This is a genomic window from Curtobacterium sp. MCBD17_013, from assembly GCF_003234565.1.
Taxonomy (GTDB): Bacteria; Actinomycetota; Actinomycetes; order Actinomycetales; family Microbacteriaceae; genus Curtobacterium.
On sequence record NZ_QKTU01000001.1, the window covers coordinates 343,273 to 400,344 of the forward strand.

A 57,072-nucleotide genomic window follows, 5' to 3' on the forward strand; every position below is an offset into this window, starting at 1 on the left:
GGAGTTCGCCCGGCTGACGAGCTGCCCCGTCGGCATCTGGTCGAGGCTCGCGAAGTCCATGCGCTGCAGGTGGTCGTGCATGTCGTTGCGGAGGTCGTTCTGCACCTCGAGCGCCACCCGGCCGCCGCGGTACCGCCGCAGGTACGTGAAGCCGAACGTCGCGGCGGCGAGCGCCAGGAGCAGCGCCAGCCACGGTCCGAGCGGCGAGGTGTGCGCGACGATCACGCCGTCCACGATGCGACGGGCGACGAGCGGTACGACGACCTGGCAGAGGCTCCCGAGCAGCGCCGCGACGAGCGAGATGACGACGCTCCTGCGGTGGCGGAGCATGTAACGCCAGAGGCGGCGGATCCAGCCCTCGGTGCTCGGGTCGGTCACGCGCGCCACTCTACGCCGGATGGTTCCGGCTCCGAACCATCTGCGTGCGGCCGTCGTCGCCGCTACCAGTGGGTACGCTTCGCGGGTGGATGCGACGCAGCCCTCCGGGACGACGAGACGACGGATCGAGCTGCGGCTCCGGAAGCCGGCGCTGGCGTGGTTCGCCCGACCGACCGTCGTGGTCGACGGACGCGGGCACCCGGCGCAGTGGGGGACCGGCACGTGGGCGGTGTCGGACGCGGGCGGCACCGAGATCGCCGTGTACCTCTACAACCGCGTGTGGCGCTTCGGCGCGGCCAGCACCACCGTCGGTGGGGGCGGAGCGGCCCCCGCGGTCCTCGAGTACCGCGTCGGTGTCCTGCCGACCGCGCGGGGGCGGCTCGTCTCGCTGCGCTGAGACACGCGTTCCCTGGGAAGCACCGGTGTCCTCGTCCCACGGCTCCGGCCACCCGACGCGTAGGAAGGGCTGCAGCGGCCGGCGTCCGGTCGGTCCGAGACGAAGGAGACGACATGGCACAGGGAGTAGCGGCGGTCTGGGTGCCCGTCACGGACATGCAGCGCGCGGTCGCGTTCTACCGCGACACGCTCGGACTCGAGGTCACGCACGAGGGTGACGACTGGAGCGAGATCGACGGCGGTGGCCTGCGCATCGGCCTGAACGCCCGCGAGGACGCGAAGCCCGCGAGTGACGGCGGCGCCGTCATCACGTTCCAGCCGGACGGGAGCATCGAGGACGAGATCGCGACGCTCAAGGAGCGCGGTGCCGACATCGAGGGCTCCGTCAGCGAGCACCCGTGGGGTCGGATCATGCCGTTCAAGGACTCCGAGGGCAACGACCTGCAGTACTACACGCCGCCGCAGGGCTGACCGCGCCACGGGGCGGGCGGGAGGGACGTGCGGCGGCTGCCGCTGAGCGACTCGACCGCACGCACCGCCCCCGGCGGGGAGTAGCGTCCGCCTCGGCACCCGACGCCGCGGTCCGTGGCGCCCGACGAAGGAGGTCCCGCCATGCCCGCACTCATCGACACCTTCACCATGTCGAACGGCCTGCACATCCCGGGGATCGGCTTCGGCACCTGGCAGATCCCCGACGGGGCGGCCGCGTACGACGCCACCCGCGCCGCGCTCGACGCCGGGTACCGGCACATCGACACGGCACGCGCCTACGGCAACGAGGCGAGCGTCGGCCGTGCGATCAAGGACAGCGGCGTCCCGCGCGACGAGGTGTTCGTGACCACGAAGTGCCCGGCCGAGGTGAAGACCGCCGACGGCGCCCGTCACGCCTTCGCCGAGTCCGAGCGCCTGCTCGACGTCGGCCCGATCGACCTGTACCTCATCCACGCGCCCTGGCCCTGGAACGCGATCGGCTCGGACCACCGCGCCGGGAACATCGAGGTGTGGAAGGTGTTCGAGGAGCTCTACGACGCCGGGCGCACCCGTTCGATCGGCGTCTCCAACTTCGACGTGGACGACCTCGAGTCCCTCGCCGCGGACACCGACGTCGTCCCGCACGCCAACCAGATCCGCTGGTTCATCGGCAACACCCAGGACGAGACCACCGCCTACTGCCGCGAGCGGGACATCCTCGTCGAGGGGTACTCGCCGCTCGCCACGGGCGGTCTGCTCGAGAACGAGGCGATCCGGGCGATCGGCGAGCGGTACGGCAAGTCCGTCGCCCAGGTCGCGATCCGCTACCTGCTCGAGAAGGACGTCCTGCCCCTGCCGAAGTCCACCACGCCGTCGCGCATCGCCGAGAACGCCGACGTCGACTTCGCGCTGTCGGCCGAGGACATCGCGACGCTCGACGCGCTCGAGGACACCGACGCCTGACGCTCCGTGGAGGCGGTGGTCCGTACCGTCACGGCAATCGCCTCGAGGAACGGATCAGGATGAGCGCCACGAACGACACGACCGACACCGCGTCGACCGACATCGCGATCACGGACACCGACGCGACCGAGGTCGTCCGGTTCCTCGCCGAGCACCGGCAGCGTGTCGTCGACGAGTTGAGCGCGTGGGTGGCGATCCCGTCCGTCGGCGCGCTCCCGGAGCGGGCCATCGACGTCGAGCGGTCCGCGCACTGGCTCGCCGGCGAACTCCGGGCGATCGGGTTCACGACCGAGCTCCTGCGGGCCGGGCCGTCCGTGGCGGTGTACGCCGAGTGGCAGGTCGATCCCGCGCTGCCGACCGTGCTCGTGTACAGCCACCACGACGTGCGGGACGCGAAGCCCGAGGAGTGGAAGGAGACCGCGCCGTTCGCGCCCGTGCTCCGCGACGGCCGGCTCTACGGCCGCGGTGCGTCGGACGCGAAGGGCCAGATGATCGCGCACCTGTGGGGACTGCGGGCGCACCTGGCGACCCGACCGGACGGGTTGCCGGCGGTCAACTTCCGGGTGATCGTCGAGGGCGAGGAGGAGCTCGGCTCGACGCACTTCGCGGACCTCATCGAGACCCACCGGGACCGGTTCGCCTGCGACGTCGTCGTGTTCTCCGACACGCTGCAGTGGAAGCAGGGCAACCCCGCCGTCGTCACCTCGATGCGCGGCATGACCGGGGCCACGCTGACCATCACCGGGCCGGAGCGCGACGTCCACAGCGGAGCGGCGTCCGGACCGACGCCGAACCCCGTCCACGTGCTCGTCGACGTCCTCGGGCGGCTGCACGACGACGACGGCCGCATCGCCCTGCCCGGCTTCTACGACGACGTCGAGGAGCTGACCGACGAGCGGCGGCGCGAGCTCGAGGACCTGTCCTTCGACACCGACGTCTGGCTCGAGCGCACCGAGACGCGGAGCGTCACGGGCGAGCGCGGGTTCACGGTCGAGGAGCGCCTGTGGGCACGGCCGTCACTCGAGATCCTCTCGGTCCTCGCGGGCGACCCGACCGGCGTCTCGCGTGCGGTCATCCCGTCCCAGGCGACCGCCGAACTCAGCATCCGCACCGTCCCGGGGCAGCACGTGCACACCGTCGCGGAGCAGGTGCGCGCGTTCTTCGACGAGCACATCCCGGACAGCGTGGTCTACGAACTGTCCATCCCGGAGGAGTCGGGGCAGGACCCGTACGTCACACCGTCCGGGCTCGCGCTCGACGCCCTCGACCGAGCCATGGCGCGCGGACACGGGACCCCCACCGCCGGCCGCATGGGCAACGCGGGCGGCGGGCCGGCCGAGCTGCTCGGACGCGAGCTCGACGTCCCGGTGCTGTTCGTGGGCACGGGGCTCCCCGAGGACCACTGGCACTCGAGCGACGAGAGCATCGACCTCGAGATGCTCGTCGCCGGCGCGGCCTCGATCGCGCACCTGTGGACGGAACTCGGCGCGTCGATCGAGCCCGAGCGCTCCTGACGCTCCCGCTCAGCGGTACCGGGGCTTGCGCGGCGGCCGGTCATCGCGGTCGTCGCGCCCGCCTCGGTCGTCGCGGTCGCGGCGCGGACCGCCACGACGGTCCGGGCGGATCTCGATGAGCTTGCCGCTGATCCGGGTGTCCCGCAGGCGGTCGAGGACGTCCTCGGACAGGTCCGCCGGGAGCTCGACGATCGAGAAGTCCGGACGGATCTGGATCTGACCGAAGTCGTCGCGGCCGAGGCCACCCTCGTTCGCGAGCGCGCCCACGATCTGGCGCGGCTCGACGCGCTGCCGACGACCGACCTCGATCCGGTAGGGCGCCATCGGCTGCGTCGACCGGGCCCGCCGCTCGGGCCGTTCGCCGCGTCCGCCGGTCTGGTCGTCGCGGTCGTACACGCGCGGTCCGCGGTCCTCGGTGGCGCGGCGCTGCCGCTCCTCCTGCGGGTCGAGCAGCAGCGGCTCCTCACCCTGGGCGACGACGGCGAGGGCCGCCGCGACGTCTGCCTCGGGCACGTCGTGGTGCTCGACGTAGTGCCCGATGATGTCGCGGAACGCCGAGATCCGGTCCTGCTGCTCGAGCGCCGCGGTGATCGCGTCGTCGAACCGCGCCAGACGCGTGACGTTGACGTCCTCGACCGTGGGCAGCTGCATCTGCGTGAGCGGCTGACGCGTCGCCTTCTCGATGGCGCCGAGCAGGCGGCGCTCACGGGGCGTGACGAAGCTGATGGCCGCACCACTCCGGCCGGCGCGGCCGGTGCGTCCGATGCGGTGCACGTAGGACTCGGTGTCGATCGGGATGTCGTAGTTCACGACGTGCGTGATGCGGTCGACGTCCAGGCCCCGTGCCGCGACGTCGGTGGCGACGAGGATGTCGAGCTTGCCGGACTTGAGCTGGTTGACCGTGCGCTCGCGCTGCGCCTGTGCGACGTCCCCGCTGATGGCGGCGGCGGCGTACCCCCGGGCCCGGAGCTTCTCGGCGAGCGTCTCGGTCTCGCTCTTCGTGCGGACGAACACGATCATCCCCTCGAAGTTCTCGACCTCGAGGATGCGGGTCAGGGCGTCGACCTTCTGCGGGTAGGACACGAGCAGGTAGCGCTGGGTCGTGTTCGCCGAGGTCGTCGTCTTCTGCTTGACGGTGATCTCGGCCGGGTCGTCCAGGTACTGCTTCGAGATCCGACGGATCTGCGCCGGCATGGTCGCCGAGAACAACGCGACCTGCTTGTCGTCCGGCGTCTCGGCGAGGATCGTCTCGACGTCCTCCGCGAACCCCATCTTGAGCATCTCGTCGGCCTCGTCGAGCACGAGGTACTTGAGCTCGGACAGGTCGAGGGTGCCCTTGGCGATGTGGTCCATGATGCGCCCCGGCGTGCCGACGACGACGTCGACACCGCGGCGGAGCGCCGACAGCTGGACGCCGTACGCCTGCCCGCCGTACACCGGCAGGACGTGCACACCGCGCATGTGCGCGGCGTACTGCTCGAACGCCTCGCACACCTGGAGTGCGAGTTCACGGGTGGGGGAGAGCACGAGGGCCTGCGGCAGTTTCTGCGAGGACGCGAGCCGCGACAGGATCGGCAGCGCGAACGCAGCGGTCTTGCCCGTGCCCGTCTGTGCGAGGCCGACGACGTCGCGCCCCTCGAGGAGCGTGGGGATCGTGGCGGCCTGGATCGCGGACGGCACCTCGTACCCGATGTCGCGCACGGCCTTGAGGACCGGCTCGCTCAACCCGAGGTCGGCGAACGTCGGCGAAGCCCCGTCGGTGTCGGCGGCGGTCGGCGTGTCCGTGTCGGTGCTCATACAGGAACGGTATCCGGTCGAGGGTGTCCCGCGTGGCGGATCGCGGGCCCGCGCCTCCCGTCCGGCGTCAGCCGAGTCCGGCGACGAGGTTGACGAGCGTCGCGAGGATGACCGATCCGAACACGTACGCCAGCAGGCAGTGGCGGAGCACGACGCGACGGATCGCCGTGGACGTGACGGCCGTGTCGCTGACCTGGAACGTCATCCCGAGGTTGAAGGCGAAGTACGCGAAGTCGCCGTACGCGGGCGGCGTCCGCTGGTTGAAGTCGATGCCGCCCTCGGCGTCGCCGCCGTAGTACTGCACGGCGTACCGCAGCATGAACAGCGTGTGGATGAGGATCCACGACAGGGCGACACTGAGCACGGCGAGGGCCGCCAGGAGGTCCGCTCGGAGCCCGCCGCTCTCCTTCGACCCGATGAGCGTCATGCCGACGATGAAGAGGCTCCCGACCGCTGCGAGCACGAGGAGGACGTGGCTCACGCGGCGCGTCGGGTCCTCGCGGAGCGCGTGGACGCGGGTGGCGACGCCGTCGAGGCCGTGGACGGCGGTCCAGACCCGCACGAGGTAGGTCAGGCAGGCGGCCGTCCAGCCGATCGCCCAGGCCGCGAGCCCGGCGTGCACGACGAAGGCGACGACGCCGGCGGCCACGCCGACGACGACCATCGCGATGAGGCGAGCACGGGAGCGGCCGCGGTGCGCGCCGACCTGCATGGAGTCCACCGCATGATCGTCGCCGCCGGTGACTCCGCGCGGCCTGCGACACGCGCTCGCGGCGTCGCCGACCTACTCGTCGTCCGGGTGCTCGCGGTGGTCCCGCGCCGTGCGCAGGCCGACGACGAGCGCCGCGATGCCGGCGATGAAGCCGCCGAACGTGCTGATGACATTCGAATCATCCGGGCCGGGCACGCCGCGCACCAGGTTGACCAGCGCGCTGATCCCGTCGACGACGAACACGACGCCGAGCGCGTACCAGACGAGGTCCGCGTGCCGCTGGAGCCACCCGGAGATCCGCGGCTCGTCCTCGTCGGCGTCCGTTCGCGGGGTGGTCTCGTCGTCCATGGTCGGGATGCTAGCCGCTGGGCACTCGGTGGCCGCTGGCCGTGCGACCGTCCCCTGCGATCGGGTGCACGTCGTTCGGCACGGTCGCGTCCCGGTGGTCGTGCCCGGCGTGTCAGGTGGCGGCCGTGCCGCGCAGCTCGATGGCGATCTGGGTGGCGTCGAGGTTGGCGAGCGCGTCCTCCAGGACGTCGGCGTCGAACGTGCCGTTGTCGCGGGCGTCGCGCAGCGCGGACCGTTGCGCCGCGATGACGGCGAGGCGGTGCTCCTTGGCGATGCCGAACTGCTCCTGGGTCGGGTCGCCCCCGAGCTGCGGCGGCTCGGGCACGGACTCGCCGCTCGACCGCATGAGCTCGAAGAGCCGCGTGCGTTCGGCGTCCGTCTGCTGTTCGAGCGCCGCGGTGTCCCGTGGCGGCGTGATCCGCCGCAGCAGGGGCCCGATCGTGCCGCCCTGGACGAGGAGCGACAGGGCCGCGACCGCGAACGCGATGAGCACGAGAGCCGAGCGCTGTGGCGTGTCGTGCGGGAGGGTCTGGGCGGCGGCGACCGTGACGGCACCGCGCATACCCGCCCAGACGACCGCGGTGCCCTCGCGCCATCCGAGCGGCTCTCGCCGGAAGTACGCGATGTCGGCGAGCACCTGCGTCACGCGTCGGGCGAACCGCTCGAGGTCCCGCGCGGACCGCGGGCGGCCACCGGAGCCCGGACCGCGCTGCCGCGCGTTCACCTCGACGAACGCCTGCCGTTGGCCCTCGGGCGTGTCGAGCTTCGCCTGCACGCCCTGCAGTCGGTCCTCCAGCCGGACTCCGCGGCCCGCCCGGGCACGGAGGACCCGGAGCAGCGGCGCGACGTACGCGGCCCGGACCATCACCGTGAGCACGAACGCGCCGACGGCGACCAGGACGGCGATCCCGACACCGGCGTGGTCGTGGTGCACGGCCCCGACGATCGACGTGATCTGCAGGCCCATGGTCAGGAACACGATGCCCTCGAGCACGAGCTCCACCGTCCGCCAGTTCTGCGAGTCCGACAACCGGTGCTGCGGCGACAGGTCCCGCGGCGCGAAGACGCCCGTGATGAGGCCCGCGACGACGGCGGCCACGAGTCCGGACGCGCCGAGGGCCTCCGCCGGGACCGCCGCCGCGAACGGCACCGCGAACGAGATCACCGTGTTCACCGTGGGGTCGGTCACGCGCTTGCGCACCACGAGGTCCAGCCAGCCCACGAGCCACCCGATCAGCAGCGCCACGACGACCGAGTACGCGAACGTCCCGACCGCGCCCCAGAACGAGAAGGACGCGGCCGTCGCGACGATCGCGGTGCGGAGGAGCACGAGCGCCGTCGCGTCGTTGAGCAGGCTCTCGCCGTCGAGCATCGCCACGACGCGCTTGGACACCGACGTCCGCTTGATGATCGACGTGGCCACGGCGTCGGTCGGACTCACGATCGCGCCGAGCGCGACGCCCCAGGCGAACCCGAGGCCGGGCAGGACGAGCATGAAGAACAGGCCGAGCACGAGTGCGCTGCCGACGACGAGCAGGACGGACAGCCCGCTGATCGCCCCGAACTCGCGCCGGAAGTTCATGGCCGGCATCGACACCGCCGACGCGTACAGCAGTGGGGGGAGGAGGCCCTCGAGCACCCACGCCGGCTCGATGTGGACGGAGGCGAACCACGGCAGGAAGCTCGCACCGACGCCGATCGCGACGAGCACGAGCGGCGCGGCGATCCCGATGCGCGGGCCGACCACCGCGGCCGCGGCGATGAGCACGAGCGCGGACACGATGAGCACCAGGAGTTCCGTCACGGATCCAGACTGGCAGGCTCCGAGCACACCGGGGGGACCCGTCGTGTTCCGCCGATCCCGGCCCGTGCTCGGTCGACGCGCTCGGTCGCCACCCGAGCGGCGGCTAGGATTCCCTGAGGAGGCATCATGTCCAGGTGGGGGGACCGCGACGGAGTCGGCGCGGAGCAGAGCGGGACGCCGACGGTGCGCGTGATCGGTGTCGTGGTCGCGGTGGCGACGGCGGGCCTGTTGACCGGGTGTTCGATGCTCGGCGGGACGACCGACCCGGGCCCGTCCGTCACGACGTCGCACCGTCCGACGCACCACCGCATGGCGACCGTGTCCGCCACGCCCACAGCCACGCCGACCGCCCCGAGCGCCGGCGTCATCCCCGGGTCCGCGACGCCGCGCCCCGCGACCGCCGGACCCGAGGCGGCGCCGAGCCCGAGTCCGACGCTCACGTCCGTCCCGCAGGGCACCGTCGTCGCCCAGGGCGACGTCGCGTCGCCGAAGGGCAGCGTCCACTTCCACTACCGGATGGTCGCGAACGGCGACGACACGTACTCCGCCGAGTACTCCGGGTTCACCTCGACCGTGCCGGTGCCGATCTCCGTCACGCTGCTCGACGTCCCGCCGGAGGTGGGGGATGGCCTGACCTACCACGGGGTCGCGGACCACCAGCTCGGGGGTCCGACGACCACACCGGCACCCGCGTCGTCCGCGTCTCTCGGCGACATCGGGCAGCCGGCGTACCTCGGGACGCTCGTGACCTACTCGTCGGCGGCGGCCGAGGCCGACGTGCCGCAGGAACTCGGCCCCGACAAGGTCCTCGCCGTGGACACCGTGCACTGGTCGATCCCCGTACGGCAGTCGAACGTCCACCCGGTCGACGGCGGGGCACGCCCATACGCCTCCGGCACCGTCACCGCGACGACGGCCAGCGGTGCCCCGAAGCGGTACCGGGTGGCCCACGGCGACACGACGGCCATGGTGGCGTCGCGGTTCGGGATCTCGGTGCAGGACCTCATCTGGCTCAACGCGGGCCTGCAGGTGTTCGGCGACCAGCAGTACCTCTACGAGGACACGACGATCAACCTCGACCCCGACAGCAAGTAGCCCCGGCCGGGACCCGGTCACACGACGGCCGCGATCGGCCGACCCGGGGCCCGGACCGCGGAGTCGAGCCGCGTCCACGCGCGGCCCAGGGCCTCGACGAGCCGCACCTGCGCGTCCGCCGGCACCGCGTAGGGGACGCGGAGGAACCCCTCGAAGCCCCCGTGCGGCCCGAACGCACCACCCGAGGTGAGGACGAGGCCCTCGGCGCGGGCGGCGAGGACGAGCGCGCTCGAGACCGGACGGCCGAGGCGCACCCAGGTGGACAACCCGCCGGCCGGTGCCGGGACCTCCCACTCCGGCACCCGGTCCCGCAACCCGGCCACGACGGTGTCGCGGGCGGCGCGGAGGAAGGTGCGCCGGGCCTCCAGGGCGGCCGCCGTGTCCGGGACGAGCTCGCGGACGATGCGCTGTTCGATCGCGGGCGTGCCGAGGTCGCCCGTCGGCCGGGCGAGCACGAGGCGCTGCAGGAGCGCGGGGTCCGCCCGGATCCAGCCGACCCGCAGACCACCCCAGAAGACCTTGCCGGCCGATCCGATGAGGACCGCTGGACCGGCCGTCGCGAACGGCGGCACCACGTCGCCGTCGATCCGGAGCTCCGCCATGGTCTCGTCGGCGATGACGACGGTGCCGGCGTCCGCGGCCGCCGCGAGCACGGCCTCCCGGAGTGCGGACGGCATGGTCGCCGCGGTCGGGTTGTGCAGGTCGGGCATGAGGTACGCGACCGCTGGCGCGCTCCGCCGCAGCGCGCTGACGAGCGCGTCACCGTCCCAGCCGTCGTGCGCGTCCACGGGCACGGCCACCAACCGTGCCCCGGCCGCGCGGAACGCCTCGTGGGCGTGCGGGTACGTGGGGGACTCGATGAGGACCTCCGTGCCGCGGCGCACGAGCACGCGCGCCAGGAGCGCGATCGCGTGCTGCGCGCCGAGGGTGACGAGCACCTGGTCCGCCGTCGTCGGCAGGCCCCGCGTCGTGTAGCGGTCGGCGATCGCCGCCCGGAGCCCCGGGTCGCCGACGGTGTCGTACCCGTTGCCCACGAGTGCGGCCGGGAGGCCCTGCACCGCCCGCACCGCCGCCTCGGCGACACCCGGGGCCGCGTGGAGCGCTGCCTTCCGCAGGTCGAGCAGGTCGCCGTCCACCGGCGCGGCGAGGTGGTCCGGGTCGGGCCGCCCGGCGACCGCGGACGGGAGCCGCAGCACACTCCCCGACCCGCGGGTGCTGCGGAGGAACCCGTCGTCCCGGAGCAGGGCGTAGGCGCTGGCGACCGTCGTCCGGCTGACGCCGAGCGCGTCGGCGAGCTGCCGTTCGGCGGGGAGGCGCGTCCCGACCGCGACCCGCCCGTCGATCGCGAGCACGCGGACGGCGTCGGCGAGTGCGCTGTAGGCGGGCCCGGACGAGCCGTCGCGCCAGTGCGTGAGCAGGGCGGCGGCGGCCCGGGCCGAGAGCACGAGGGGGATCACGGTGGCCAGCGTAGGATGATTGGCTCTCGACGACCAGTCCAATCCGCGGTTGGGTGCTCGTGTGTCCCGCCGCCCCGCGCTCGTGCTCCGTGTCGTCCAGCTCCTCGTCGGTCTGTTCCTCTACGGGGCCGCGACGGCGCTCATGGTCCGCGCGGTCATCGGCGTCGCGTCGTGGAGCGTCCTCACCGAGGGGCTCGAGCGGATCGTGCCGTGGTCGTTCGGCACCGTGACCCTGGTGTCGAGCGGCGTCATCCTGCTGTTCTGGATCCCGCTGCGCCAGCGGCCCGGCATCGGCACGGTCCTCAACGCGCTCACCATCGGCCCGGCCGCCGACCTCGTCCTCGCCGTCGTCCACACTCCCGCCGGGCTGCCGGGACGCATCGGGCTGTTCGCGCTCGGGCTCGTCCTGCTCGCCGTCGCCACGGCCTGCTACATCGGGGCCCGGTTCGGAGCGGGCGCGCGGGACGGCCTCATGGTCGGACTCCACGAGCGGCTCGGCTGGCCGGTCTGGCTGGCACGGACCGCGATCGAGTTGACCGTCGTCGTGGTCGGGTGGCTCCTCGGCGGCGACGTCGGCGTCGGGACCGTCGTCGCGGCGTTCGCCATCGGACCGATGGTCGGCCCGCTCATGCCCGTGTTCGCCCGTCTGCCATGGAGCACACCCACCGCGCCCACTCCCCGGTAGCGCTGCGGTACGGCGTCGACGCGCGGGTCCGTCCGTCACACGGGAATGGACGACGGCACCAGCGCTCTTGAGCACTCCATGACATCGTCGACGGAACGCCGCGGCTGGCTCAGTGTGCTCTCGGTGGCACTCGGCTCGTTCGTGCTCGTGCTCTCGGAGTTCCTGCCCATCGGACTCCTGCCCGCCATCGCCCGCGGGCTGCACGTCGACATCGGCACCGCAGGACTCATGGTCGTCGCCACCGGACTCACCGGCGCCGTCGCCGCACCGGTGGTCACCGTCGCCACCTCCCGCGTGGACCGTCGCGTCGTCCTCGTCGCCCTCACGGCCCTCCTGGTCGTGGCCGACGCGCTCGCCGCGGTCGCGCCGTCGTTCTGGGTGCTGCTCGTGGCGCGGATGCTCCTGGGCGTCGGGATCGGCGGGTTCTGGTCGATCGGTGCCGGGATCGCCGGGAGGCTCGTGGCGCCGTCCGCCGTGATCCGCGCGACCTCGTTCATCACCGCCGGCATCTCGGTCGCGACGGTCGTGAGCCTGCCGCTCGGTGCGTTCGTCTCGTCGCTCGCCAGCTGGCGGCTCGCGTTCGTCATCGGCGGCGGCCTCGGTGTGGTGGCGCTGGGCCTCCAGGTCGCGATGTTGCCGCGGATCCCGGCGACCCAGGCCGTCCGGTTCGCGACGCTCGGCGGGCTGCTCCGGATCCCGCGCGCTCGCGTCGGTCTCATCGCCGCGGTGTTCCTGTTCGTCGCCCAGTTCGCCGCCTACACGTACGTGTCGCCGTACCTGGAACAGATGGTCCGCGTCGACGCGGACACCGTCACGATCGCCCTGCTCGTGTTCGGCATCGCGGGGATCATCGGGAACTTCGCCGCGGGGTGGACCCTGAGCCGCAGCGTGATCGGCACCATCGGCGTCGCGAAGGCCGTGCTCGCCGCCTCGGTCGTCCTGCTGCCCCTCGCGGCACAATCGGTCGTCGCGGTGTTCGTCCTGCTCGCGGTCTGGGGCTTCGTGTGGGGTGCGCTGCCCCTCGGGACGCAGACCTGGATGTCGAACGCGTCGCCCGGCTCGTCCGAGAGCGGTCTGGCGCTGTTCGTCACGACCATCCAGCTCGCCATCGCCGGCGGGTCCGTGCTCGGCGGCGCCGCCGTCACGTCGTTCGGGCTCGCGACCGACTTCTGGTTCTCGGGCGCCGTCGCGGTGGTCGGCGCCGTCGTGCTCGTCTGGCTCGGGCAGCGCCGACCGTCGAGTCCGGCCGTGACCGGGGGAACGGCGACGACCGCGGGGTCGGCGACGACCGCGGGACCCGCGACGACCGCGGGACCCGCGACGACCGCGGGACCGGCGACGACGGCCGCGATCCGCCTCCCGGGTGCCGGCGACCCGGACCCGGTGTGCACGCCGGCTCCCTGACGAACGGACGATGCTGGCCGAGCGGTGCCCGCGTGCACTAGCTTCTGCCGCATGCGCACGGTCACGAGTGGTCTCTTCACGTCCGTGGACGGCGTCGTCCAGGACCCGTTCCGGTTCCAGTACGACTCGTTCGACGACGAACTCGGTGCCGGGATGGGCCGGTTCATGGCGGCGACGTCGACGGTGCTCCTCGGCAGGAGGTCCTACGAGGAATGGGCGACGTGGTGGCCCGCCCACCCGGAGGACCCGTTCGCCCGGTTCATCAACCCGATCGAGAAGCTCGTCGTCTCGCGCACCCTCGGACCGGATCTGGCGTGGGAGCACAGCACCCTCATCGAGGGCGACCTGCTCGACGTCGTCCGCGAGCTCCGCGCGGGGGACGGCGGGGACGTCGCGGTCTGCGGCAGCATCTCGGTCGTCCGTCAGCTCGTGTTCGCGGGCCTGCTCGACGAACTCCAACTCATGATCCACCCCGCCGTCGCGGGCGCCGGACGCCGCCTGTTCGAACCCACCGACCCCCCGCTCCGCCTGCGGCTGCTCCGGAGCGAGGTCACGAGCAAGGGCAACGTGCTGAACACGTACGGTCCGTTCGAGGCGGTGGTGGCGCCGTGAGGCTCCCCGGGGACGGGCACGTCCACAGCGAGTGGTCCTGGGACAGCGGATCGGACCCGGCGTCGCCGGGGCGGATGGTGCGCACGTGCGAGCAGGCGGTCCGGGTCGGGCTCCCGGCCATCGTGTTCACCGAACACCTCGACCTCGAGGACACGTGGCGCGTCGACGACGGCGACATGGGACCGTACGCCGGGGCGCTCGTCGGCGACGACGGCATCGTCCACCTGCCGTCGTTCGACCTCGACGGGTACCTCGAGTCGATCGACCGGTGCCGATCCGCGTTCCCCGGACTGCGGATCCTCACCGGCGTCGAGTTCGGCCAGCCGCACCTCTGGGGGGAGGCGGCTGCCACGGTCCTCGACACCGGCGCGATCGATCGCGTGAACGGGTCGCTGCACATGCTCCCCTTCGGCGACGACCGCACCGAACCGACGACGCTGTACCACCACCGACCCGCGGACGAGGTCATGTGGGCGTACCTCGAGGAGGTCCCCCGCATGGTCGCGGGGTCCGACGCCTTCGCCGTGTTCACGCACATCGACTTCGCGGTGCGCGCCTGGCCGACCGCGACGGCGGGACCGTTCGACCCCCGACGCTTCGAGGAGGGCTTCCGCGCCGCGATGCGCGCCATCGCCGGATCCGGACGCGCGCTCGAGATGAACACCCGACGGCTCTGGTCGTGGGTGCCGCAGTGGTGGAGCGAGGAAGGCGGCCGAGCAGTCACCTTCGGCAGCGACGCACACGTCCCCGAGGCGGTCGCCGCGCACTTCCCCGAGGCCGTGCTCATGGTGGAGTCGTTCGGTTTCCGTGCCGGATCGCGGCCCGAGGACCCCTGGACGCGCTGACGCGTCGCGCCAGCATGCACCGGCAGCGCCCCGCGGCGTCCGCTGACCCCGGTCACCGCGAACGCGAGAACGCCGCGTCGAACGCGGCCTCCGGCGGCGCGATCCGCCCGAGTGCCCGGACGAACGCGAGCGCCTCCGGCCCCCCGACGAGCCGGTCCATGCCCGCGTCCTCCCACTCGACGCTCGTCGGGCCGTCGTACCCGATCGCGTTGAGCACCCGGAAGACCCGCTCCCACGGCACGTCCCCGTGCCCGGCGGTCACGAAGTCCCAACCGCGACGTGGATCGCCCCACGGCAGGTGCGACGCCAACCGGCCGTTGCGTCCGTCGAGTTGCTTGACCGACTCCTTGCAGTGCACGTGGTACACCCGGTCAGCGAAGTCGAGCAGGAACGCGGCCGGGTCCAGGTCCTGCCACACGAAGTGCGACGGGTCGAAGTTGAAGCCGAACGCGGGCCGGTCGGCGAACATCTCGAGCGTCCGCTTCGCGGTCCAGTAGTCGTACGCGATCTCCGACGGGTGGACCTCGAGCGCGAACCGCACCCCGACCTCCTCGAACACGTCGAGGATGGGCGCGAACCGGTCGTGGAAGTCCTGGTACCCGGCGTCGACCATGCCCGGGGGCACCGGCGGGAACCCCGCCACGGTCTTCCAGATCGCCGACCCGGAGAACCCGGTCACGGTGTGGGCACCGAGTGCCGCGGCCGCCCGTGCGGTGTCCTGCATCTCGCGAGCAGCCCGCTGGCGGACGCCCTCCGGGTCACCGTCGCCCCAGACGTGCGGCGGCAGGATGTCCTCGTGCCGCGCGTCGATCGGGTCGTCGCACACGGCCTGCCCGACCAGGTGGTTGGCGATCGCCCGGACCTCGAGCCCGTTCCGCTCGAGCACGGCCTTCCGCTCGGCGACGTACTCCGGGTCGGACGCGGCGCGGCGGACGTCGAGGTGGTCCCCCCAGCAGGCGATCTCCAGACCGTCGAACCCCCACTCGCCGGCCAGGCGCGCCACCTCCTCGAACGGCAGGTCGGCCCACTGACCGGTGAACAGCGTGACCGGGCGGGTGCCGGCTGCGGCGCTCACGAGGCGACCTCCGCCGCGGGCGCGGCCAGGGCCTCCCGGACGGACGGCCACGACCGGAGCCGTTCGCGCACGTCGTCCCGCTGTTCGTCGGCGATCGCGGTGGTGAGCGCGCGGCCGAGCACGTCGTCGATGCGGACCGGGAGGCCCGTGGCGGCGGACTCGACGGCCGCCTCGACCATGGCGAGGCTGACGACGTTCTCGTGCACCTCGCCCTGCGGACGCCGTCCGGTCCGCAGCGCGGTGACGAACTCCGCGAGCGACCCGGCGATCTCCGGTGGGGTGCTCGTCGGCGGGTCGACGACGAGTGGCGACCCGTCGGCGCGCTCGGCCGAGGGCGCCGCGTCGCCGTCCCAGAGCGCGGTGCCCCCGGCGGCACTCACCCGCCAGTCGCCGTTCCAGGACGTCTCGGCGCCGGCGGCACACCAGCTGCCCGAGTAGACGAACCGCACGCCGTCCTCGAACGAGAACACGGCGCTCGCCGCGGCATCGCCCCGGTACCAGCTCCACGAGGGGTTGAACGCCTCGCAGTACACCGACACGGGATCGCGTCCGAGCAGGGCGCGGACCGCGTCGAAGGGGTGGATCGCCATGTCGAGGAGCAGCGGGTGGTCCATCACGTCGCGGAACCCCCCGAAGTGCGGGGCCTTCGCGAAGGTGTGGGTCACGACGCCGACGTCGCCGAGCTCGGCGGTCAGGGCACGGAGGTGCGTCAGGTGGTCGTTGTACCGGCGGGACTGACTCACCATGAACAGCTCGCCCGTGCACTCGGCGGCCGCGGCGAGCGACAGGCCCTCGGCGACCGAGGCGGCCACGGGCTTCTCGCCGAGCACCGGCAGACCGAGGAACAGCGCCTCGGTGGTGACCGGATGGTGGGCGCGGGGGATCGTGACGTCGAGGACCGCGTCGGGACGGACCTCCCGGACCATGTCGGCGAGCACGGCACCCGTCGGCACCGTCCCGCCGCCGGCGGCGGCGACGAGCTCGGCACCGGCGCGCGCGGTCTCCGGGACGAGGTCGACGATGCCGACGAGCTCGACGTCGGCACTGGCCACGACGTTCCGGAGCCACGCCTGCCCCATGCCGCCCGCGCCGACCTGCAGGATGCGGACCGGGCGGTCCGCGTCGATGGTCTCGGTCATGCCTCGATCGCTCCCTGGTAGCTCTTGCCGTTGAAGAAGTCGTCCGTGTCGTACCGGAGCAGGGTCGGCGTCGCGCGCTCGCGCTCCGGACGGGCCCACTCGACCGCGTTCGCGATCACGTGGGTCACGTCGGGCTGGTGGTAGACGGGGAAGTCCTGGTCCCCGGGGCTGAAATAGAACACCTTGCCGAAGCCCCGGCGGTACGTCATGCCGCTCCGGAACACCTCACCGCCGCTGAACCCGCTGATGAACACGAGCTCGTCCGGCGTGGGGACGTCGAAGTACTCGCCGTACATCTCCTGCTCGGGGATGACGATCGGGTTCGGGATGCCGCGGGTGATCGGGTGCTGCGGGTTCACCGTCCAGACGAGCTCGCGGTCGTGCTCGCTGCGCCACCGGAGCGTGCAGGTGGTGCCCATGAGCTTGCCGAAGATCTTGGACCAGTGGCCGGAGTGCAGCACGATGAGGCCCATCCCGGCGAGGACGTGCCGGTGCACGCGGTCCACCACCTCGTCGTCGACCTCGGCGTGTGCGGCGTGGCCCCACCAGGTGAGCACGTCGGTCTGCTCGAGGACCTCCTCGGTCAGGCCGTGCTCGGGCTCGTCGAACACGTGCGTCGTCACCGACGCGGCGTCGCCGAGCCAGTGCGTGATGCCGGCGGCGATCGCGCCGTGCATGCCGTCCGGGTAGCGGTCGGCGACGTGCTGCTCGACCTGTTCGTGGCGGTTCTCGCCCCAGACGACGACGCGGATGGGGGTGGTGGTGTCGGTCACGGTTGCTCCGTTGCTCGTGGTGGTGTGGTGTCGTGGTGCGCGGCGGTCACTTGACCGCACCGCCGGTGGCGCCCGCCGCGATGAACCGCTGCGCGATGACGAGCAGGATGATCGCGGGCAGGGAGGCCAGGACCGCGGTCGCCATGACCGTGCTCCAGTCGGCGGTGTACGTGCCGATGTACTGGTAGATGCCGAGGGTGATCGGCCGGATCTTCTGGGTGGTCGTCAGCGTCAGGGCGAACAGGAAGTCGCTCCACGTGAACAGGAAGGTGAACAGCGCCGCGGTGACGAGCGCGTTCACGCTGATGGGCAGCACGACCGCGGTGAACGCCCGGACGTTGCCGGCGCCGTCGATCTTCGCCGCCTCGATGATCGACGTCGGGATCCCGGCCATGAACGCGCGCATGACGATGATCGCGAACGGGATCCCCGCGGTCGAGTCCGCGAGCACCAGGCCGAGCACCGAGTTGAGGAGCCCGAGCTGGTTGTAGGCGGTGTAGAGGGCGTTCGCGACGACGATCCCGGGGATCATCTGCGCGATGAGGATCCCGAACAGGATCGTGTCCGCGCCCCGGATCCGGAGCTGCGCCAGCGCGTACGAGGCCGGCGCCGCGATGAGCAGGCTGAGGACGACGCTCCCCGCCGCGATGAGCAGGCTCGTCACGAGGTTCCCGCCCTGGTCGGCGAGCGCGTGCGCGTACCCGGAGAACTGGGCGTGGAACGGGAACCACGCGGCGTCGATCGCGGGTCCGGCGGGCTGGAGCGAGATGTTGAGCATCCAGTAGACCGGGAACAGCATGACGCACAGGATCAGGATCCCGATGACGGTCAGGATCCACTTCCGGGAGGCCCGGCGCGGCCGCCCAGCGTCGGCGGCGGTCGAGCGGGTGGTCGCCCCTCTGACGGCCCGCGAGCGGGTCGGGGCGGTGAGCACCTGGTCCGGTGCCACGACGTGGTCACTCATCGATCGCCCTCCTCGTGGCGCGCAGGTAGACGACCGCGAACACCGCCGAGATGACGATGAGGATGTCGCTGAGCGCTGCGCCCTTGCCGAAGCTGAACTGCTGGAACGACAGCTGGTACGACTGGGTGGCGATCGTCTGGGTGGAGTTGGCCGGGCCGCCGTTCGTGAGCCCGAGGATGATGTCGAGCACCTTGATCGTGTACACGACGCCGAGCACGAGCACGACGCTGACGACCGGACGGAGCATCGGCCAGGTGATGTGCCGGAACGCCTTCCAGCCCGTGGCACCGTCGAGGGAACCGGCTTCGTACAGCTCCTCGGGGATGTCCTGGAGACCGCTGTACAGGATCGTCGTGTTGAACGGGATCCCGATCCAGATGTTCACGCCGATCACCGTGAGCAGCGCGATGGACGTGCTCGTCAACCAGGGGACGGGCCCCGCGACGACGTGCAGGCCCTGCAACACCTGGTTGAGCACGCCGCTGTCCTGGTCGAGGATCCACTTCCACACCGCGCTCGAGACGATGAGGGGCAGGAGCCACGGCAGGAGCAGGAGCGACCGGAGCAGACCGTTCAGCGGGAACGACCGCTTGAAGAACAGCGCGATGAGGAGCCCGAGCACGAACTGCCCGACGATGGAGATCACCGTGAACAGGGCGGTGTTGAGCAGCGCGGTGCCGAAGTAGTGCGCGCTGATGACGCTGACGTAGTTGCGGAGCCCGATGAACGGGGCGCTCCCGGTGAAGAACGTCGTCGTCGTGTAGTCCTGGAAGCTCATGACGATGTTCTTGACCACGGGGTAGCCGAAGAACAACAGCATGTAGACCACGGCGGGTGCGAGGAACAGCAGCCGGAACACCCGTTCGCGGCGGAGGCTCCCGGCGCCGCGCCGGGGCCCCGGGGCGGGGCGGCGGTCCCGCTCGGAGCCGCCCCCCGTCCCCGTCGCCCGGCTCCGCACGCCGGCGGTGTCGACCGTCATCAGCTGTTCGCCGCGTCCTTGAGCGCGTCCGCGGGCGACGACTGCCCGGTGAGCGCCGACTGGATCGCGGTGTAGATCTTCGTCGCGGCGGCCGGCCACTTGGCGCCGAGCTCACCCGTGCGGGCCCGGGCCGTCGCGACCATGTCGACGAACACCTGCTCCGACGGCACCTGCTGGCCGAACCGCTTCGCCACCGCGGTGCGCGAGGGGATCGTGTACCGCTGCTTCGCCATGGACAGCTGGTTCTTCGCGCTGTTGAGGCACTTGACGACCTTCGCCGCGACCTTCTGCTTGGCGCTGTCACCGGTCTGCGGCACGGTCCAGACCTCGCCGCCGAGCGGAGCGACCGAGTCGTCGCCGGCCTTCGGCACCGGGATCTTCGCGATGCCGTAGTCGATGCCGCTCGCCTTGAGGGCCGGGATCTGCCACGGGCCGTTGATCATCATCGCGGTCTTGCCCGCGATGAACTGGTCGTTCACGTCGGCCTGCGTCCAGTTGAGCGCGCCCTTCGACACCGAGCCGCTCTTGACCATGTCGGTCCAGAGCTGCAACGCGCCCTGTGTGCCCTTGGTGTCGAGGTGCTTCTCGTCACCGCCGTTCGACCACATGAACGGCAGGAACTGCCACGAGCCCTCGTACGTGGCGTTGGCGTCGAACGCCAGACCGTACTGCGATCCCGACGTCAGCTTGGCGGCGGCGGTCTTCAGCTCGGCCCACGTGGTGGGGACCTGGACGCCCGCGTCGCTGAGGTCCTTCTTGTTGTACATGAGCGCGATCGTGTTCACGGTGGGGGCGAGCCCGTAGAGCTTCCCCTTGTACGTGCCGGCCGACACGACGCCCTTGGCGTAGCCCTTGGACGAGATCCCGTAGTCCTTGAGCGGGGCGAGGGCGCCGCTCGCCGCGATCTGCTGCAGGTCGGGGTTGTCGAGCATGAGCACGTCCGGCAGCGTCCTCGACGACGCCTGCTGCAGGACCTTCTGGACGAGGTTCGCACCCGGCACGACGTTGCGGTTGATCGTGACGCCGATCTGCTTGCCGCACTGCTTGAGCGTCTTGCCGATGACGACCTTGTCGTTGCCTTGGTTGTAGTAGTCGAGCACGCTGATGCTCTTCACACTGCTCGCGGCGGGGCTCGAGCCGGTGGCACAGCCGCCGAGGACGAGCGGGATGGTGGTGGCGATGGCGGCCGCTCCGACGAGGGTGGCTCGTCGTCGCGCCCGGGTGGGGACGGATGTGCTGCTGCTGCGCTTCATTGCGGTGCTCGCTTCCTGGATGGGACCTCGCGGCTGCGCGAGGGTCGTGCTGCGCCCGGTCGCGGGTGCGCGGGCGTGGTCGAGCGCCCGGCCCGGCGCTCGTCGCCGGGCGGGTCGTGCTGTGTCGGTCTGGGCCGGTCGGGAGGGACGGGTCAGGTGAGGACGTCGGCCGCGGAGTCCGCGGGGACGTCGGCCCAGCTGCCGTCGGCGTCGGCACTGCGTGCGACGGCGTCGAGGACGCGCTGAACGTGGAGGCCGTCCGCGAAGGACGGCTCGGGACGGGTGCCGTCGGCGATGGCGGTGACGAGGTCGACGACCTGATGGGTGAACGCGTGCTCCCACCCGAGGACGTGCCCCGCTGGCCACCACATGTCGACCCAGGGGTGGCCGGGGTCGGTGACGAGGACCTGACGGAAGCCCTGTTCGGTCTCCGGCAGGGTGGCGTCGTGGAAGGCGAGCTCGTTGAGCCGCTCGAGGTCGAACGCCACCGCACCGGTCGTGCCGCTGATCTCGATGCGGAGCGCGTTCTTCCGACCACTCGCGACGCGCGAGGCGCCGAACTGGCCGATCGAGCCGTCGGACAGCCGCGCCGTGATGAGGGCGAGGTCGTCCACGGTCACCGGGCGCCGCGGGGCGTCGGCGGCGGAGCGGCCTCCGAGACCGACGGCCTCCGTCATCACCGGTCGTTCGGTCGTGAAGGTGTGCAGGAGACCGGACACCCGCTCCACCGCCGCTCCGGTCACGTACTCGACGGCGTCGATCGCGTGGGCTCCGATGTCGCCGAGGGCGCCGCTGCCGGCCTGCTCCTGGTCGAGGCGCCAGGTCATCGGTCCGTCGGGGTCGGCGAGCCAGTCCTGGTCGTAGGTGGCGCGCACCTGGCGGACGTCCCCGATCCTCCCGGCCCGGACGAGGTCGTGGGCCAACCGGAGCGCGGGGACGCGACGGTAGCTGAAGCCGACCATCGCGACGACCCCGTGGTCCGCGGCCGTGGCGGCGGCCGCGGCCATGCGCTCCGCCTCCGCGACGCTGTTGGCCAGGGGCTTCTCGCACAGCACGTGCTTGCCCGCCTCGAGCGCGGCGACCGCGATCTCGGCGTGGGAGGACCCCGGCGTGCAGATGTCGACGAGGTCGATGTCGTCGCGGGCGATGACGTCGCGCCAGTCGGTGGCGCTCGACTCCCACCCGAGGCGGTCCGCGGCGGCCGCGGCACGGGCGGCGTCGCGGCCGACGACGACGGATCGACGCACCGAACGCGGCAGGTCCGCGACCACCGGCGCCGTGCGCCATGCCTGGGAATGGGCGGCGCCCATGAACCCGTGTCCGATCATCGCGACCCGGATCGTGCCGTCGACACTGCTCATCTCGTAACTCCTTCGTCACTCAACGGCGGTCACGCTATTGCACGTCCGGAGCGAGCACAAGAGAATCGTCGAAACAATTCGACGATGACACGCGCGCGTTCCAGGGCATCGCGTGGGGCTCGTCCGCGCTATCGTCGAATGGGTTCGACCGCGTCGCGGTCCGGGTCCGGGCGGAGAGAGAGGGCCCACCGTGCCAGTGCAGCGCATCGCCGACGTCGCCCGGCACGCGGGCGTGTCGACGAGCACCGTGTCGTACGTGCTCAGCGGGAACCGACCGATCTCCGCGGAGACCCGGCGGCGGGTCGAGGCGAGCATCGACGCACTCGGGTTCATCCCACACGCCGGCGCGCGGTCGATCCGACGGCGGCGCACCAACGTGGTCGCGCTCGCGCTCCCGCTCCGCCCGGAGTCGCAGGTGCGTGTGCAGATGGAGTTCGTCCTGAGCATCCTCAGCGCCGCCCGGCAGGAGGGCAAGCACGTGCTGCTCCTCAGCACCGAGGACGGGGTCCAGGCGATCCGCGAGGTGACCGCGGGCTCGCTCGTCGACGGCGTGATCCTCATGGAGGTCGAGACGGAGGACGCCCGCGTCGCCCTGCTCGAGCAGCTCGGGTTCCCGACCGTCGTGCTCGGCACCCCGGGGCCGCCGGTCACCCTGCCGTCGATCGACTTCGACTTCGCCGCTGCCGGGGCGCTCGAGGCGACGAACCTCATGGACCAGGGCCACCGCCACATCGGCTACGTCGGACACGCCGTCGAGACCTTCGACCGCGGCCTCGGGTTCGCGGTCACCGCGCGGGACGCCGTGCTGCGGACCGTGCGCGACGCGGGCGGCACCGCCACGTGGGTGTCGACCGGGGGCTCCCGGGCGGACGTCGCGGAGTCGCTCGAACGGCTCTTCGCGCTCGACCCGGACATCACCGGGCTCGTCGTCCACAACGAGACGGCGCTCCCGACCGTGCTCGACCGGCTCCGCGAGCTCGGGCGCCACGTGCCGCGGGACGTCTCCGTGACCGCTCTCGCGCCCGACGCCGATGCCGAGCACTGCGTGCCGCCCGTGTCGAACGTGGACCTGCCGTCGGGCGAGATGGCCCGGACGTCCTTCGCGATGTTGCTCGAGATCCTCGACGGGGGGACACCGGAGGCGTCGCGCATCCCGCCGACCCTGCAGCACCGGGGATCGGTGACGACGCCCCGTCGGTAGTGCTCGGCCGCAGCGTGTCGGAACGCCGTAGCGTGGGAGCATGCCGGACCTCCTGGTCGTCACCGGTCCACTCGCGGTCGGTAAGGACACGACCGCCGACGCCCTCGCTCGCCTGCTCCGCGCCCGGGGGCGGACCGTCGTGGTCGTCGACGTCGACGACGTGGCCGCGATGGTCGCCGGGGGAGCCGCCGACTCCGGACTCTGGGCCGCGGCGCACGAGGCCCACGGTGCCCTCGTCGCCTCCTGGATGCGCTCGGCGGTCGACGTCGTGATCGCCGTCGGCCCCGTGTTCTCGGCCGAGGAACGGGACGCCCTCACCCGACCGTTGCCACCAGGGGTCACGCCGACCTGGGTGGTCCTCGACGCGCCGGTGGAGGTCACGTTCGGTCGTGCCGCCGCCGATGCCACCCGAGGACGGTCCCGCGTGGCCGCGTTCCACCACGAGGCCCACCGGCGCTTCCGGGGGCTCCTGCCGTCGATCCCCGCGGACGTGCTGATCGACACCTCCGTGCGGCGACCAGACGACATCGCGGTCACGGTCCTCGCGCTGCTCGATCGACGCTGAACAGCTCCGGCGTCGCCCCTGGGAGCCGAGCAGACCCGGCCCGGCACGATGGACCGATGGCATCCACCACGGCGTCGCGCAACGTCCTCCGTGACGACACGATCGGCCTCCTGACCCGCGGCTACGGCTTCGGCGCGCACATCTGGCGGCGCGCGGACGCCGGGGCACGGTCGGTCCCCATGCGCCTGCTCGGGAACCGGGCACTGCTCGTCCGCGGGGCGGAGGGCGTCGCGGCGTTCTACGACGAACGCCTGGTCCGTCGCCACGGAGCGATGCCCGCCGTCGTCCGGCTGACCCTGTTCGGCCCGGGATCCGTGCACGGTCTCGACGGCGACGACCACCGGCACCGCAAGGCGACCTTCGTCGACGTCGCGTACGAGGACGCCCAGGTCGAGCGGCTCTCGCCCCTGTTCGACCGGGAGTGGCGGGCAGAACTCGCGGCGTGGATCGCCGGTGGTGAGCGGTCGGCGTACCGGGCCGCGGTCGGCGCGTACGGACGGGCGAGCATGCGGTGGGCGGGCCTCCCGGGCACGGACGAGGCGAGGACCCGGTGGGCCGCACGGCTCGCGCAGATCGTCGACGGCTTCGGCGTGCCGTACTCGCCCGAGTACCTGCTCGCGGTCCGGAACCGGCTGTGGTCGGACCGACACGCGCGGCGCCTCGTCGAGGCCGTCCGGAGCGGCCGACTCGACCCGGCTGCCGGCACGGCCCTGTACGAGTGGGCGTGGCACCGCGACCGCCAGGGCGCGCTGCTCCCGTCGCGCACCGCCGGCGTGGAGCTGCAGAACAGCTTCCGTCCGATGATCGCGGTCGCGCGGTTCGCCGCATTCGCCGCGGCGGCGCTGCACGACCGCCCGGACTGGCGGACGCGGATCGCCGACGAGACCGCGGCGCGCGGCTCGCTGGTCGGCGGTCCGCTCGCGACCGCGTTCGCGCAGGAGATCCGTCGGACGGCGCCGTTCGTGCCGATGCTCCCGGCGCGCGCCGTGCAGGACGTCGAGATCGACGGCGCGCGGGTGCCGGCGGGCGGTCGACTGGTGCTCGACATCCTCGGCACGGACACCGACGACCGCTCGTGGGAGCGGCCCGACGTGTTCGACCCGGAGCGGTTCGTCGGCGTCGACGACTACGAAGCGCTCCCCGCGTTCGTCCCGCACGGTGGCGCATCGGTGCCCGGTGGCCATCGCTGCCCCGGGGAGAAGCTCGCCATCGCCGGGCTCGCGGCGGCCGTCGCGGCGCTGAGCGATCCCCGCGTGACGGTCCTCGCCACCGGACTCGAGGTCGACCGCCGTCGCATGCCGACGAAGCCCCGGTCGGGCGTCCGGGTGCGGCCGAGCGGGATCGGTGCGCGCTGTCCCTTCCACTGATCCGGGCGGTGACCGTCCCGCGCACCGTTCCCAGTCGGTTCCCCGTATCCTGACGGTGGAAGCAATGGCGATTCCGGTAGAAGAGCCTGGTCGCCGTGGCGCGTCCCCGCGGTCAGGCGTGGCATTGAACCCCTGAGCGCATCGTGACCCACCATCGCATCGAATTCGTGACCCGTGACCGCACGGGCATCACCGCCGTCGTGACGTCGACCGGCGTCGTGGACGCCGACGCGGTCATCCGCAACATCCAGGCGGGACACTCCGGCTACTACGTCGAAGCGACCGATTGGCGGCGCGCACCGGTCCGGACCCTCTCGGTCCTCGGTGGGGCGTACCTGTTCGCGAACTGGGACGGCAGCAAGCGCAACAACCTCCACGACATCGCGGCGCGTGCACCCGCACGCGCCGTGGAGCCGGCGAAGCCCACCGAGTCGCGGTTCATGGTCGCGCTCGGCGCCGCTGTGTCGGTGCTCCTCGGACGACGCCGGACGGCGTACCGCCGCTGACGCCGGATCCGCCGTACGGTCGACATGCGCAGGTCGCGCACGGCAAGGAGGGACCCCCGATGGAACTCGTCTTCGTCCACGGCGCGCTCGTGCGCGACGGCTCGTGGTGGTGGGGCCCCACGGCGGAGCTGCTCCGCGAGCGCACCGGCGTCCGCAGCACGGCGGTCGCCCTGCCCTCGTGCGGTGAGACCGCGCCTGACGACGTGGCCGGGGGACTCGTCGCCGACGCCGCCGCGCTCCGCTGCGTGCTCGACGGCCTCGACGCGGCGATCGTCGTCGGCCACTCCTACGGTGGGACCGTCATCGCCGAGGCCGGGACCCACCCCGCCGTCGCCCACCTGGTGCTCGTGTCGTCGTACCTGCCCGACGTCGGCCAGACGCAGGGCGGCGTCATGAGCGGCGAACCGGACCCCGTCACGATCGCCGACGGCGGTGACGGGACCGTCCACCTGTCCGGCTACGACGCGGCGTCGTTCGGCGCCCGGTTCCTCCAGGACGCCGACGAGACGGTGCAACGCGAGGCGTGGGAGCGGCGGACGGCCCAGGCGGCCGCGGCCTTCGTCACACCGACGAGCACCGCCGGGTGGCAGGGCGTCGACTCGACGTACCTCGTCTGCCGGGAGGACCGGAGCACGACCGTCGCGTTGCAGCGGTCCCACGCCGCTCGCGCCACCCGCGCCGTGGATCTCCCGACCGGTCACCACCCGTTCCTGACCCGGCCCGACCTCGTCGTCGAGCAGCTGGAGGCCGTGCTGCACCGCGGCTGATCCGCGTCCGGTGGCGCGCAGGGAGGACCTGCGGCCACGGCGAGCGCCTACCCCGGCTGACGCCGTGGCGGCAGCACGGTGGCGACGGCGATGACCACCAACACGGCCGGCGCCGAGATCGCGACGACGCGGAATCCGTCCCCGCCGGCCTGACCGACGACGCCGCCCACGAACGACCCCAGCGCCATCGCGCCGGCGACGCACGCGCTCACCCAGGCCACCGCCTCGGTGAACACCGCGCCGTGGACCTCCTGGTGGAGCACCCGGTTGGTGGAGATCGTGAACGGTGTGATCGTGGCGCCCGCGAACAGTCCGAGGGGGAACAGCCAGCCGAGCCCGGGGGACAGCGCGAGCGCGCTCCAGAACACCGCGACGGCCGCGGAAGCCGCGAGCAGCAGGCGGAAGGGCGGGACCCGCGACGGCACGGCGCTCATGAGGACACCACCGGTCACGCTGCCGATCGAGTACGCGGTGAGCACGAGACCGGCGATCTGCGGGAGGCCCGCTTCCGTCGCCCACGCGACGACCGTGACGTCGTTGACCCCGAAGGTCAGACCCAGTGCCACGCTCGAGACCAACAACGCCATCACGCGCCGGGAGCGCCACGGGACGAACGCGCGCCGTGTCACGCTGACGCCCCCGGTCGGTCCGCGCCCGACCCCGCGCCGGAGCCACAGGCACCCCGCGGCGCCGAACAGGCCCGACGCCACCAGCCCTGCGGCCGGGTCCACCGCCGCCGAGACGAGGGCCGCGAGGGCCGGCCCGAAGACCCAGACGAGCTCGTCCGCGATCGCCTCGAGTGAGAACGCCAGGTGGATCCCGCTGCCGGCACCGACCATCGCCGTCCATCGCGCGCGGGTGAACGCCCCGGCCGGCACGATCGTCGCGCCGACGAGGAGCACCGCCACGGTGATGACCACCAGGGACTGGCGCGTGGTGCCGGCGACGACGAGGAGCACGACCGCGACCGGGTGCCCCACGGCGGCGACCAGGAGTGCTCCGCGCTGCCCACGACGGTCGGCGACGCGGCCGAACACCGGCCCGGTGAGTGCACTGGCGGCGATCGCCACCCCCGAGGCGAACCCGGCGTCGGCGAACGACCCGGTCACCGAGCGGACGAAGAACAGGACGCTGAAGCCGACGACGGCGAGCGGGATCCGCGCGACGAGTCCGGCGGCCGCGAGGTGCCGGCGATCCGTCGGCGCGAGGAGCGCGGACCAGCCCCGCAGCCCGGTCGTCGTCGACGCGTTCACGGTTCCCCTCGCTGTGCTCGGCACGCACGGCGTCGTGCGGACGCTCCTCAGCGTAGGGCACGCCGACGACCCGCCGCTCAGGCTCCGGCGTCGGCGAGCACGGCAACCGTCACTGTGCTCCGTCACGGAGCGCGCGGAGCACGGCACGGCTGATCGTCCGCTGACCCCGGTCGTCCGGGTGCAGGTCGTCGGTCGGCGAGATGCCGGGGCGCGACGCGAGGTCGCCGGGGAACGCGTCCGCGATGCTGACGTACGCCGAGCCGGTCGCCGCCGCGACCCGCTTCGCGACGTCCCGGTAGGCGGACCACGGCTCCCGCAGCTGCGCCTGCATGGAGGGACCGGGCGCGAACTCGCCGATCACCAGGACGGACGGCCTGGACGGCAACCGCCGCAGCGCCCGAACGAAGCGTTCGTAGTCCGGCAGCAACTGGTCCGCGGTCAGGCTCTTGGCGTCGTTGCCGCCCAGGGTGATCGTGACGAGGTCGGGAGCAGCACGCCGCATCGCCCCGAGGAACCCGGCCTCGTCCTTCGTGAACAGGCCGACGGTCGCGCCGGAGTGCGTCGCGTCGAGCAGGGTGACGCCCCGGTCGCGATCGCCGTCGTAGACGGTGAAGCCCTCGAGGTCGACCGTCCCGAGCGCCGAGACGGTCACGGTGTGCTTCCCGGCGGCCAGCCCGTCCACCTTCGTCATCGTGCCGGTGCTCGCGGCGCCGTCGGTGTCGACCTGCACGGGGGACGAGGAGTCCACCCGGTAGGTGAAGGACCCGGATCCGGGGTAGCGGGTCCACCAGATGTCGACGCCGGTCCCGGTGAACGTGTACGTGCGCGACGATCCGGGGAGCATGCGCACCGCGCGGTAGCCGAGGTCGGGAACGCTGTCGTCGAAGCTGGTCGACCCCGTGGTGGCGCTGGCCCAGTCGCCCCACGTCGAGTCCGGGCCGTACACGGCGAACTCGGCGGGCAGGTATCCCGCTCCTCCGGTGGCGCCCTCCGTCGGGTGCGCCTCGCGCAGGGCGGCGAGGGTCAGGTCGAGCCACCGGTCGGAGCGGGTGGAGGCGCCCTGCCCCTCGCTCAGGGAGTCCCCGACCGCCACCCACCGGGCCGGCGCGTGCGCCCGGTCCTCGACGGCGGCGTTCCACGTCGCCAACGGGTCGCGCGCGACGGCGGACGGAGTCGTGGGCTCGCCTCCGGATGCCCGGGTGGTCGCGGCGGTGCATCCCGTGAGCGTCAGCAGGATCGCGAGCACCAGGGCGGCGACGGGCGCGCCGGGTCGTCGCTCGAGCACAGGACCGGTCATGGGGTCATTGAATGCGGACCCGGGGTGATCGGTCAAGGAGCGTGTCGCGGGACCGGCAGGCGGTGAGCGGTCGTCCAACGGGCGGAGGTGGTGGCGCCGACCGGACGGCCGGCACCACCACGCGCGCGTCAGGCCGAGGCGGAGGCGACCGGCTCCGGTCGGCCGGGCACCGCCTCCCGGCCGACCACCGCGGCACCGTGCGGCTCGAGGTGCGTGCCGTGGACGTCGACCGACCGGTCGCCGTGGTTGAGCAGGAACAGGTGGGCGCCCCGCGCGACGGCCTCGACGCCCGCGGGCAGGTCGGCCACGACCGGCGCGATGCCCGTGTCCGCGAGCACCGCGTCGAGCACGGCCCGCAGGTCGTCCGGAGCGGTCGCGACGTACCAGGCCGTGCCGTCGCCGTGCGCGTTCCGCGTGATCGCCGGGAGGCCGTCGAGCGCCCCGCCGACGAACGTCGCCTCGATCTCAGCACCCGTCGGCCGGACGACCTCGCCCCACTCGCGGGCGGTGCCCGCCCCGAGACCGGCGATCTGGAGGGCCGGCACCGGGCCGCCGGTCGCCCACGGCTCGGCGGGTGGCACGAACTCCTCGATCCACAGGCCGAGGACGTCGCGGAGCGCACCGAGGTACCCGCCGAGGTGGACGTGGAGGTCCTGGTCGAGGATGCCGGACTGGTAGCCGACGACGAGGGTCCCACCGCCGTCGACGAACGCTGACAGGGTCCGCTGTGCCGCGTCGGGCAGCACGTGCAGCGCCGGGGCGATGACGACCCGGTAGGCGTCGAGGTCGCCGTCGGGTCGCACGAAGTCGACGAGCACGCCGCGATCCCAGAGCGAGCGGTACCACCGCGCGATGATCGGCAGGTACCGGAGCGACGCCGGCGTGGCCTCCTGCTCGAGTGCCCACCAGCTGTCCCAGTCGAGCACGATCGCGACGTCGGCGTCGAGGCGCGTGCCGACCACGTCGGCCAGGTCGGCGAGGTCGGCTCCGAGCTCGACGGTCTCGCGGAACACCCGCGTGTCCTCGCCGCCGTGGGGGACCATCGCCGAGTGGAACTTCTCGGCGCCCGCGCGCGACTGCCGCCACTGGAACTGCATGACGCCGTCCGCGCCACGGGCGACGGCCTGGAGCGACAGTGTGCGGTGCCAGCCGGGCGGGATCGCCGCGTTGTGCGTCCGCCAGTTCACCGCGCTCGTCGCCTGTTCCATGAGGATCCACGGGGCGCCGCCGCCGAGCGAGCGCATGAGGTCCCGGGTCATCGCCGCGGTCGCGGGCGCGGCGGGGTCCGCGGGGTCGACGTAGTGGTCGTCCGAGACGAAGTCGACCTCGCGAGCCCAGGCCCAGTAGTCCGAGGGCTTGTAGAACCCCATGAAGTTCGTCGTGATCGGGACGCCGGGCGTGACCTCGCGGAGGATCGCCGCCTCGGCCCGGTACACCCCGAGCCAGGCGTCGGACGAGAACCGGTCCCAGTCGAGCAGCTGCGTGGGATTGCGGAAGGTCGGAGCCGCGCGGGGCGGCATCACCTCGTCCCACGCGCCGTAGGCCTGCGACCAGAACGCGGTGCCCCACGCCTCGTTGAGCGCCGGGACGGAGCCGTAGCGTGCCGTCAACCAGGTGCGGAAGGCGGCAGCCGACGCGTCCGAGTAGTCGGCCGGCACGTGGCAGGCGAGCTCGTTGTTGACGTGCCACGCCTCGAGTGCCGGGTGGTCCCGGTACCGCTCGGCCAGCGCGCGCACGAGCCGGTCGGCGTACCGGCGGTAGACGGCGGAGCTGGGGGAGTACTGCTGGCGGCTCCCCACCGACAGTCGGACACCGTCCTCGGTGACCGGCAGGACCTCGGGGTACGCCAGCGTCAGCCACGGGGGCGGGGAGGCCGTCGCGGTGGCCAGGTCGACGCGGATGCCCCCGGCGTGCAGTCGGTCGAGCACGTCGTCGAGCCAGTCGAACGTGAACCGCCCGTCGGACGGTTCGAGCTTCGCCCACGAGAACACGCCGACCGTGGCGACGGTGACGCCCGCATGCTGCATGAGCCGCACGTCGTCGTCCCAGACCTCGCTCGACCACTGTTCCGGGTTGTAGTCCCCGCCGTACCAGATCCTGTCCATCGTCATCCCTTCACACCGCCGGTCGAGAGGCCGGACTGCCAGTACCGCTGCAGGAACAGGAACGCGATCACGAGCGGGATGATCGAGACGAACGCCCCGGTGATCACCGTCGAGAACAGCACCTGCGCGCCGCCACCGCCGGAGGCCGTCGCCTGCCACTGCGCGAGACCCACCGTCACCGGGAACAGCTTCGGCGTGCTGAGCATGATGAGCGGCAGGAAGTAGTTGTTCCACGTCGCGACGAGCTGGAACAGCAGGACCGTCACGATGCCCGGGCCCATGAGCCGGGTCGCGATCGTGAACAGGATGCGGAACTCGCCGGCGCCGTCGATCCGCGCGGCCTCGAGCAGGCTCTCGTCGACCGCGTCCGCGGCGTACACCCGCATCAGGTAGACGCCGAACGGGCTGACGAGCGAGGGCAGGATGACCGCCCACGGGGTGTCGGTGAGGTTCGCGGCGGCGAAGAGCAGGTAGGTCGGGATCGCCAGGGCGGTGAGCGGGACCATGATCGAGCCGAGGATGATCGAGAACACCGCCGTCGAGCCGCGGAACCGGTACTTCGCCAGGGCGTAGCCGGCCATGGTGGCCAGGGCGGCGGCACCGACCGAGCTGACCACCGCGTAGACGACCGTGTTGATCAGCCACCGCGTGAAGACGCCGTCCTGGAACTGGAACAGCTGCACGATGTTGTGGAAGAACTGGAACGAGTGCCCGAGTCCCAGCCCGAAGGTGGTGAACAGGTCGCTGTTGTCCTTGGTGGTCGACACCAGGAGCCACAGCAGCGGCACGAGGAAGTAGACGAGCGTGATCCACACGATCACGGTCAGGACGGTGCTCCGACGCTTGTCGCGCTCGACGGCCCGTCGGCCGGCGGACCGCCGCACGCGTGTGCCGTCCGAGACCACCTGGGCCTCGGTGGCGAGTGGGGTGGCGGTCATCCGAGCCGCTCCTTCCGGTTGATGCTCGTCTGCACGACGAACGAGACGATCATGATGATGATCCCGAGCAGGAACGCGATCGCCGCCGCGTAGTTGATCTCCTGGTTGCGGAACGCGATGTTGTAGGCGTACAGGTTCGGCGTGAAGTCCGTGCCGATCGCGTTCGGGGCGATGTTGAACAGCAGGTTCGGCTCGTTGAACAGCTGGAACGAGCCGATGATCGAGAAGATCACGGTGAGCAGCAGGGCCTGCCGGATGGCGGGCAGCTTGATGCTCCACGCCACCCGCCACTGGCCGGCGCCGTCGATCTCGGCCGCCTCGTAGATCTCGTTCGGCACGGAGCGCAGGGCCGCGTACAGGACGATCATGTTGTAGCCGATGAACTCCCAGCACACGATGTTCATCGTCGAGCCGAGCACGTTGTGCGCGCTGAGCAGGCTCGGTGCGGTGAGGTGCAGGGCGTGGAACAACTGCGTGATGAGCCCGAAGTCGTTGCCGTACAGGTAGCCCCACATCAGGGTCGCGACGACGCTCGGCACGGCGTACGGCACGAAGATGAGCAGGCGGACGATCTTGCCGCCACGGATCCGGCCGCTGTCGAGTGCGAGCGCGAAGAAGATCGAGGCCGCGAGCATGATCGGCACCTGTACGAACAGGAACAGGGCGACGCGGCCGAGGCCGCCCCAGAAGCTCGGGTCCTGCAGGGCGCGGACGTAGTTCGCCAGCCCGCTGAAGACCTCGCCGCCGACCAGCTGCGACGTGAACAGGCTGAGGTACGCCGAGTACACGAGCGGGACGATGAAGAACGCCGCGAACACGACGAGGAACGGGATCACGAGGATCCAGGCCGCGCGGGTCTGCGCGGAACGGATGTTGGTGGGGCCGCGGCGGGGAGCCGCGGTGCGCGCTCCCGTCCGGACCCGGGCCGGACGGGCGGCGCCGGTGGTCGCCGCGTCGCTGCGGCTGGGGATGGCGGTCATGTTGCTCCGATGAGAAGTGGGGGCGGAGCCTGGTGGCCCCGCCCCCGTCCGGTCACTTGACGGTGAAGCCCTGCTGCTTGGCGTAGCTCGTCACCTGGGACTGCCAGGTCGCGAGGGCCGCCGTGAGGTCACCGTGGTTGCTGATGGCCTTGCCGAGCGTGTTCGCGTAGCTCGAGTTCACGTAGTCCATGAACGGCAGCCACTCGAACTTCTTGTCGACGGTGTCGGAGACACCGGCGAAGAACTGGTTGACCTGCTGGCCGCCGTAGAACGCCGACTTCTGGCTGGTGAACGAGTCGTCGGTGAGCGTCGACGTCTTCGTCGGGAACAGGTACTGCTCGTTCGCGAGCTTGAGCGTCGACTGCTGGTCGTTGTTGATGAACTTGGCCAGCTCGTACGCCTGGATCGGGTGCTTCGTCGCCGCCATCACGGCGTCCGACGACCCACCCCAGTTCCCGGACACGTTCTGACCTGCCTGCCACTGCGGGATGTCCGCCGCCGCCCACTTGCCGCTCGTGTTCTTCGCGGTGCCCTGCAGGAACACCGGGCCCCACGCCGCGACGAGCCAGGACGCGTACTTGTCCCGCGACAGCCCCTGGTAGTAGTCGTCGGTGAAGTCCGGGTCCGTGGCCACCAGGTTCTTGTCGATGAGGTCCTGCCAGTACGACACGACCTGCTGGTCGGCCTTGGAGTCCAGGTCGATCCCGACCGTCTTCTTGCCGTCGTAGGAGAACGGCTTCGCGCCCTTCTGCCAGAAGAAGCTGATCATCTGGAACATGTCGTTGCCGGGCAGGTCCGTGATGTACGACCCGGTCTTCGACTTGACCTGCTGCGCGGCGGACGCGAAGGCCGACCACGTCTTCGGCGCGGCGACGCCCGCCTTGTCGAAGATGTCCTTGCGGTAGAGCGTGCCGAGGGGGCCGGAGTCCTGCGGGATGCCCCACACGCCGCCGTTCTGGTCGACCTGGTTCCAGACCCAGTCCGTGTACTCGTCCTCGAGCTTCGCCCCGCCGTACGGCGTCAGGTCGAGCAGGCTCTTCGTCTGGGTGAAGGACGGGATGTAGTCGTACTCCATCTGGGCGACGTCGGGGACGCCCTTGCCCGCCTTCAGGGCGGCGCGCACCTTGGGGTAGTGCTGCGAGCCCCCGGTCGTGTTGACGACGTTGACCTTGATCTTCGGGTACTTCTTCTCGAACAGGTTGACCTCGTTCTGGATGTCGGGGACCCAGGTCCAGAAGGTGAGGGTGGTCGGCGTGTTCATCGCCTTGTCGATGTCGGACTGGCTCACCGCCTTGGTGGACCCGCCGCTGGTGCTCGACGGGCTGCAACCGGTGAGTGCGAGCGTGATCGTGACGGCGATCGCTCCGAGTGCCAGCGCGGCGCTGCGTGGACGTCTCATGGTCTTCTTTCGGTGGAGGGAGGGACTACTCGATCGAGGAGCCCCGGACCTCGAGCACGACTGCTGCGCGTCGGTCGAGGGGTACGGGGTCGCCGGCGGCGTACTCGGCGCCGGAGACGAGGTCGACGGCGGCCGCCGGCGCGACGACCTGCGTCGGCTCGGCGGACCAGTTCGACACGAAGGCGAGGCGCCGGTCGCCGGCGGTGCCGGTCGACACGGTGACGGGGTCCGGGGCGGACCACGCCTGCTTCGCCGTGGTGGGCACGAGCCAACGGGCGATGCTCCGCCCGAGCGCGTGGTCCGGGACCGTGCCCAGGTAGGACACCCGGCCGCGACCGGTCGTGCGGGTGGTGAGCGCGGCCTCCAGACCGAACTCGGTCGGGGCGTACGACACGACCACCTCGGCGTCGTCGACCTGCAGGAAGTCGACCCACTCGGTGGCGGCGGCACCCGGCTCGAGCGTCATTGCGTCGGACGCGGCGGTGACCGCGAGCGGCGCGCCGAGGTTGCTGTACTCGTCGTAGTGCACGCCCGCCGGCCCCGCGAGCACGTCGGGGGCGACCGCCAGCCGGGCCCGCGCGAGCTCGTCACCGTAGCCGGTGCGGATGCCGACGACCAGGTGCCCGCCGGCCTCGGCGTAGTCCCGCATGTGCTCGAGCACGGCCGTCTCGGCGACGTACACCGCGGGTGCGACGAGCACCGGGAACCGCGCGACGAGTTCCTCGACGGGGGTGTCGAGGAACCGGCGGACGTGCTGGACCCGCACCTGCGCGCCGGCCTCGAACAGTCCGCGGTAGTGGGCGTCGAAGATGCGGGAGTACGCGTGCTCGTCGGGGCTGCCGTCCGCCTTCGCGAGCGGCCCGTAGAACGAGAACGCCCACTTCGTGTCCGTGCTGTAGAGCAGCAGGACGTCGGCGTCGGGCACGTGCTCGTCGAGCGCGGACCCGATCGCCCCGAGCGCGGCACCGAGCTCGGAGACCTCGCGGTAGATGCGGCCGCCGACCTGGCTGTGCGGGATGACGCCGCCCCAGTAGGTCTCGACGCCGAAGTGCAGGGTGTGCCAGTGCCAGTACTCGATCATCCGGCCACCGCGGGCGAGCAGGGCGAACGCGGCCTGCTTGATCTGCCCGGGGTACGGCGGGTGGTTCTGCCACGACCCGCCGATGGACTGCGCGTTCGTCTCGGTGACCAGGTACTGCGTGTCCGCCGAGGACCAGGCGCGGTCGCCCCACTCGAACAGCGCCCACACGCCGGTGTGCCACCACTCGGCCTCGCGCTGGACCTCCGCGTGCCAGTCGAGGCCGTCCTGCATCTTGTAGTACGGGTTGCCCGCGACGACGTCGAGGGACGCGACGAGCTCGTCGTCGGACACCTGCGGGCGGGAGTACGAGATGCACGTCGTGACGAACTGGTCGTCGCGGGCGTACTCGCGCACCAGGTCGGCCTGCCAGGCGATGAGGTCCGTGGCGAGTGTCGACTGGAACCGGCGCCACTCGAGCTGGTATTGCGGCATCGCGTTGCCGTCGGGCCGCCAGAGGTCGGCCCAGTCGCTGAGTCGGTGTGACCAGTAGACGAGACCCCACTCGCGGTTGAGGTCCTCGACGGTGCCGTAGCGGTCCTCGAGCCAGCCGACGAACCGCTGGAAGGTGTGCTCGTTGTGGGGGAGCTGCATGCCCGGCTCGTTGTCGACCTGGTAGCCGATGACCGCGGGGTGGTCGGCGTACCGGGCGACGACCTTGCGGGCGATGCGCTCGGCGTAGAACCGGTAGGCGGGGTGGGACTGGTCCATCTCCTGCCGGGCGCCCCAGCCGTTGCGGTGGCCCGTCGACGGCTCGGCGGCGATCTCCGGGTGCAGGCGCTGGAGCCACGGTGGCACGGCGTACGTCGGCGTGCCGAGGACGACGCCGATGCCGCGCTCGTGGGCCCCGTCGAGGACCGGCTGCAGCCAGTCCAGGTCGAACACGCCCTCGCGGGGCTCCCAGGTCGACCACACGGACTCGCCGACGCGGATGACCGTGAAACCGGCGTCGCGCATGCGGTCGAGATCGGCGTCGAGGGTGCCAGCGGGCTGGTACTCGGCGTAGTAGGCGGCGCCGAAGAGCACGCCACTGAACCGGGGGGAAGTCGTCATCGTTGACCTTCGCTCTGCGGATGTTGTCGATAACATCCGTCGGTGGCGATGACAGTAACCGCATCCGGGCGGATCGCGCAAGCACCCGTTCCGCTCGCGTCGCCGCGCGTGGCCGGGAGGCGGTGCTCCGCTCCGTCAGATCCGGCGCGTCGACGCGCGGACCGCGGCCCGCACGGGGTTCGGCGGGGTCACGGGCGCGTCCGGCGCGGCCCCGGGCAGCCCAGCCAGGAGCTTCTCGATGAGGTACCGGCCCTCACCGGCGAAGTCGACCGTGACGGTGGTCAGTGCGGGGACGAGGTACCGTGCCTCGTCGAGGTCGTCGCCGCCCATGACGCTGAGGTCGGCGGGCACCACGACCCCGTCGGCGGCGGCCGCCGAGAGGAGCCCGATCGCCATGCTGTCGTTGCCCGTCGCGATCGCCGTGACGGAGCGTTCCTCGGCGGTCAACCGTCGCCACGCCGCGTGCCCGGAGCCGGCGGACCAGTCGCCGGCGTGCTGCCAGACGAGTTCGCCGCCGCCCTGCCGGAAGCACCGGGCGAAGCCCTCCGACCGCTCGACCGCGGCGATCCAGTCGACCGGGCCGCTGAGGTAGCCGACGCGCCGGTGCCCGAGCTCGAGCAGGTGCTCGGCGGCGAGGCGGCCGGCTTCCTCGCTGACGGTCGGGCCACCCGGGAACGACTCGATGCGCGAGTCGATGACCACCGGGACGCTCGCGGCGTGGCTCTGGATGCGTTCGAGCATCAGCTCGGTCTGTGCCGTCGCCAGGATCCCCACCACCTGGTGCCCGGTCGCCACGGCCAGGGCCTCGTCGATCGCGTCGCGGTCGAGGTCCGCCGTGATCACCACGTCGAGCACGTACCCGCGCTCCTGCGCCGTCTGCGTCGCCCCGGCGAGCATGCGGGCCGGCCCCGTGTAGTCGATGTGGTGGGCGAGCACCGCGATCCGGTTCGAGCGGCGGGCGCGGAGCAACCGAGCGGCGGAGTTCGGCCGGTACTGCAGCTCGTCGAGCGCTGTCTTGACCTTCGTGCGCGTCTCCGGCCGGATGCCCTCGAAGCCCGACAGGTAGCGGCTCACGGTCTGGTGCGACACGCCCGCGAGCCGTGCGACGTCGTAGATCGTCGGGGCCTTCATCGGGGTGCCGTCTGCCGCATGGGGACAGGGTAATGGCCCGCGTCCGATCCCCGGCGCGCGTCCGAGCGGGCGGGTCACCCGGTCGAGACCATCGACGACCGTTGCCGTCGAGCTCGCGGGACCCCTCAGTTGATCACGTGGCGAGCGTGACGGACGGGAGGCGGACCTCCCGTCCGTCACGTCGTCGCCGGTGACGGCGGGTGCTGGGGCGTCAGGCCGCCGCGGCCCGCCGCGTCGCCAGGGTGCGGCCGTGCTCCCGGGCGCGCTCCTCGGCGGCCGCGCGGAGCTGGTCGGCGAGCTCGGTGAACTGGTCGAGCGCGGGGTTGACGCCGACGAGCGTGAACTCGCGCGTGACGACCTCGAGGTCGAGCTGCCAGACGTCCTCCAGGATGCGGCGCATCCACGCCGTCGCGTGGTCCCAGCCCTCGCGCGGCGTGCCGGCGGCGTAGTTCCCGCCCTGCACGGTCACGAGCACGGCGGGCTTGCCGGCGGTGACCGGGGTCTGGCCGGGCGCCATCCGCGGGTCCGTGATGACGAGGTCCACGTAGGTCTTGAAGTGCTGCGAGACGCCGAAGTTGTACAGCGGGACGGCGAACAGCAGGGCGTCCGCGTCGGCGAGCTCGTCGGTCAGGGTCGCGGCGAGTTCGACCGCGGTGCGCTGCTCGGGGGTGCGTGCGTCCTCCGGTGTCATGGACGCGGCGACGGCACTCGCCCAGCTGTCGGCAGGGATCGGGTCGACGCCCAGGTGACGGCGGATGACCTCGGCTGCCGGGTCACCGGCCGTCCACTCCTGCTCGACGATGTCGGCGAGGGCACGACTGGTGGATCCTTCGACTCGGATGCTGGCGTCGAGACGGAACAGGGACATGGGACTCCTCCTGGTCGGCAGCGGGGCACGTCGCCCTCGGTTACTGCACGTAACGGGTGTACCCTGCTGAGGTCGGTCACTGCAAACGACCCTCTGTTACCGCGGAGTGACCGACCCCGTCGCTTCGGCCCCCACGTGCCCGTGCAGGCCGCCCGGATGCAGGCGCCGAGGCCGCCCGACCACACAGCAGGAGGACCACCGTGACCGACACCCGGGACGCCGCACTCGAGCAGGACCGGATCATGCGGTCGCTGCCCACGATGAGCCGGCTCTGCACCGAGCACGACCCGGAGGTGTTCCGGTCCCTCCTCGCCCGGATCGGCGACAAGTGGACGCTCCTCGTCATCGGCGTGCTCGGCGAACGTCCGCACCGGTTCACGGAACTGGCCGACGTCATCCCGAGCATCTCACGGCGCATGCTCACGGTCACGCTCCGGGCGCTCGAGCGCGACGGTCTCGTCCAGCGCGAGGTGTTCGCCGAGGTGCCGCCACGCGTCGTGTACGACCTCACCGCGCTCGGCCGGTCGCTGCAGACGGTCGTGCTGACGCTCGGGGAATGGGTCCGCGAACACCAGGACGTCATCGTCGCGCAGCGCCGGACGTTCGACGAGCGCACCGCCGCCACCGACTGACACCGCGGCGGCAATCTCCGAGGTCACTGGGATGTTCGTCCCGGCCCGTGCCCCCGCCTCGGGGTCGGCCTACCGTCTGGCCTGCACAGCAACCGTGGAACGCAAGGAGCAGGCATGAGCCAGATCATCGAGACCATCGACGTCGACGTCCCCGTCTCCGTCGCTTACAACCAGTGGACCCAGTTCGAGGAGTTCCCGAAGTTCCTCGACGAGGTCGAGTCGATCACGCAGGCGACCCCGACCCTCACCGAGTGGAAGATCAAGGTCGGTCCGGTCGAGCGCACCTTCGAGGCGAACATCACGGAGCAGCACCCCGACGAGCGCGTCGCCTGGAACAGCACCGGCGGCGAGATGGACCACGCGGGCGTCGTGACGTTCCACAAGCTCTCGGACACGACCACGCGCGTCACCGTGCAGCTCGACTGGGAGCCCACCGGTCTCCTCGAGAAGGTCGGCGGCGCGGTCGGCGCCGGCGGCCACGCGGTCAAGAAGGACCTGAAGAACTTCAAGGAGTACATCGAGTCGAAGGGCGCGCCGGACGGCGCCTGGCGCGGCGACGTGCAGGCCTGACGATCCTCCCGCCCGACGCCCGGCCGCAGCAGCGGTCGGGCGTCGCGCGCGTCCGGGTGCCGCTCGCCAGGGAGCACGTCGCCCGGGTCACCGGCCGAGTGCGGCCAGCTCCGCCCGGTTCGCCGCGCCGGCCTTGCGGAGCAGGTTCGACACGTGGAACTTCACCGTGTTCTCACTGATGCCGAGCTCGCGGGCGATCGACCGGTTGCGAGCGCCGGATGCCACGAGTCGCAGGACCTCGCGCTCCCGCCGGCTCAGGGCCACGACCGCGTCGAGCGGCTCCGGCTCCGCGGGCGGGTCGAGGGGGAGCACCACGGACAGCTCCGAGCCCCAGCCCGCCGTCGAGGACACCGCGAAGCGACCGTCCAGTGCCGTCACCCGCTCTGCGATGGGGCGGAGTACGTCGTCGTGCTCCGTCAGCGTCCCGGCACCGTCGTCGCGGATGTCGACGAGCAGGTTCCGTCCGTCGCAGTCCCACTGGATCCGCACGCGGTGGGACTCGCCCGCGTCGACGAGCGCGAGCACAGCACTGCGGACGATGGCCCGCGCCGCGTGCGCGACCTCACCCGGGAGCGCCCGACCGGTCGCGGGCGGTTCGACGAACTGCACGGACAGGTCACCGAACCGCACCAGCGGCCGCAGGTCGGTCTGGAGGCGCGCGAAGGCCCCGACGACCGGCTCCAGCACGCGGTTCCGCTGATCGTCCGTCGCCGTGCGGATCGCCACCAGGGCGTTCGCGGCGATCTCGGTCGCGACGGTCCTGGCCGCGCGGTCGTCGAGCCGCTCGGAGCGGAGCACCGCCAGCAAGGACTCGAGCGTCACGCCGTGCTGGTCCACGAGCTCGGAGAGGTCGCGGCCGGCGCGGGTCGCGGCGGCGCGAGTGGCGACCACGAGCGTGTCGGCACCGGTCTCGGCGTCGGGGTCGGCGTCCTGGTCGGTGACGGGCATGGGCCGACCCTACCCGGACCTGCCGGACCCACTCGTTCGGGTAGGCGGACCCGTGCGCCGGGGGAGTGACCCATCCGGCCCCGGGCGAGGAGCATCGTGGTGATGACGGACACCACCACGCCGGCCGGCGCCCTCCACGCCATCTCCGACGAACTCCGCGCCGCCGCGGACGCCGTCGTCACGACCGCCGACGCGGACGCCGCTGCCGGCGCCGGGCTCGACGCCGTCGCGGCGCTCCTCGACGGCGCCGACCGCGTGTTCGTCCACGGCGCGGGCCGGTCGGGGCTCGCCCTCCGCATGACGGCGATGCGACTCATGCACCTCGGTCGGACGGTCCACGTCGTGGGCGACGTCACGACGCCCGCGATCCGGTCCGGTGACGTCCTGCTCACCGCCAGTGGCTCGGGCACCACCACGGGCATCGTCCGCGCCGCCACCACCGCTCGCGAGGTCGGGGCCCGGGTCGCGGTGATCACCACGGCCGGGGCGTCCCCGCTCGCCGACCTCGCCGACGCCGTCGTCCTGGTGCCGGCTCCCGAGAAGCAGGCGCACGGCAACGGCGCCTCGATCCAGTACGCGGGCGGCCTCTTCGAGCAGGTCGTCGTGCTCGTCGGGGACGCCCTCTTCCACGCGGCGTGGCAGCGCTCCGGGATCCCGGCCGCGGATCTCTGGCCCCGGCACGCCAACCTCGAATGACCCTCCCGCCGACCACCCGCACCCACCCCACGGACCACCAGAGAAGAGGAACCACCATGCAGCTCCAGGTCGCCATGGACGTGCTGACCACCGAGGACGCGCTCGCGCTCGCCGGCAAGGTCGCCCCGCACGTCGACATCATCGAACTCGGGACGCCGCTCATCAAGAGCGCCGGGCTCGCGGCCATCACCGCGGTGAAGGAGGCGCATCCCGACAAGACGGTGTTCGCCGACCTCAAGACGATGGACGCCGGCGAACTCGAGGCGGACATCGCCTTCCAGGCCGGCGCCGACCTCGTCACCGTCCTCGGTGTCGCGGGTGACAGCACCATCACCGGCGCCGTCGCCGCCGCGACGAAGCACGGCAAGGGGGTCGTCGCCGACCTCATCGGCGTGCCCGACAAGGCCGCACGAGCCAAGGAGGTCGTCGCGCTCGGCGTGACGTTCGTCGAGATGCACGCCGGCCTCGACGAGCAGGCCGAGCCGGGCTTCACGTTCGACACCCTGCTCGACGACGGCAAGGCCGGAGGCGTGCCGTTCTCGGTCGCGGGCGGCGTCTCCACGGACACGATCGGTGCCGTGCAGGACGCGGGCGCCACCGTCGCGGTCGCCGGCGGGGCGATCTACTCGGCCGACGACCCTGCCGCGGCTGCTGCCGCCCTGCGCGCCGCCATCCACTGAGCGCCGCGCGGACCGCGCTCGGAACGGACACGAGGACCCGCCGCCCCATCGGGCGGCGGGTCCTCATGTCGGTTCCCCGGCCGGCAGGCCCGGCCAGCGCGCCGCGCGGGGGCCGTGAACCGCTGGACGGTCAGCCTCGATCAGACGTCGACGTCGCTGCCCATCGTCACGGTGCTGTTCGAGGGGAGGCCGAAGCGTGCGCTCGGGTTGGCGGCGTTCTGCGCGAGCGCCACGAACAGCTTCTTGCGCCAGCGCATCATGCCCCGGCCGTGGCCGGTCCGGAGTGCACCGCGCGAGACGAAGTACGAGGCGCGCTCCACGGCGTCCGGGTCGAGCGAGAGCACGTCGGCGACGCACGCTCGACGGAGTGCGACCGGGAGGTTCGGCTCGTCGGAGAACCCGAACTTGATCGTCAGGTGCTCGATGCCGTCGTCGGAGTAGCCGAGGTCGTCGAACGTGTAGGCCTTCGACGCAGGCACGTGCGGGACGTTCGCGGTCTGCACCGAGACGATGAGCACGTGGTGGTGGAGCACGTGGTTGTGCTCGAAGTTCGCGCGGAGCGCCAACGGCGTCGTGTCCTTGTTCGGGTGCGGGAACACGGCGATCCCGTCGACCCGCGGGGGGTCCTCGGACCGGACGCGGTCGATGAAGTCCGCGAGCGAGCCCTCCTTCTGGTTCCGCTCGTCCGTCACGAGCTGCCGCCCGCGACGCCAGGTCGTCATGACGGTGATGACGGCGGCGGCGATGAGGAGCGGCACCCACCCGCCGTGGAGGACCTTCGACAGGTTCGCGGCGAGGAACGTCAGCTCGAGACCGCCGAAGACGACCGCGGCCAGGACGATCTGCCAGCGATGCCAGTTGAACAGCGGCCGGGCGACGATGAGCAGGAGCACCGAGTCGACGACGAGCGCGCCGGTCACCGACACCCCGTACGCCGTGGCCAGGCGCTCCGACGACCGGAACGCGAGCATCACGGCGATGACGCCGACGAACAGCAGCGCGTTCACGGCGGGCAGGTAGATCTGGCCGCCCTCGCGCTCGGAGGTCTGCCGGACGGTCAGCGGCGGGAGCAGACCGAGCTGCATCGCCTGACGCGAGAGCGAGAACGCACCGGAGATGACCGCCTGGCTCGCGATGACGGTCGCTGCGGTCGCGAGCACGACCACCGGGATCCGCGCCCAGTCCGGGAACAGCAGGAAGAACGGGTTCTGGCGTGCGGTCGGGTCGCGCAGGATGAGCGAGGCCTGGCCGAGGTAGTTCAGCGTCAGCGCCGGGAACACGACGAAGAACCACGCGCGGCGGATCGGCGGCGCCCCGAAGTGCCCCATGTCCGCGTAGAGCGCCTCGGCACCGGTGATGACGAGGACCACCGCACCCATCGCGACGAAGGTGATGGTCGGGTGGGCGAACACGAAGGCGAACGCGTACGTGGGGGACAGGCCGATGAGCACCGAGGGGTCACGCACGATCATGCCGACGCCCGCGACCGCGAGGACGAGGAACCAGAGCAACATGATCGGCCCGAACAGCGTGCCGACACGGCCGGTGCCGAAGCGCTGCACGGCGAACAGCCCGGCGAGGATCACCCCGGCGATCGGGACGACGAGGTGTGCGACGCCCGGGGCGGCCACCTCGAGTCCCTCGACCGCGGACAGCACGCTCACCGCCGGGGTGATGATGGAGTCGCCGTAGAACAGGGCGACGCCGATGATCCCGATGAGGATGAAGACCCCCACCCGGCCGGAGCGCTTGGCGAACAGCCGACGAGCGAGCGCGGCGAGGGCCATGACGCCGCCTTCGCCGTTGTTGTCGGCACGCATGAGGATCGTCACGTACTTGATCGAGACGACGACCGTCACGCTCCAGAACATGACCGAGATCACGCCGTAGACGTCGTCCGGGGTGGGGCGGACCGCCCCGTTGTCGATCGTGAACACCGTGCGGAGTGCGTAGAGCGGGCTCGTGCCGATGTCGCCGAAGACGACGCCGAGTGCCGTCAGGGCCAACGCGGCGAGACCGCGTCCGCCGTGTCCGCCCGATGTCGTCTCGGTGCTCTCGGTGCTCTCGGGTGCGGACGTGCGGGTGTCTGTCACCGACCGTCGCTCCTGTTCCTGGGTCGTGGGGGGTCCATCGTGGCGACGGACCGCCGCTCATCCTCTCACCGGTCGGGGTGCGCGTCCGCCGCGTACGACGATCGCCCAGCCCGTGTCCGCTGACGGCGGACCATCGAGCGGTCGTCCCGGGAACGGCGGACGCTCCCGGGGCCGGGAGGCATCGTCGGCTCCGACGCCGAGCCGAGCACGGTGGGCGGTTTCTGGGGAGATCCGTGATGGAGTGTCCGGCGTGAATCTGCTCCAGGCCCTCTTGCTCGGCATCGTCGAGGGCGTGACCGAGTTCCTGCCCGTCTCCAGTACCGGCCACCTGACGATCGTCGAGAAGCTGCTCGGCCTCCGGGTGGCCAGCCAGGGCGTGACCGCCTTCACCGCGGTGATCCAGGTCGGCGCCATCATCGCGGTGATCGTCTACTTCTGGCGGGACATCCTGCGCCTGGTCCGCGCGTGGTTCCGCGGCTTGGCGCATCGCGAGGACCGCGACCACGACTACCGGCTGGCCTGGTACGTCATCATCGCGACGATCCCCATCGGCCTCATCGGGTTCCTCGCGAAGGACCTCATCTCGGGCGGTCTCCGGAACCTGTGGGTCGTCGTCGCCGCGCTCGTGCTGTGGAGCATCGTCATGTGGGTCGCCGAGCGCGTCGGTCGTCAGGACCGCGGCGAGCAGCGCACCACCGTGACCGACGCGGTCGTGATCGGTCTCGTGCAGGTGCTCGCGCTCGTACCGGGCGTGTCGCGGTCCGGGGCCACGATCAGCGCCGGTCTGTTCCGGGGTCTCGACCGCGTCACCGCCACCCGCCTGTCGTTCTTCCTGTCGATCCCCGCGCTCGTCGCTGCCGGCGGCTACGAGGCCGCGACCGAGGCGAGCGCGATCGGCTCCACGGTCGGCTGGGGTGCCACCCTCGTCGCGACCGCCGTCAGCTTCGTCGTCGCCCTCGCCGCGATCGCCTGGTTGCTCCGCCTCGTCGCGCGGCACAGCATCGCGGTGTTCATCTGGTACCGGGTGGCGCTCGCGATCGTCGTCGCGGTGCTGCTGGCGACCGGCGTCATCGCCGCGACCTGATCGCCGCCCCGACCACGGTCCTCCACGGGTTCCGGACGCGACGGCGACGGTGGCCTACCCTGGCGACAACGGCTGGGGGAGGCACCATGCAGGAGCCGCAGTCCGGATGGCGCCCGGTCCTCGACGTGGACGACCCGGAAGCGGCCACCGCCGCGATCCGCCGCTCCATGCCCGCGGCGAGCGTGGAGTCCGACCGGCCGGACTTCCGGTTCCACGCCGAGCAGTACCGGGACGAGCGGCTCGACCTCACGCGGTGGGGGTTCCGCGCGCGCGTCGACGGTGGCCGCAGCACCGAGACGAGCGGGGTGACGCTCGTGGTCCCCGGTGGCGGGGTCTACGAGTGGACCGGGGGTGACGAGCGGGGCGATCAGGACGCACCGTTCGTCATGCGTCACGGCGTCGGCTACCACGGTCGGTCCGAGGACATGCACCTGACGATCGTGCGGCTCGAGCAGACACGGTTCGACGACCTCGCTGCGGCGATCCGTGGGGACGACCCGCGCCCTGTCCGGTTCGCCCAGTCGCTCCCACCGACCCGCGAGGGTGCCGAGCACCTCGCCCGGACCGTCGCGCTGCAGGCCGCGGTCCTCGAGAGCCGGGCGGCGGGGAGCAGCGCGCTGGTGGCGGCCTCGGTCTACCGGCTGCTCGTCGTCGGGCTGCTCGAGTCCGTGCCGACCGAGGGCGCGGACGACCGCGAGCGGACGTGCCGTCGCCGGATGCTCGCCACCGTCGACCGTGCCTGCCGGTACATCGACGACCACGCCGCACTCCCGATCACGGTGGCGGACATCGCCCGGCACGTCGGCACGAGCGAGCCCGGCCTCCGCCGTGCCTTCGGGTTCTGGCGCTCGCGAGCGCCCGAGGCTGAACTCGAGCGCGCGCGACTCGCCGGGGCGCACCGGGACCTCCTCGCCGCCGAGCCGGGTGACGACGGGCTCATCGACACGATCGCGGCGCGCTGGGGACACGCGTCACCGCGACGGTTCGCGACGCGGTACCGTGCCGTGTACACCGTCGGTCCCGAGGACACCCTCAGGGCCGAGTGAGCAGGACACCCTCCTTCCGCGATGCGCAACGTCTTCTTCAGCTCCGGGCGGTCCGTCCGTGTCGACACCGACTCGGCGGACCCTGCCCTCGTCGCGCTCCGGGACGCCTTCGACGTCGAGCACGTCGAGGTCGCCGACGGGCCGTTCCGGTTCCGGCAGGAGGTCACCGGGCAGGGGCGGTTCGCGGTCGCTCGGGTCCGCGTGCAGGGTCGGCTGGTCATGGAGTCCCAGCCGCTGCCGTTCTGGTCCGTCATCGCGCTCGACGCCGGACGGGTCGAGGTGAGCACCGCCGCCGGCACCCTCGTCCGGTCCGACGCCACGCCTCTCCTGTTCCCCCGCGACGGACGCAAGCGCGTGGTCTGGGAGGACGCCGAGTTCCGCCAGATCGTGCTCCGCGAGGAGGACGCGCGCCGGGAGTTCGACACGATGGGGTTGCCGCCCGGTGCCCTGCGCGTGCACGACGCACCGGACGGCGAGGTCGCCCGACTGCACTGGCAGGCCGTCGCCGACCACGTGCGGCAGGTCACCGCGAGCGGGATGCTCGTCGACAGCCCGATCGTCCGCGCGGCCACGTTCCACGTCCTGGTCGCCGCGTTCGTCGAGGCCTTCGTCGACCGGCAGGCCACTCCCGTGCCGGTCGACCCGGGAGCGGGTTCGCCCATCGGCGTGCGCCGGGCCCTGCAGTTCATCCAGGCTCACGCCGCCGAAGAGCTGTCCGTCGACGAGATCGCGGCCTCAGCCGGGATGAGTCCCCGGGGTCTGCAGGCGGCGTTCCTCCGGCAGCTCGGCCACAGCCCGATGACCGCGCTCCGTCGTGAGCGACTCCGGCGAGCCCACGAGGCACTCCTGCTCGCGCGGGACGGCTCCGGCACGACGGTCGCCGCGGTGGCCGCGCACTGGCGGTTCAGCAACCCCGGCCGGTTCGCCACGCAGTACCTCCGCGAGTACGGGCGGTCGCCCCGCGAGACCCTGCGCGCCGACTGACGACGGCGTGCCCCGGGCGCCCGGGAGACCCGCCGCCGGCCCGTTCGGTCAGCCCGCGATCGCGTCGAGTTCGCGGACGGCGTCCTCCGGCAGGTCGAGCGCCGCGCCCGCCACGTTCTCGCGCAGGTGGGCGACCGAGGACGTACCGGGGATGAGCAGCACGTTCGGTGACCGCTGCAGTAGCCAGGCGAGCGACACGGCCATCGGGGTCGCGTCGAGGCGGTCAGCGACCGAGGCGAGCACGTCGGACTGCAGGGGCGTGAACCCGCCGAGCGGGAAGTAGGGGACGTAGGCCACACGGTGCTCCGCGAGCAGGTCCACGAAGGCGTCGTCCTGTCGATTCGCGATGTTGTAGAAGTTCTGCACCGTGACGACCGGGGCGATCGCTCGGGCCTCGTCGTACTGCTCGCGGCTCACCGTGCTCAGCCCGAGGTGGCGGATGAGCCCCTGCTGCTGCAGGTCGGCCAACGCGGCGAAGCGCTCCCCGATCGATCCCGGCTCGGGGGAGTCGAAGCCCCCGACGCGCAGGTTGACGACGTCGAGGGTGTCGACGCCGAGCCGCTCGAGGTTGTCGTGGACCTGGGTGCGGAGCTGGTCCGGTTCGTTCGCGTGGATCCAGGCACCGTCGTCGCCACGGACGGAGCCGACCTTCGTGACGATGGTCAGCTGCTCCGGGTAGGGATGCAGGGCCTCCCGGATCAGCTCGTTGGTCACGAACGGTCCGTAGAAGTCCGCGGTGTCGATGTGCGTGACGCCGAGCTCGACGACGGTGCGGAGCACCGCGATCGCCTCGTCGTGGTCGCGGGCCGGGCCGAACACGTTCGGACCGGCGAGCTGCATCGCGCCGTACCCGAAGCGGGTGAGTTCGAGGTCGTCGGCCAGGCGGTAGGTGCCGCCGGGGAGTGTGGTGGTCATCATGGGTCCTCTCCGGACGAGGACGTGCCGGCCGGGGCTGGCGCGGTCGTCCCCTCGTCCGTGGACCATGCTGGCCGTGTCGCCCGTCCGGCGGGAACGTCCCTGCGTTCCTGGGGACGGCAGGACCAGGAACGCGGTCCGGGAGGACGACTAGCGTTGCCGGACATGGACGACGGCAACCCGCTCGGCGAGTACCTCCGCGCGCGACGGGAGCAGGTCCGACCCGAGGACGTCGGTCTCACCGTCCGCGGCCTCCGCCGCGTCCCCGGGCTCCGGCGTGAGGAGGTCGCGATGCTCGCCGGTGTCAGCGCCGACTACTACCTGCGGCTCGAACAGGGTCGCGACCGCAACCCGTCGGCCCAGGTGCTCGCGGCGCTGGCCGACGCGCTCCGCCTGGACGCGCCCGCGACCGATCACCTCATGTCGCTCGCGGCGCAGCGCGCACACCGTGCTCCGACCCGTCGCACCGGACCGGACCGGGTCCCCTCCGGGGTCGCGATGCTCCTCGAGTCCCTCGGTATCCCCGCGTTCGTCGAGACCCGGACGTTCGACGTGCTCGCCGCGAACCGGCACGCGTCAGCCCTCGCCCCCGGCTTCCGGCCCGGGCGGAACCGCCTGCTCGACGTGTTCCTCGACCCGGCCGAGCGGGAGCTCTGGCGCGACTGGGACCGCGCGGTCGCCCGCCTCGTCGCCGGGTTCCGCGCCTCCGTGGGAGCGGCGACGGACGATCCCCGGTGCGTCGAGGTCGTCGGGGAGCTGTCGCTCCGCAGTCCGCTGTTCCGCACCCTGTGGGCGCGCCACGACGTCCGCCCGGTCGAGGGTGCCCCCACCGAACTCGTCCACCCCGAGGTCGGACCGATGACGCTGCTGCGCGAGAAGCTCGCGGTCACCGGCACGGACGGTCAGGTGCTCGTCCTGTACCACGCGGAGCCGGGGTCGACATCGGAGGCCGCGCTCGCGCTGCTCGGATCGCTCGCCGCGACGACGGCGCCCGCGACGACGACGACCGCCGCTGCGGCCGGGCCCGCCGCAGCGGAGGACCTCACTCGACCATGACCCGGATCGTGCCGAGGCTGCCGTCGGTCGGGTCGGGGAGCACCATGCCCGCCTCGAGCCCGCTCCTGAGGTAGTCGATCACCTCGGCGGTCAGGCGTTCCCCGGGCACGTACGCGGGGACGCCGGGCGGGTACGGGGTCGCCTGCTCGGCGGCGATCCGCCCCGCGGCCTCTTCGGCGGGGACGTTCTCGCACTCGCCGAAGAACGCCCGGCGCGGGGTGACGACGGACTCGAGCAGCAGCTTCGACGGGTCGGGGATCCGCACCTCGGGCGACCGTGGCAGCTCCGACGCCGACGCGGCCAGGGACTCGAGCCCGTGCACGAGCCGGTCGGTCGTGAACGCGTCGTCGGCGACCGAGATGTCGATGCCGAGGTGCCGGTGGTCCGACAGGCCGAGGTCGATGCGGTGGTGCTCGCGGAGCCAGTCGAGTCCCTGGTACCCGCTGATCCCGAGCTCGTGGACGTCGAGGAGCATCCGCATGGGGTCGAGCTGGTGCGACGCCTCGGCGCCGAGGAGCTCGTCACGGAGCACGTGGATCCCGTCGATCGCCTCGATGCGGTCCCGCGTGCGGTCGGCCAGGTCGACGGCGCTCCGGATGAGGCCCGCCCCGTCCCGCACCATGTGCCGACGCCAGCCGTCCATCGCCGCGTAGATGAGCACGTTCGGGCTGGTCGTCATGAGCATGTCCGCGCACGCCCACAGGTGGTCGTGGTCGACGAGATCGCCCTTGAGGTGGAGCACGGACCCCTGCTCGAACCCGAGACCCATCTTGTGCACGCTCGTCACGCACACGTCCGCGCCGGCGTTCATCGCCCACGTCGGCAGGAGTTCCGAGAACGGCAGGTGCGCACCCCAGGCCTCGTCGACGATGAGCGGCTTGCCGAACTCGTGGCACACGGCGGCGATGCCCTCGATGTCCGCGCAGGTGCCGTACGGCGTCGGGCTCACCACGAGCGCGCCCGCGGCGTCGGGGTGCTCCTGCCACACGGCGCGGTAGTCCTCGGGGGAGGCCGGGTGCGAGATGTGCTGGTCCGTGTCGAACCGCGGCGTCACCCAGTACGGCTGGAGTCCGGAGAACACCAGGCCCGCGGTCACGGACTTGTGCGCGTCCCGCGGCATGATGATCCCGCCGTCGACACCCGCCACGGCGAGCATCGCGGCCTTGACCGACAAGGAGCTGCCGCAGGTCGAGAAGAACACGGTGTCGGCGTGCACCGCCTGGGCCATGAGGGCCTCGGCCGTGGGCAGGTAGCCGTTCGACGAGGTCCGGTCGTCGAGGCCGCCGCTCTCGAGCACGTCGTCGCGGAACGGGTCCTTGCCGAGCACGGCGAGGGTGTCCGCGTCGATCCCGCGGCCCTGCCGGTGCCCGGGCGGCGAGAACCCGTAGCGGTCGCGGCCGTGGTAGTCCCGGAGGGCGTCGAGGAACGGTGCGTCGGCCTGGTCGAGTTCGTCGCTCATGCGCCCCGTCTACCGTCCGCCCGGCGACCACCATCCAGGAACCGTCCCGGGTCCTCGCCCGAGGGACGCACCAGCGCGCGTGAGGAACGCACCAGCGCGCGCCCGAGGGACGCACCAGCGCGCCGGCAGTAGCGTGTGCCACGTGAGCGACGGCGCGAGCGGCGGCAGCGGACCCGACCGGGGTCGGCCCTGATGCGCGTGCTCGTCGCTCCGGACGCGTTCAAGGGCACGGCGTCGGCGGCGTCCATCGCCCGTGCGCTCGCCCACGGATGGCGCGCCGAGCGGCCCGGTGACGTCCTCGACCTCGCACCGATGGCCGACGGCGGCGAGGGCACGATCGACGCCTTCGCCACCGCGTTCCCCGACGCCGAGCGCGTCCCGGTCGTCGTGCGCGGCCCCGACGACCGGCCGGTGCACGCCGAGTGGCTCCGGCTCCCGGACGGCCGAGGCCTGGTCGAACTGGCATCGACGAGCGGCATCACCCTGCTCGACCACCCCCGGCCGGACAGCGCCCACACCCATGGCTTCGGTGCCGCGATCGCCGCCGCGCTCGGGGCGGGAGCACGCGGAGTCGTCCTCGCCATCGGGGGGAGCGCCTCGACGGACGGCGGTCTCGGCGTACTGCGGGAACTCGGACTCCGCCTGCGCCCACCGCTGGGGCCGGACGACACCGGCGGTGCCGCGCTCGACCGGATCGAGGCCGTGGACCGCGCCACGCTCCGTCCGACCCCGGAGGGCGTCCGGATCCTGACCGACGTCACCGCCCCGCTGCTCGGGCCCCGGGGCGCCGCCGCCGTGTTCGGACCGCAGAAGGGCATCACACCGGATCGCGTCCCCGTGCACGAGGCACGGTTGCGCCGATGGGCCTCGATGTTCCCCGACGTCGACCCGGACACCCCGGGAGCGGGAGCCGCGGGCGGCACCGGGTTCGGCCTCCTGGCCTGGGGCGGGACCATCGCACTCGGCGGCGAGGCGGTGGCCGAGGTCCTCGACCTGGCCGACCGCGTGCTCGACGCGGACCTCGTCGTCACCGGCGAGGGACGGTTCGACGGTCAGACCGCGGGCGGCAAGGTCGTGGCCGTCGTGCAGGCGCTCGCCGCGGCCGCACGGCGCCCGGTCGCCCTGGTGGCGGGGGAGATCGCCGTGGACCCGCGTGGGTTCGCGCACGCCGTGGCGCTCACCGACCTGACGGACCGGGCGTCGGCGATGCGGGGCGCGCTCGCGTGGTCTCGCACGGCCGGGGCGCGGCTGGCGGTGGCAGCGAGCGCCGCATGAGCGGCGCGCGCGCCACGTCCGTGGGTCAGGCCACCGGCTCCACGACGCCGGCCGTCGCGAGCTCCTCGGTCAGCTCGGCGTCCGACGGCTCGACCACGTGCCGGCCGTTCGGGAACACGATGACGGGGATGCTCTTCCGGCCGCTGATCGCCTCGGCCCGGGTGGCGCCGTCCGCCACCGCCTCGAGGTCGACGTACTCGTAGTCCACCGCGAGCCGGTCGAGCAACGCCTTGGAACGACGGCAGTCCGAGCACCAGGCAGCGCCGTACATGGTGACGCGGTCGGGAGTGGTCAGGCGGGCGTCGGGTGCTGCGGCATCGGTCATGCCCCCGACGTTACGCGCGACGTGTCCGCCGCGCGACCCCGCGGCGGTCGACCCCGCGGCGCTGTCCGTGGTGCTCGACCATCGCCGCGACGACCGCCGCGTCGCCGACCCCGGAGCCGTCGTACCCGCCCCGCCGCTCGACGACCTCGAACACGACGCCACCGAGCGGTTCGACCACGGCGTGCAGGTACGTCCCGGATGCGTCCACGTCCACGAGCACGGCGGCGTCGCGGAGCCGCGTCACCGTGACCTCGTCCAGGCCGGTCCGCGCGGCGAGGTCGTCGTGGTAGTTCGGCGGCGTCGGCAGGAACCGCACCCCGGAGTCCCGCATCCGGGTCACCGTGCCCACCACGTCCGCGCTCGCGAGTGCGACGAGTGTCGGTGACGGCGCATCGGACGAGGGCGCTGGCGTCGTCACCGCGATCCGGACGGTCGGACCTGAGGTCGTCGTCGCCCCGGTCGTGAAGAGCCGCCGTCGCGCCAACCCGTCCGTCCTCGGTGCGTCCGCCGCCACCGGACCGTCCACCCCGAGCACGGCCCGCAGGAAGCCGGTCGTCTCGTCCGTGCGGTCCCACGGCACGGTGATCCCGACCAGGTCCACACCGAGCAGGTCCGACGCCGCCGCGGACGCCCGTTCGCCGGTCGGTGCGAAGTCCCGGGACCAGGACGGTGTCCCGTCCGCGCTGCGGCCACCGAACGCCACGCCGGTGCCCTCCGGCGTGGGCACCACGTACTCGTCGGTCCCCTCCGGCACGGACCCGTGGGGCAGCACCGGCGCCCCGAGCGCCCGGGCCCGCGTCGCTGCCGCCGCCGCGTCCGCCACCCCGAGGCCGACCGCCGCGACCCGCGCGGCCAGCCCGGCCTGCGCGGCGTCGACGACGACCCGGAGGCCGCCCGCCTCGAACAACTCCGTCCGACCGGTCCGGTGCCGCCCCACGCATGCGAGACCGGCGCGGCGGAGCAGCGCGACGAGCGCTCCCTCCGCGTCCGGCGCGAGCACGACGTGGGTCGTGACCGGCTCCGGGACGGCGGGCAGGGCCTCCAGACCGCGCGCTGACCATCCGACCGCCGCCGACCGGGAGGACCGACCCGGCTCCTCGGCGCCGCGCCCGGTGTCGCCCGGTTCGTCCATGTCGGGCCGCGGTTCCGCGTCCACGCGGTCCCGGTCGGCCGCCGACCGCAGGACCCGCGTCGCGTCCTCGAGTGCCCGCAGCGACCGGCGCGCCGCCCGTGCCGTCACCGTCGGGTCGGTCTGCCGGTACACGTCGTTGAACACCTCGAGCGACAGCGTCCCCGCGAACCCGGTGTCGAGCACGTGCGACAGGAACCCGGCCAGGTCCCAGTCGCCCTCGCCCGGGAACAGCCGATGGTGCCGGCTCCAGCGCAACACGTCCATGTCGAGCATCGGGGCGTCGGCCACCTGGCACGACATGATCCGCTCACCGGGGATCTCCGCGATCGTGCCGAGGTCCGTGCCGCGGGCCAGGATGTGGAAGCTGTCGAGACAGATGCCGAGCGCCGGGTGGTCGACCTCGCGGACGATCCGCCAGGCGTGGTCGTAGGTCGACACGTTCCGGCCCCAGGCGAGCGCTTCGTACGCGACCGTCACCCCGTTCCGCTCCGCGAGCTCCGCCAACGCCCGGAGCTGGTCCACCGCCAGGGCGTCGTCGTCCGACACGGCCGTCGCGACGTTGGAACACAGCAGCATCGTGGAGATCCCGAGCCGGTGCATGAGGGCGAACCGCTGCTCCGCGCGCCGCAGGTTCGCACGGAACACGTCGTCCGGCACCTGCTCGAGGTCCCGGAACGGCTGGTAGACGTCGAGCTCGAGACCGAGGTCACGCGCGCGTGCGGCGACCTGCTCCGGACGCAGCCACCCCGTCACGAGGTCCTGCTCGAACAACTCGACGCCTCGGAACCCGGCGGCGCTCACTGCCTCGAGCTTCTCCTCGAGCCCGCCACCGAGGCTCACCGTCGCGATCGCGGCCCTCACGACCGGACCTCCGCGGGGACGTGCACGGACCGGGGCGGCACCGCGGCGCCCGCACGCACGCGCGCCGAGGGAGGCGGCACGGCCGTGGGCAGCACGGAAGGGGCGTGCGTCGTCATCTGGTGCTCCCGTTCGGGTTCGGGGCGTGTGGGGACGGGTCGAGCGACGCTGCTCGTGTCCGGACCGGACCCGCTGCCGGATTCGGGCTCCGGACGGGTCGAAGGCGAGCATGGTCTGCCCGTGTGGCCGAAGATAGCCCGTCCGGACCACCGAGGTAAAGCGGCCCGGCACGGCCGTGCGGTCCCGTCACTAGGCTCGGCGACATGTCGCAGGAGCGCACGGACGTCCTCGTCGTCGGCGGCGGTCCGGTCGGCCTCTTCCTCGCCGCGCTCCTGGCGCAGGCCGGCGTGGACGTCGCCGTGTGGGAACGGCGCGCCGGAGCGCCGTCCGGCTCCCGCGCGATCGGGATCCACCCGCCGTCGCTCGACGCGCTCGCCGCGGTCGGCGCGACGGCACCGGTGCTCGCGGAGGCGGCGCGGGTGGACCGCGGGACGGCGCGGAACGGGGGACGTCCGATCGGCTCGCTGTCGTTCGCCCGAGCGTCGTCGACCCATCCGTTCGTCGCGACCCTCGACCAGCACCGCACGGAGGCGATCCTCCGGGAGCGTCTCGCGGCCCTCGCCCCGGGATCGCTCCGCACGGGCACGACACTCACCGCACTCGAACGACGGCGGGACCGCGTCACCGCGCAGGGGAACGGCCCGGAGGGGCCCGTCACGCTGACCGCACGGTTCGTCGTCGGAGCGGACGGCGCCCGGAGCGTCGTCCGCGACCGCATCGGGGTCCGCAGCCACGGGCGGGACTACCGCGACCGGTACGTCATGGGCGACTTCGCCGACGCGGAACCCCCGTGCTCCGGTCGCGGCGGCTCGGGCCCGTCGCCCGCGACCACCGCACTCGTCGACGTCGGTCGGCACGGGGTCGTCGAGTCGTTCCCGCTGCCCGGCGGTCGCCGCCGGTACGTCGTGCTCCGCTCGGACCCCGCCGACCGGCACGGGCTGGACGGCGCGTCACTGGATCGGGACGCGCACGCGCCGGGCCGGCCGCTCGACCCGGACGACCCCGACCCCCGCGCCGCCGCACACCTGGCGCGGACGATCCGGGAGCGCACCGGCACCGAGGCGGACCCGGAGACCTGCACCATGCTCAGTCCGTTCCGGGTGCGTCGCCGCACCGCCGAGCGGGTCGGGGTGGGCCGGGTCGTGCTCGTCGGCGACGCCGCCCACGAGATCAGTCCGATCGGCGGGCAGGGCATGAACCTGGGATGGCTCGACGCGGCCGCGCTCGCACCGATCCTCGCCCAGGCCGTGGCCACCGGCAGCGCCGGCCCATGGCCGGAGTACGCGCGGCACCGACAGGCCGCGGCGCGTCGGGCCGCGCGGCAGGCCGAGCTGAACATGGCGCTCGGGCGACCGGCTGCGGGCCCCGCGCTCGCGGTCCGGGAGGCCCTGCTGCGGACGCTCCTGGCCCTGCCGACCGCGGACGCCCTGGCCCGCGTCTACGCCATGCGGTGGGCCTGAGGGCGAGGTCCCAGGCGGGTCACGCCGCGAGTCGTGCTCCGGAGAGCGCCAGCTGCACCACGACCACGAGCGACGCGATGATGACGAGGCGGAACAGCGTGCGCGTCGGGGGACCGGTGAGCACGAGGCGGATGCCCACCGCGGCGAGGACGACCACCGCGACCGCGCCCGCGACCGCCAGGGCGAGCGCCGGACCCCGCGCGGGGTCGTCGCCGGTCGTCTGTCCGACGAGCACGAGCCCGTCCGCCACGACGAGCGCGGCGAACGCCAGGACGCCCGACGCGTGCAGCCCCAGACGATGCGGGAATCCCCGGACCCCGGTGGCGGCGTCGTCGACGAGGTCCGGCAACACGTTCGTGCAGTGGATCGCGACGCCGAACACCGCGCCGGTCGCGATCGCCCAGGGCGCCGGCCACACCGCTGGCATCCCGCCGGGTCCGAGGCCGCTGTCGGCGGACACCGCCACGACCGGCAGCAGCCCGAACGCGACGACGAACGGGGCGACGGACCACACGCGGCGCTTGAGTCCGGCGTCGTACGCCCACCCCGCGGCGACGAGGACGAGGTGCGCGGCACCCGCGACCAGTCCGAGCGGTACGGACAGCAGCACCGCGGCGACGGCGGTGCCGATCGCCGCGCGGCGGACCGTCGCGACGGGCACGAGCCCGCGCGCGACGGGCTTGTCGCTGCGGCCGACGGCACGGTCGCGGTCGGCGTCGATCCAGTCGTTCGCCAGGCCGATCGACAGCTGGCCCGCGAACACCGCGAGCGCGACGAGGAGCACGCTCCACACCGGGTGTCCGACGGCGACGGCGATCACCGTGGCGAGCACGGTCACGGCCACGGTCGGACCCGGGTGCGACGCGGCGAGGAGCAGACGCACCCGGGAGGTCACGGCGCCAGCCTACGGACTGCCGGGAACCTGAGCGTTCTCGCCGTTCCCAGCGCGCCCCGCGCCTGGCATGCTGGCGGGGTCTCCCGTGTCCGCGCGCCGTCCGCGCGCCGAACCGGGCCGACGGAGGGGAACGCATGGACGGCTGGGCCGGGGGGCTGCCGCCCGCTGCGCACGACCGCATCGAACGCCAGCGGTCGAGCGGCGTGGCCGGGTCGTTGCTGTCCGCCGCCGGCGCGGCCGCGATCCGCGCGGTCGACCTCGCGCCGGTCGGCGAGGTCTTCGGGTGCGTGGTCGAGCAGCTCGCCTACGCC

Annotated in this window: 54 protein-coding genes (2 of these 54 cut by a window edge); 25 read left to right on the forward strand and 29 right to left on the reverse strand. The window is 72.5% G+C overall.

Going from position 1 to position 57,072, the window contains the following annotated elements; genetic code table 11:
* Positions 1-378, reverse strand: partial view of an ABC transporter ATP-binding protein gene (locus DEI81_RS01500; protein WP_220035607.1) — the beginning only. 3,480 nt of this gene lie to the left of the window's left edge; 378 of the gene's 3,858 nt are visible here — the first part of the coding sequence; its start codon is at positions 376-378; its stop codon lies beyond the left edge, outside the window.
* An 85-nt stretch (positions 379-463) separates the two neighbouring features.
* Here DEI81_RS01500 and DEI81_RS01505 point away from each other — a divergent pair, with 85 nt between their 5' ends.
* From DEI81_RS01505 to DEI81_RS01520, 4 genes are all read left to right on the forward strand, one after another.
* Positions 464-775 (forward strand): hypothetical protein, encoded by a 312-nt coding sequence (locus DEI81_RS01505; protein ID WP_111008723.1) that lies wholly within the window; start codon positions 464-466, stop codon positions 773-775.
* Positions 776-888: 113 nt separating this feature from the next.
* On the forward strand, positions 889-1,245 hold the full coding sequence (locus DEI81_RS01510) for a VOC family protein (RefSeq protein WP_111008724.1): 357 nt from the start codon (positions 889-891) through the stop codon (positions 1,243-1,245).
* Between the two features lie 141 nt (positions 1,246-1,386).
* Positions 1,387-2,208 (forward strand): aldo/keto reductase, encoded by an 822-nt coding sequence (locus DEI81_RS01515; protein ID WP_111008725.1) that lies wholly within the window; start codon positions 1,387-1,389, stop codon positions 2,206-2,208.
* Positions 2,209-2,267: 59 nt separating this feature from the next.
* Positions 2,268-3,722 carry a M20/M25/M40 family metallo-hydrolase gene (locus tag DEI81_RS01520; RefSeq protein ID WP_111008726.1) on the forward strand — a complete coding sequence of 485 codons (1,455 nt, stop codon included), beginning with the start codon at positions 2,268-2,270 and terminating at the stop codon, positions 3,720-3,722.
* Between the two features lie 9 nt (positions 3,723-3,731).
* Here the strand turns inward: DEI81_RS01520 and DEI81_RS01525 are convergent, their stop codons facing one another.
* From DEI81_RS01525 to DEI81_RS01540, 4 genes are all read right to left on the reverse strand, one after another.
* On the reverse strand, positions 3,732-5,519 hold the full coding sequence (locus DEI81_RS01525) for a DEAD/DEAH box helicase (protein ID WP_111008727.1): 1,788 nt from the start codon (positions 5,517-5,519) through the stop codon (positions 3,732-3,734).
* A 67-nt stretch (positions 5,520-5,586) separates the two neighbouring features.
* Positions 5,587-6,231 (reverse strand): DUF1345 domain-containing protein, encoded by a 645-nt coding sequence (locus DEI81_RS01530; protein WP_111008948.1) that lies wholly within the window; start codon positions 6,229-6,231, stop codon positions 5,587-5,589.
* A gap of 72 nt (positions 6,232-6,303) precedes the next feature.
* Complete coding sequence (locus DEI81_RS01535) at positions 6,304-6,579, reverse strand: hypothetical protein (RefSeq protein WP_111008728.1); 276 nt, start codon at positions 6,577-6,579, stop codon at positions 6,304-6,306.
* A 112-nt stretch (positions 6,580-6,691) separates the two neighbouring features.
* The gene (locus DEI81_RS01540) at positions 6,692-8,383 is read right to left on the reverse strand and encodes a sodium:proton antiporter (protein WP_111008729.1); all 1,692 of its coding nucleotides are present in this window, start codon (positions 8,381-8,383) and stop codon (positions 6,692-6,694) included.
* A gap of 126 nt (positions 8,384-8,509) precedes the next feature.
* On the opposite strand from DEI81_RS01540, the gene DEI81_RS01545 reads away from it, so the two are divergent.
* Positions 8,510-9,478, forward strand: coding sequence for a LysM domain-containing protein (locus DEI81_RS01545; RefSeq protein ID WP_258368421.1), 969 nt, complete (start codon positions 8,510-8,512; stop codon positions 9,476-9,478).
* A gap of 17 nt (positions 9,479-9,495) precedes the next feature.
* On the opposite strand, the gene DEI81_RS01550 is transcribed toward DEI81_RS01545, so the two are convergent.
* A complete protein-coding gene (locus DEI81_RS01550) occupies positions 9,496-10,935 on the reverse strand; it encodes a PLP-dependent aminotransferase family protein (RefSeq protein WP_258368423.1) in 1,440 nt (479 codons plus the stop codon).
* 61 nt (positions 10,936-10,996) lie between these two features.
* On the opposite strand from DEI81_RS01550, the gene DEI81_RS01555 reads away from it, so the two are divergent.
* The 4 genes from DEI81_RS01555 (at position 10,997) to DEI81_RS01570 (ending at position 14,481) form a co-directional block, all read left to right on the forward strand.
* Entirely contained in the window at positions 10,997-11,620 is a 624-nt protein-coding gene (locus tag DEI81_RS01555) for a YitT family protein (RefSeq protein ID WP_111008730.1), read from the forward strand.
* Positions 11,621-11,698: 78 nt separating this feature from the next.
* A complete protein-coding gene (locus DEI81_RS01560; protein WP_111008731.1) occupies positions 11,699-13,024 on the forward strand; it encodes an MFS transporter in 1,326 nt (441 codons plus the stop codon).
* Between the two features lie 51 nt (positions 13,025-13,075).
* Positions 13,076-13,636, forward strand: coding sequence for a dihydrofolate reductase family protein (locus tag DEI81_RS01565; RefSeq protein ID WP_111008732.1), 561 nt, complete (start codon positions 13,076-13,078; stop codon positions 13,634-13,636).
* Positions 13,633-14,481: a PHP domain-containing protein gene (locus DEI81_RS01570; RefSeq protein ID WP_111008733.1), complete on the forward strand. Its 849-nt coding sequence runs from the start codon at positions 13,633-13,635 to the stop codon at positions 14,479-14,481. The genes DEI81_RS01565 and DEI81_RS01570 overlap by 4 nt, the downstream gene beginning before the upstream one ends.
* Before the next feature lie 52 nt (positions 14,482-14,533).
* On the opposite strand, the gene DEI81_RS01575 is transcribed toward DEI81_RS01570, so the two are convergent.
* The 7 genes from DEI81_RS01575 to DEI81_RS01605 form a co-directional block, all read right to left on the reverse strand.
* Positions 14,534-15,556: a sugar phosphate isomerase/epimerase gene (locus DEI81_RS01575; protein WP_111008951.1), complete on the reverse strand. Its 1,023-nt coding sequence runs from the start codon at positions 15,554-15,556 to the stop codon at positions 14,534-14,536.
* Positions 15,553-16,695: a Gfo/Idh/MocA family protein gene (locus DEI81_RS01580; RefSeq protein ID WP_111008734.1), complete on the reverse strand. Its 1,143-nt coding sequence runs from the start codon at positions 16,693-16,695 to the stop codon at positions 15,553-15,555. Before DEI81_RS01580 ends, DEI81_RS01575 begins: the two co-directional genes overlap by 4 nt.
* Positions 16,692-17,468, reverse strand: a complete 777-nt coding sequence (locus DEI81_RS01585) for a ThuA domain-containing protein (RefSeq protein ID WP_111008735.1) — start codon at positions 17,466-17,468, stop codon at positions 16,692-16,694. The genes DEI81_RS01580 and DEI81_RS01585 overlap by 4 nt, the downstream gene beginning before the upstream one ends.
* Before the next feature lie 46 nt (positions 17,469-17,514).
* On the reverse strand, positions 17,515-18,432 hold the full coding sequence (locus tag DEI81_RS01590) for a carbohydrate ABC transporter permease (RefSeq protein WP_111008736.1): 918 nt from the start codon (positions 18,430-18,432) through the stop codon (positions 17,515-17,517).
* Complete coding sequence (locus DEI81_RS01595; RefSeq protein ID WP_111008737.1) at positions 18,425-19,411, reverse strand: carbohydrate ABC transporter permease; 987 nt, start codon at positions 19,409-19,411, stop codon at positions 18,425-18,427. Before DEI81_RS01595 ends, DEI81_RS01590 begins: the two co-directional genes overlap by 8 nt.
* Positions 19,411-20,664, reverse strand: a complete 1,254-nt coding sequence (locus DEI81_RS01600) for a sugar ABC transporter substrate-binding protein (protein ID WP_111008738.1) — start codon at positions 20,662-20,664, stop codon at positions 19,411-19,413. The genes DEI81_RS01595 and DEI81_RS01600 overlap by 1 nt, the downstream gene beginning before the upstream one ends.
* 152 nt (positions 20,665-20,816) lie before the next feature.
* Entirely contained in the window at positions 20,817-22,025 is a 1,209-nt protein-coding gene (locus DEI81_RS01605) for a Gfo/Idh/MocA family protein (protein ID WP_258368425.1), read from the reverse strand.
* Between the two features lie 190 nt (positions 22,026-22,215).
* On the opposite strand from DEI81_RS01605, the gene DEI81_RS01610 reads away from it, so the two are divergent.
* From DEI81_RS01610 to DEI81_RS01630, 5 genes are all read left to right on the forward strand, one after another.
* The gene (locus tag DEI81_RS01610) at positions 22,216-23,226 is read left to right on the forward strand and encodes a LacI family DNA-binding transcriptional regulator (RefSeq protein WP_111008739.1); all 1,011 of its coding nucleotides are present in this window, start codon (positions 22,216-22,218) and stop codon (positions 23,224-23,226) included.
* A 40-nt stretch (positions 23,227-23,266) separates the two neighbouring features.
* Entirely contained in the window at positions 23,267-23,791 is a 525-nt protein-coding gene (locus DEI81_RS01615; protein WP_111008740.1) for an AAA family ATPase, read from the forward strand.
* Between the two features lie 56 nt (positions 23,792-23,847).
* Entirely contained in the window at positions 23,848-25,158 is a 1,311-nt protein-coding gene (locus tag DEI81_RS01620; protein ID WP_111008741.1) for a cytochrome P450, read from the forward strand.
* A gap of 167 nt (positions 25,159-25,325) precedes the next feature.
* Complete coding sequence (locus DEI81_RS01625) at positions 25,326-25,664, forward strand: hypothetical protein (RefSeq protein ID WP_111008742.1); 339 nt, start codon at positions 25,326-25,328, stop codon at positions 25,662-25,664.
* A 59-nt stretch (positions 25,665-25,723) separates the two neighbouring features.
* On the forward strand, positions 25,724-26,431 hold the full coding sequence (locus DEI81_RS01630) for an alpha/beta hydrolase (protein ID WP_111008743.1): 708 nt from the start codon (positions 25,724-25,726) through the stop codon (positions 26,429-26,431).
* A 47-nt stretch (positions 26,432-26,478) separates the two neighbouring features.
* Here DEI81_RS01630 and DEI81_RS01635 read toward each other — a convergent pair whose 3' ends face one another.
* The 9 genes from DEI81_RS01635 to DEI81_RS01675 form a co-directional block, all read right to left on the reverse strand.
* The gene (locus DEI81_RS01635; RefSeq protein ID WP_111008744.1) at positions 26,479-27,684 is read right to left on the reverse strand and encodes an MFS transporter; all 1,206 of its coding nucleotides are present in this window, start codon (positions 27,682-27,684) and stop codon (positions 26,479-26,481) included.
* 109 nt (positions 27,685-27,793) lie between these two features.
* The gene (locus DEI81_RS01640; protein WP_111008745.1) at positions 27,794-28,981 is read right to left on the reverse strand and encodes a GDSL-type esterase/lipase family protein; all 1,188 of its coding nucleotides are present in this window, start codon (positions 28,979-28,981) and stop codon (positions 27,794-27,796) included.
* Positions 28,982-29,109: 128 nt separating this feature from the next.
* Positions 29,110-31,086 (reverse strand): beta-galactosidase, encoded by a 1,977-nt coding sequence (locus DEI81_RS01645; protein ID WP_111008746.1) that lies wholly within the window; start codon positions 31,084-31,086, stop codon positions 29,110-29,112.
* A 2-nt stretch (positions 31,087-31,088) separates the two neighbouring features.
* Entirely contained in the window at positions 31,089-32,024 is a 936-nt protein-coding gene (locus tag DEI81_RS01650; RefSeq protein WP_111008747.1) for a carbohydrate ABC transporter permease, read from the reverse strand.
* Entirely contained in the window at positions 32,021-33,004 is a 984-nt protein-coding gene (locus DEI81_RS01655; RefSeq protein ID WP_111008748.1) for a carbohydrate ABC transporter permease, read from the reverse strand. The genes DEI81_RS01650 and DEI81_RS01655 overlap by 4 nt, the downstream gene beginning before the upstream one ends.
* Before the next feature lie 52 nt (positions 33,005-33,056).
* Positions 33,057-34,403 carry an ABC transporter substrate-binding protein gene (locus DEI81_RS01660; protein ID WP_258368426.1) on the reverse strand — a complete coding sequence of 449 codons (1,347 nt, stop codon included), beginning with the start codon at positions 34,401-34,403 and terminating at the stop codon, positions 33,057-33,059.
* A gap of 25 nt (positions 34,404-34,428) precedes the next feature.
* Positions 34,429-36,534, reverse strand: a complete 2,106-nt coding sequence (locus DEI81_RS01665; RefSeq protein WP_111008749.1) for a beta-galactosidase — start codon at positions 36,532-36,534, stop codon at positions 34,429-34,431.
* Positions 36,535-36,669: 135 nt separating this feature from the next.
* Entirely contained in the window at positions 36,670-37,665 is a 996-nt protein-coding gene (locus DEI81_RS01670) for a LacI family DNA-binding transcriptional regulator (RefSeq protein ID WP_111008750.1), read from the reverse strand.
* Positions 37,666-37,876: 211 nt separating this feature from the next.
* A complete protein-coding gene (locus DEI81_RS01675) occupies positions 37,877-38,533 on the reverse strand; it encodes an FMN-dependent NADH-azoreductase (protein ID WP_111008751.1) in 657 nt (218 codons plus the stop codon).
* Between the two features lie 200 nt (positions 38,534-38,733).
* Between DEI81_RS01675 and DEI81_RS01680 the strand changes: the two genes are divergently transcribed.
* Both DEI81_RS01680 and DEI81_RS01685 read left to right on the forward strand, forming a co-directional pair.
* Positions 38,734-39,165 carry a helix-turn-helix domain-containing protein gene (locus tag DEI81_RS01680; RefSeq protein WP_309146660.1) on the forward strand — a complete coding sequence of 144 codons (432 nt, stop codon included), beginning with the start codon at positions 38,734-38,736 and terminating at the stop codon, positions 39,163-39,165.
* Between the two features lie 114 nt (positions 39,166-39,279).
* Positions 39,280-39,735 carry an SRPBCC family protein gene (locus tag DEI81_RS01685; RefSeq protein ID WP_111008752.1) on the forward strand — a complete coding sequence of 152 codons (456 nt, stop codon included), beginning with the start codon at positions 39,280-39,282 and terminating at the stop codon, positions 39,733-39,735.
* A gap of 87 nt (positions 39,736-39,822) precedes the next feature.
* On the opposite strand, the gene DEI81_RS01690 is transcribed toward DEI81_RS01685, so the two are convergent.
* Positions 39,823-40,683 (reverse strand): LuxR C-terminal-related transcriptional regulator, encoded by an 861-nt coding sequence (locus tag DEI81_RS01690; protein WP_111008753.1) that lies wholly within the window; start codon positions 40,681-40,683, stop codon positions 39,823-39,825.
* A gap of 102 nt (positions 40,684-40,785) precedes the next feature.
* Here DEI81_RS01690 and hxlB point away from each other — a divergent pair, with 102 nt between their 5' ends.
* Entirely contained in the window at positions 40,786-41,379 is a 594-nt protein-coding gene (gene hxlB / locus DEI81_RS01695) for a 6-phospho-3-hexuloisomerase (protein ID WP_111008754.1), read from the forward strand.
* Between the two features lie 56 nt (positions 41,380-41,435).
* Positions 41,436-42,059: a 3-hexulose-6-phosphate synthase gene (gene hxlA, locus DEI81_RS01700; RefSeq protein WP_111008755.1), complete on the forward strand. Its 624-nt coding sequence runs from the start codon at positions 41,436-41,438 to the stop codon at positions 42,057-42,059.
* Positions 42,060-42,199: 140 nt separating this feature from the next.
* On the opposite strand, the gene DEI81_RS01705 is transcribed toward hxlA, so the two are convergent.
* Entirely contained in the window at positions 42,200-44,152 is a 1,953-nt protein-coding gene (locus tag DEI81_RS01705; protein WP_111008756.1) for a potassium transporter Kup, read from the reverse strand.
* Between the two features lie 250 nt (positions 44,153-44,402).
* On the opposite strand from DEI81_RS01705, the gene DEI81_RS01710 reads away from it, so the two are divergent.
* The 3 genes from DEI81_RS01710 to DEI81_RS01720 all read left to right on the forward strand — a co-directional run bounded on the left by DEI81_RS01710 (position 44,403) and on the right by DEI81_RS01720 (position 47,266).
* The gene (locus DEI81_RS01710) at positions 44,403-45,236 is read left to right on the forward strand and encodes an undecaprenyl-diphosphate phosphatase (protein ID WP_111008757.1); all 834 of its coding nucleotides are present in this window, start codon (positions 44,403-44,405) and stop codon (positions 45,234-45,236) included.
* An 86-nt stretch (positions 45,237-45,322) separates the two neighbouring features.
* Positions 45,323-46,282, forward strand: a complete 960-nt coding sequence (locus DEI81_RS01715; RefSeq protein ID WP_111008758.1) for an AraC family transcriptional regulator — start codon at positions 45,323-45,325, stop codon at positions 46,280-46,282.
* A 21-nt stretch (positions 46,283-46,303) separates the two neighbouring features.
* The gene (locus tag DEI81_RS01720) at positions 46,304-47,266 is read left to right on the forward strand and encodes a helix-turn-helix domain-containing protein (RefSeq protein WP_111008759.1); all 963 of its coding nucleotides are present in this window, start codon (positions 46,304-46,306) and stop codon (positions 47,264-47,266) included.
* A gap of 48 nt (positions 47,267-47,314) precedes the next feature.
* Here the strand turns inward: DEI81_RS01720 and DEI81_RS01725 are convergent, their stop codons facing one another.
* Positions 47,315-48,181 (reverse strand): oxidoreductase, encoded by an 867-nt coding sequence (locus DEI81_RS01725; RefSeq protein ID WP_220035608.1) that lies wholly within the window; start codon positions 48,179-48,181, stop codon positions 47,315-47,317.
* Positions 48,182-48,346: 165 nt separating this feature from the next.
* On the opposite strand from DEI81_RS01725, the gene DEI81_RS01730 reads away from it, so the two are divergent.
* Positions 48,347-49,237, forward strand: a complete 891-nt coding sequence (locus tag DEI81_RS01730; RefSeq protein WP_111008761.1) for a helix-turn-helix domain-containing protein — start codon at positions 48,347-48,349, stop codon at positions 49,235-49,237.
* Here DEI81_RS01730 and DEI81_RS01735 read toward each other — a convergent pair.
* A complete protein-coding gene (locus DEI81_RS01735; protein ID WP_111008762.1) occupies positions 49,224-50,696 on the reverse strand; it encodes an aminotransferase class I/II-fold pyridoxal phosphate-dependent enzyme in 1,473 nt (490 codons plus the stop codon). The genes DEI81_RS01730 and DEI81_RS01735 overlap by 14 nt on opposite strands.
* Positions 50,697-50,888: 192 nt before the next feature.
* On the opposite strand from DEI81_RS01735, the gene DEI81_RS01740 reads away from it, so the two are divergent.
* Positions 50,889-51,971, forward strand: coding sequence for a glycerate kinase (locus tag DEI81_RS01740; RefSeq protein WP_258368428.1), 1,083 nt, complete (start codon positions 50,889-50,891; stop codon positions 51,969-51,971).
* 25 nt (positions 51,972-51,996) lie between these two features.
* Here DEI81_RS01740 and DEI81_RS01745 read toward each other — a convergent pair whose 3' ends face one another.
* The gene (locus DEI81_RS01745) at positions 51,997-52,296 is read right to left on the reverse strand and encodes a glutaredoxin family protein (protein WP_181434645.1); all 300 of its coding nucleotides are present in this window, start codon (positions 52,294-52,296) and stop codon (positions 51,997-51,999) included.
* A 10-nt stretch (positions 52,297-52,306) separates the two neighbouring features.
* Positions 52,307-54,289 (reverse strand): sugar phosphate isomerase/epimerase and 4-hydroxyphenylpyruvate domain-containing protein, encoded by a 1,983-nt coding sequence (locus DEI81_RS16365; protein ID WP_220035609.1) that lies wholly within the window; start codon positions 54,287-54,289, stop codon positions 52,307-52,309.
* A 320-nt stretch (positions 54,290-54,609) separates the two neighbouring features.
* Between DEI81_RS16365 and DEI81_RS01755 the strand changes: the two genes are divergently transcribed.
* Positions 54,610-55,866, forward strand: coding sequence for an FAD-dependent oxidoreductase (locus tag DEI81_RS01755; protein WP_111008763.1), 1,257 nt, complete (start codon positions 54,610-54,612; stop codon positions 55,864-55,866).
* A gap of 19 nt (positions 55,867-55,885) precedes the next feature.
* Here the strand turns inward: DEI81_RS01755 and DEI81_RS01760 are convergent, their stop codons facing one another.
* Complete coding sequence (locus DEI81_RS01760) at positions 55,886-56,761, reverse strand: UbiA family prenyltransferase (protein ID WP_111008764.1); 876 nt, start codon at positions 56,759-56,761, stop codon at positions 55,886-55,888.
* Between the two features lie 134 nt (positions 56,762-56,895).
* On the opposite strand from DEI81_RS01760, the gene DEI81_RS01765 reads away from it, so the two are divergent.
* Positions 56,896-57,072: the beginning of a heavy metal-binding domain-containing protein gene (locus tag DEI81_RS01765; RefSeq protein ID WP_111008765.1), read on the forward strand. 897 nt of this gene lie beyond the right edge of the window; 177 of the gene's 1,074 nt are visible here — the first part of the coding sequence; its start codon is at positions 56,896-56,898; its stop codon lies beyond the right edge, outside the window.

Coding starts and splice junctions, on each gene's coding strand:
- DEI81_RS01510 (WP_111008724.1), top strand. CDS start 889: ATGGCACAGGGAGTAGCGGCGGTCTGGGTGCCCGTCACGGACATGCAG.
- DEI81_RS01515 (WP_111008725.1), top strand. CDS start 1,387: ATGCCCGCACTCATCGACACCTTCACCATGTCGAACGGCCTGCACATC.
- DEI81_RS01520 (WP_111008726.1), top strand. CDS start 2,268: ATGAGCGCCACGAACGACACGACCGACACCGCGTCGACCGACATCGCG.
- DEI81_RS01525 (WP_111008727.1), bottom strand. CDS start 5,519: ATGAGCACCGACACGGACACGCCGACCGCCGCCGACACCGACGGGGCT.
- DEI81_RS01530 (WP_111008948.1), bottom strand. CDS start 6,231: ATGCAGGTCGGCGCGCACCGCGGCCGCTCCCGTGCTCGCCTCATCGCG.
- DEI81_RS01535 (WP_111008728.1), bottom strand. CDS start 6,579: ATGGACGACGAGACCACCCCGCGAACGGACGCCGACGAGGACGAGCCG.
- DEI81_RS01545 (WP_258368421.1), top strand. CDS start 8,510: ATGTCCAGGTGGGGGGACCGCGACGGAGTCGGCGCGGAGCAGAGCGGG.
- DEI81_RS01560 (WP_111008731.1), top strand. CDS start 11,699: ATGACATCGTCGACGGAACGCCGCGGCTGGCTCAGTGTGCTCTCGGTG.
- DEI81_RS01565 (WP_111008732.1), top strand. CDS start 13,076: ATGCGCACGGTCACGAGTGGTCTCTTCACGTCCGTGGACGGCGTCGTC.
- DEI81_RS01580 (WP_111008734.1), bottom strand. CDS start 16,695: ATGACCGAGACCATCGACGCGGACCGCCCGGTCCGCATCCTGCAGGTC.
- DEI81_RS01590 (WP_111008736.1), bottom strand. CDS start 18,432: ATGAGTGACCACGTCGTGGCACCGGACCAGGTGCTCACCGCCCCGACC.
- DEI81_RS01595 (WP_111008737.1), bottom strand. CDS start 19,411: ATGACGGTCGACACCGCCGGCGTGCGGAGCCGGGCGACGGGGACGGGG.
- DEI81_RS01600 (WP_111008738.1), bottom strand. CDS start 20,664: ATGAAGCGCAGCAGCAGCACATCCGTCCCCACCCGGGCGCGACGACGA.
- DEI81_RS01605 (WP_258368425.1), bottom strand. CDS start 22,025: ATGAGCAGTGTCGACGGCACGATCCGGGTCGCGATGATCGGACACGGG.
- DEI81_RS01615 (WP_111008740.1), top strand. CDS start 23,267: ATGCCGGACCTCCTGGTCGTCACCGGTCCACTCGCGGTCGGTAAGGAC.
- DEI81_RS01620 (WP_111008741.1), top strand. CDS start 23,848: ATGGCATCCACCACGGCGTCGCGCAACGTCCTCCGTGACGACACGATC.
- DEI81_RS01630 (WP_111008743.1), top strand. CDS start 25,724: ATGGAACTCGTCTTCGTCCACGGCGCGCTCGTGCGCGACGGCTCGTGG.
- DEI81_RS01640 (WP_111008745.1), bottom strand. CDS start 28,981: ATGACCGGTCCTGTGCTCGAGCGACGACCCGGCGCGCCCGTCGCCGCC.
- DEI81_RS01645 (WP_111008746.1), bottom strand. CDS start 31,086: ATGGACAGGATCTGGTACGGCGGGGACTACAACCCGGAACAGTGGTCG.
- DEI81_RS01650 (WP_111008747.1), bottom strand. CDS start 32,024: ATGACCGCCACCCCACTCGCCACCGAGGCCCAGGTGGTCTCGGACGGC.
- DEI81_RS01655 (WP_111008748.1), bottom strand. CDS start 33,004: ATGACCGCCATCCCCAGCCGCAGCGACGCGGCGACCACCGGCGCCGCC.
- DEI81_RS01660 (WP_258368426.1), bottom strand. CDS start 34,403: ATGAGACGTCCACGCAGCGCCGCGCTGGCACTCGGAGCGATCGCCGTC.
- DEI81_RS01665 (WP_111008749.1), bottom strand. CDS start 36,534: ATGACGACTTCCCCCCGGTTCAGTGGCGTGCTCTTCGGCGCCGCCTAC.
- DEI81_RS01670 (WP_111008750.1), bottom strand. CDS start 37,665: ATGAAGGCCCCGACGATCTACGACGTCGCACGGCTCGCGGGCGTGTCG.
- DEI81_RS01675 (WP_111008751.1), bottom strand. CDS start 38,533: ATGTCCCTGTTCCGTCTCGACGCCAGCATCCGAGTCGAAGGATCCACC.
- DEI81_RS01685 (WP_111008752.1), top strand. CDS start 39,280: ATGAGCCAGATCATCGAGACCATCGACGTCGACGTCCCCGTCTCCGTC.
- DEI81_RS01690 (WP_111008753.1), bottom strand. CDS start 40,683: ATGCCCGTCACCGACCAGGACGCCGACCCCGACGCCGAGACCGGTGCC.
- hxlB (WP_111008754.1), top strand. CDS start 40,786: ATGACGGACACCACCACGCCGGCCGGCGCCCTCCACGCCATCTCCGAC.
- hxlA (WP_111008755.1), top strand. CDS start 41,436: ATGCAGCTCCAGGTCGCCATGGACGTGCTGACCACCGAGGACGCGCTC.
- DEI81_RS01715 (WP_111008758.1), top strand. CDS start 45,323: ATGCAGGAGCCGCAGTCCGGATGGCGCCCGGTCCTCGACGTGGACGAC.
- DEI81_RS01720 (WP_111008759.1), top strand. CDS start 46,304: ATGCGCAACGTCTTCTTCAGCTCCGGGCGGTCCGTCCGTGTCGACACC.
- DEI81_RS01725 (WP_220035608.1), bottom strand. CDS start 48,181: ATGACCACCACACTCCCCGGCGGCACCTACCGCCTGGCCGACGACCTC.
- DEI81_RS01730 (WP_111008761.1), top strand. CDS start 48,347: ATGGACGACGGCAACCCGCTCGGCGAGTACCTCCGCGCGCGACGGGAG.
- DEI81_RS01735 (WP_111008762.1), bottom strand. CDS start 50,696: ATGAGCGACGAACTCGACCAGGCCGACGCACCGTTCCTCGACGCCCTC.
- DEI81_RS01740 (WP_258368428.1), top strand. CDS start 50,889: ATGCGCGTGCTCGTCGCTCCGGACGCGTTCAAGGGCACGGCGTCGGCG.
- DEI81_RS01745 (WP_181434645.1), bottom strand. CDS start 52,296: ATGACCGATGCCGCAGCACCCGACGCCCGCCTGACCACTCCCGACCGC.
- DEI81_RS01755 (WP_111008763.1), top strand. CDS start 54,610: ATGTCGCAGGAGCGCACGGACGTCCTCGTCGTCGGCGGCGGTCCGGTC.